Raw genomic sequence first — 57,671 nt, 5'->3', positions numbered from 1 at the left:
AATTCTATTGTAAAATATTTGAATCCATCTCCTCCAATTCTACCAAAAACTGCTTAACACTTTCCACATTCTTCAACCCGGGTGATATCTCAAACCTACTATTAATATCAAGCCCATATAATTGCGGGTGTTTAATTTTTTTAATATCATTCACCATCCCGGGCCCAATTCCTCCACTGAGAAAAAAGGGAACTTTCCCCTTATATTCTGACAATTTGTTCCAATCAAATGGGACCCCATTACCTCCCCGCTTCGGCCCTTTGGCATCAAAAATAAAATAGTCAACAAATCCGCTATATGGTTCCAAAGTTTCAAAATCAAAATCTTCACCTATACTCACAGCCTTGAAAACAACTACTCCCCTTTCCATAGCCCATTGACATACTTCCAATGATTCGTCACCGTGCAATTGCACACAATCCAGATCATACAATGCAATCGTATCATCCATTACTGATCTATCCTCATTTACGAATACACCAACTTTTTGTATGTGAGGAATCATTACATCCTCCAGTTCAGAAACAAAGCGACTTGATTTATTGTAGAAAATAAATCCGATAAAATCAACGTCCAGCCTGGCTAAATCAGCAATATTGCCCGCTTGGGTCATCCCACAAACTTTTATTTTCAACTTGCCCATTTTATTCAATATCTTTAAACCAATTTAAGGTACTAAAATACAGATTACTTAACCTCGGCCAAGGAGAGCTTTAGCTCTTCAAATTCTTCAATGAGTGACCTGCAAGCTTTTACCGGATTATCAGATTTCATAAATTGAGTACCAATCAAAAACCCATCATATCCCTTTTCATACAAAGTAAGCATATCACTGGCATTCTTGATTCCACTCTCAGATATCTTCACTTTATCTTTAGGGATCTTATCAAAAATATCAAGTGAATACTTTATATCCACAGAAAAATTCTTCAGATTCCTATTATTCACACCCACAACATTTACATTGTCCGAAATTTTTTCAATGTGTTCTTCAGAATGCAGTTCCATCAATACTTCCAACCCCATGTTCTGAGCAGTCCTGGATAGGGTGGCAATCTGCTCTTTTGTTAGAATTTCGGCGATAAGTAAAATTACATCGGCTCCAATAGAACGTGCCTCTATAATCTGATATTCATCTACTATAAAATCCTTACGTAAAATTGGACAATAGTTGAATTCCCTCGCTATCGAAAGGTCTTTAGATGAACCGCCAAAATACACTTCATCTGTTAATACACTCAACCCTGAAGCCCCTGACTGCATATATCCTATCGATATTTCTTCCACGGATGCGTATTGGTTGATAAAACCTTCAGAAGGCGATTTCCTTTTAAATTCCGCTATGACACCAGATTTATCCGGCCTTTTTATATACGTCGAAAAAGAAACACAATCTGATTGAAAATAAGGGCTCTTCTGCAATAACGAAACAGGATACAATGCCTTCTTTTCCCGGACTTCCTCAATTTTAGAATTCTTTATTTTCTCCAATATATCCATTACTGGTTATTTAAAAGGTTTTTCAAAATACTTCTGGCATTCCCCCTATCTATACTTTCTTCAGCTTCAAGACGACATTCATCCAATGATTTTTCTGGGTTCAACGTCTGGATGGCGAAAGCACTGTTTACAATAACTACATCTCGTTGGGCTTTAGTAGATGAACGATCCAATACATTCAAAAATATTTGCTTTGCATCATCAACTGAATCACCACAATATAGTTCTTCTTGTTTTAACAAGTCAAACCCTATTTCCTCCGGACTAAATATGTCTTTTGATGAATTTGTAATACGGATAAAGCGGTCAGTTAATGATATTTCATCGTATCCGTCAATATTGTGAACTACGGTAATATCATATCCGGCTTGACCCATCACATCACTATACAAATCAGCCACTTCTTCGCTATAGGCCCCTAGTAAATATGCTTGGGGTTTACTTGGATTAACAGTGGGGCCAATGATATTAAAAAATGTCTTCACTTTCATGGCCTTGCGCACTGGAGCAACAAATTTCATTGCCGGGTGAAATAATGGAGCATGCAAAAAACAAAGATTTGCCTTATCCAATTGTCGGTTTAATGTATCTTCACTATCCGTAAATACATACCCCAGCGATTGAAGTAAATTGGAAGAACCAGAAATAGACGAAGCCGCATAATTTCCGTGCTTACTCACTTTATACCCTGCACCCGCTACTACAAAACAAGATAATGTAGAAATATTAAAGGAATTCTTCCCATCGCCACCGGAACCGACAATATCAATTCTGTTCTCAAATTCCAAATTTACTTTTTTACTTAAATCATATAGGGCCTCCCTAAACCCGGCAAATTCCCCGGAAGAAATGGGACGCATTCTGTACACAGTCAAAAGCGATGCTAATTCTTCATTCGTTAAATTTCCCGTACCTATTTCCTTCATAATATCATAGGTAGTTTCACTAGGTAATAACTCACCATTAAATAGTTTTTCCAAAATATCTTTCATGCTACCGGTTTTTAATAAAATCCTTTGCTATTTCCAAAAAATTTATGAGGACCATCTTTCCCTGGGGTGTCAAAATAGATTCAGGATGAAATTGAACACCATAGACTGGATCTGTTTTGTGACGCACCGCCATTATCTCTCCATTATTATCCTCTGCTGTGACAATTAACTCCTCTGGTGTTGTTCCTTTCTTTATTATCCAGGAATGATATCTACCTACCTTATTTCCTGATTCCACTCCTTTGAATAAGCCACATTCCTCTACGATATTCAACCCACAATCCACACCATGGTACACCTGATCCAAATTTTCAATTTCAGAACCATACAATTCACCGATGGCCTGGTGACCAAGGCAAACACCTAAAATAGGCTTTTCAGATTTATATCTTTTTAAAATAGCCGGCATATTCCCTGCATCCGCTGGGACACCTGGCCCGGGAGAAAGAATAATAATATCGTACTTCCCAACTTCCTCAACGGAAATTTTATCGTTCCTTACGACATCGATTTCACAATCAGATATCTCCTTAAGATATTGGTACAAATTGTACGTAAAAGAGTCGTAATTATCTATAATGATCACATTCATATATGCTAATTTTCAATGTACTATTCATAATTAAAATCCAATCAACAAATCTCAAAATCCAAGAAAAAACTAGAAGTCAAAATCAAAAAGCTACAGCCCATCAAAAAAAGATTTAAATACTCTTTGAAAGAATAGAAGATATGATCATTTTAAGTTCAATTGCTTCCTTTCCCGTACCTCCCGGATTCGTATCGTTAATCGAGGGCAGAAAATAAGTACTTTCCGTCGCTCCTTTTTGTGTAATTTTCATACTTATCCTGAAATCTTTTGTACTAAGTGAATCCTTGACCTCCCGATAATTTACCTCTATAGCCCCAGTAGATTGGATAGCCTGATTAAGATCCTCTATAACTCCGGTATTCTTAGATAATCTATTTCCATATACTGGGTTCCTCATAGCGATCTGAAATGTCCTGTCTTCCAAGTTGTTAATTTTATCGTTAATATTTTTCATTGGATTTCGGAATTTGTTTATTAAACAGAATCATCCGGGACTTGACAGTTGTCGTTTGATGATTATTTTTTTGCTGTCTATACTTACTTATTGATACCTATTTGTACTTTCCAAATATAATTGTAATTTCAACTAAATATTTCTTCAGCTTTTTTCAGTGCTGATTTTAGTGCAGCTAATTTATTATTCACTTCTTGTAATTCTTTCTCCTTTTTACTGCTAATAACCACTCCGGCACCTGCTCGACTATACAATATACTATCGTGACTCAAAAATGAACGGATAACAATAGCCTGTGTAATACTTCCATCCAATCCAAAATATCCAATTCCCCCACCATAGAAGTGCCGGGTAGAATGTTCATATTTATTTATCAATTCCATAGCCATAATTTTAGGAGCCCCCGATAATGTACCTGCAGGAAAAGTATCTCCATAAACACGAAATGGATTGTACTCTTTTGGTAATTTTCCCTCTACTGTCGATACAAGGTGAATAACATGACTGAAATACTGTACCTCCATAAGGGATTTTACCTCTACATTATCGGTATGACGTCCAAGATCATTGCGGGCTAAATCAACGAGCATCGTATGTTCAGAGACTTCCTTTGGATCCTTACTTAACTCAACAGCTCTCCTGGAATCCTCCACATCATTTCCGCTTCTCCTGTATGTCCCCGCTATAGGATTCACCTGCGCTTTACCTTCTTTTATAATCAACTGGGATTCAGGGGAAGAACCAAAAATTCGGTATGTACCAAAATCAAAATAATAAAGGTAAGGCGATGGATTGATAGACCGTAGTACCCTGTATACGGAAAAATCATCCCCTTTGTAAGGTTGAATAAATTTGCGTGATAAAACAATTTGAAACACATCCCCCACTTTACAATGATGCTTCCCTTTTTCCACCAATTCCATATACTCATCATCAGTCATATCGCTGGTCTCAGGGCCATCACATGTGAAAGACTTTTCTTCGTAATGTCCCATTAGTAAGATTTTACGAATTTTCATGATATCGGATGGCTCATCTTCGGGCCTGTTTTCGATAAGGACCAGTTCATCCCGATAATGGTCAAATACAATAATATATCTATAGAAAAAATAATGGATATCCGGAACTGTAAATTCATTTTCAAGACTTTCAAATTCCAGCGTATCAAAATATCGTACTCCTTCAAAATTGATATGTCCAAAGAAACCATTCACTTCAGAATCATCACCTGAAACCGTAATTTTTTTACGCACTTGATCCAAAAGATCTGGTAATTTGGTTTGTTCTGAAAAAGCGATACTTTCTTTTCTTCCTAAGGTATCAATAATCAACCGATCATCCTCAGTATAAAATTCAATTAAAGGATCAAATCCCACAAAAGACCGTGAATTTTCAAATGATTGATAATCATTACTCTCTAAAAGAGAAGGATTACCCGCAATATCTCTTATTTTCAAAAAAGCACTAACCGGGGTTAACTGGTCAGCAAGCATCGTTATCACTGTTGTTTTTATCTTCATCAATAGTACATTTTTTATTCCTGTAGCTAAACCAAATTGAGTTTATTATGACACTATCACCAGCGATCAAAATCAACCCTAAATAGCCAAGCACAAAATTCATTTTCGCAACCTGTATTTTTTATTCTTTATCATAGCAACCTGGTTAAAAACTAAATAAAAAAAGGCCTGCTGGAAGTACCAACAAGCCTTGAATATTTTTTAGAATAGCATAGTGGTCACCTCCCAGATAAATCATCTAAGGTCCACCACCACAATTTGCTATTTCCTATTATTTGTTTCATTTAATTAATGTTTCGCGACAAATATATAAAAGCTTCTGAAATAAAAAAAGAGAAATGCCCAAATTTGTCTTTACAAACTTGGGCCATTTCTACTAAGGTCTCAAAACAAGAAAACTACAATCTTTATGATGTGCCGCGTACGGCTACATTATGTCGAAATAATAAATTAAATATATCAGTTTTTGAAATATAACCCAAAGGTAGAAAAAAATGTTTCGTTACCCATAACTTATTTTCAAACAACTGTATCTACTTAGAAGCAAATATTTTGCCAACCCTTACTTTTTACACATATATTTTATAAAAAAACTAATATTTTTTGCGGGTCATATATAAAACGTTCGAAAACAATTTTTTATTAATATTTAAATGACTAATTTTACTTTTATTTAATACATATTTTCACCAAAAAAGTTTCAAATTCAATGCGAAACTTTGCTTTGGCCCGGTTCAAAGCAGTATTAGTTTTCCACATTTTGCCTATTATTGTTAATTATTAACAACTAAAATTCCTGCTATAACCCAATGCTAAAAGGTGTTTCATACAAAAAAATTCTAATTATACGGTTTAGTTCCATAGGCGATATCATATTGTGCAGTCCCATTTTCAGGACTATAAAAACACAACTAGGTGCCGAGGTACATTGGTTGACTAAAAAGAAATTCAAATTTATACATGAGTTTAACCCCTATATTGATAAGATCCATCCATTAGATGATAATTTTACTGAGTTAGCCACTGAATTAAAAAAAGAAAACTATGACCTGGTTGTTGACTTACATAAAAACTTAAGATCCCTGAGATTTATAAGAAGAATAAAAGCCCCTCATCTTTCTTTCAACAAGATCAATATACAAAAATGGTTATTGGTCAATTTCCAATTCGACAGCATAAAGGAACCACGTCACCTGGTTAATAGGTACTTTCACAGTCTGATGAAAATAGGGATTGAAAATGATAATCTGGGATTGGAGTATCATTACGGCCAAAAAACTGTAAACCCAATACAAGAAAAAAAATATATTGTATATGGTATTGGAGGTACCTATAATACCAAAAAGATGCCACCGGAAAAGATCGTTTATCACTTTGGGAACCTACCCTGTACATTGGTTCTCCTGGGAGGGAAGACAGAGGTTGAGGCTGCAGCCTTTATAAAAGACCATCTAGGTGATAATTGCATAAATATGGTTAACATTTGTAATCTTCATACATCCGCAAAAATAATTGAAGACAGTATTTTTGTCATTTCACATGATACTGCAACCATGCACATAGCTGCAGCCTTTAAAAAGCCTATTCTCTCTATCTGGGGAGCAACATCACCCTCACTGGGAATGGATCCTTATTTTCCTGAAGAAATGACCCACAAATCAATTTTCCTGGAAAATAAATCATTAAAATGTCACCCGTGTTCCAAACTGGGCAGCGAAAATTGTCCAAAAGGACATTTCAAATGTCTGAACGATCTGCCCGGAGATTATGTTAATATTAAAGTAAATCAAATAATAAAAATTGCCAATGAATCAAACGAATAGACCAAATCAACCCAATGCATTCAATCTGAGCGGCCTTACTAAATGGATTGTCGCTTTTATTGTAGGAATTATTCTAATATCCATACTTACCAGTTCTACTTTTCTCACCATAGAACCCGGACATAAAGGGGTCTTATTTAAAAGATTCGGGGGTGGCCTGGATATGGAAACCACATATAACCAGGGATTCCATCTTGTTATGCCATGGAATAAAATGTTTGTTTATGATGTTCGAATACATGAAGATAACGAATCCATGGAGGTTCTTTCCCGAAATGGTCTCAATATCAAATTAGATCTTTCCTTTTTGTACCAACCTAAAAGTGGTAAGGTAGCTTCACTACATAATGAGGTTGGAATAGATTACGCCGAAAGAGTTCTTAAGCCATCACTTCGATCTGCTACCCGGGAAGTCATAGGTAAGTATCTACCTGAGGAATTATATAGTAGCAGACGGGAAACTATCCAAACGGAGATATATGAGTTAACCCTAAAAAATGTGGACCCCAAACACATTTATTTGGATGCCGTACTTATTCGAGAGGTTAAATTACCTCCTACACTGGAACAAGCCATAGAGCGCAAACTAAAAGAAGAACAGTCTGCTCTCGAATATGAATTCCGACTGGAAAGGGAAAGAAAGGAAGCTGAGAGGGTCATAATAGAAGCCCAGGCACAAGCAGATGCTAATCGCCTGTTAAGTTCAAGTATCGACCAAAACATATTGAGGAATAAAGGAATTGAGGCAACGCTTCAACTGGCAGAATCTCAAAATTCTAAAATTGTGGTTATTGGTAGTGGAGAAGACGGATTGCCCCTTATTCTCGGAAGTCAGGAATAATTTTATCCTACGGGCAAAAAAAAAGGGGGCTCCTTTGAGTCCCCTTTCTTCTTAAGGTAAAATTGAAGAAAACTTTATCTTTTTATAAATACTACTTTATTAATCCTGTGAATGGAGGAACTTTTAATCTCATAAAAGTAAATACCTGAAGCTGGTAATGCCTCTCCGAAAATAACTTCTGAATTCATTCCCCTACTTCCATTAATTTCTTTACTTATAATGGCCTTTCCCGCCATATCATATACTGAAAATTTAACCATTTCTTCTTCGTCCAATTCGAATGAAATTACGGTCTCCTCAGAAAATGGATTAGGAGCATGATTAACGAAATTTCGGCTTCCTTCCATATGGTCTGGCATTATGCGAACATCTAACCCCTGAACAATTCCAGGTTCAATATAGCTTTCCGGTGCCAACACCGAATTACCCAGTTGAAATAGACTTTGAACCGTTTTTCGTTCATTTACCTGAACCTCTGCCGTGAATAAAACATCACCTTGATTAACCATTACCCCACGAGCATCAGACCAACTTACATATAATTTCCCCAATTCTCCAAAAGAATAATTATCGCTGGTAATTTGTAGAACCCCAGGTAGAATATTGAGGGAAGAAACAGCACCTTCATCGCCTTGTAATTCAAATTGGAACCCAAGAATATTATCAACATTTCCTGCAGTAACCGGAATTTTATAAATCTTCCCAGGATTCAAAACCCTGTCTTTTATATTAAAAATGAAAGAGGACCCATCCACTACATTTTCAAAAGACAGATTCCGCCCACGACTATTATCACTGCTTTCCATATAGGAGAAATCAACATCCCCTATTTTAACGCCAGTAAAATCCATGTTAAAGGTCGATACTTCTCCCGATTCTGCTATTCCATATTCATTGCCCGTTGTTGATTCGAAAAACCGATATCCATTTGAATAAGGTAAAAAGGATTCAGGATTCAACATTATTTTTCTAAGCTGCATAACATCTACCCAATCGATCCTGCCATTTTGATTGATATCTGCAGCAACTTTCTTGTATTGTCCCGACAGTATATTCTTATTCAGAATATGTTGATGAATTAGAATTATATCAAAGGTCGTAATACCATTCATCATATCAGTCTTTCTCTCAGGTACAACTGTTATATCCATCGATTCCCCCAATTCCATGTGATAATTTCCAACTTCATTTGTCTTAACATTTCCCACAATTTCACCCCCCGAATGAAATGTTAGATTTACATCTTTCATTGGTTTCATCGCTGTATTAGTTATCTTTCCAGCAATGGAAAAAAATCCTGAAGAGTCATTGCACTCCTCTACTTCGGTTATGATAATTTTTTGTTCGTATTCCAACGTTTTCCCCCTGACATTACCATGCTCCCCGGAAGAGCTACCACACCAATCTTTTATTTCCCAGGTCCGAATTAACTTGTAATCAGCTTTTTGATTACTCCCTACCAGGTTAAACAACTTATCTTCATAACTAATTTCCAGGGATTTACAGCTTTGATTCCATATAAAATCAGGCCGGCCCGTCTCCTCAGGGTGAAGATCACCCGAATAATTACCTAACTGATCCTTTTCAAAGGAGCATACTTCTTTGGAGATCTCTCTGGTGGGTAAGTTGAACATTCCAAGGCTTATTTCACAATCCTGATTGATTATAATTTTCTGCTCTTTATAGACAGTATCCCTGAGTTTTTTACCACCATTTATACTTTCATTACAGCCACTTACAATAAAAAACCTCCTGCGAATCGTCCCAGTACCACAATCGTCTAAATCAACCCAAAGATCCTGATACACACTTACGGAACAATTAACAGCAATAATTCCATTTCGCACTTGTATTTCAGTCTCCTCTTTTTTTACCGCAGGAATATATTCTTCCACCCAATCATACTTTCCGGTATGTTCATTATATATCGCAACTTTTTCTTTCTTTGAATAGTTTTCACATCGAATATCCTTTACAGTTGTTGTATACTCAGATGGCACTACATTTCCACCCTCCTTATCAACTAAATATCCATCGATGTTCTTCCACACTTCTTCATAGCCTCCGAAAACTTCGTCTAAGTCATCAAATGCTTTTACCCTATCAGTATTTTCAAACTCGTCACCATTATACATTAACGCTTTTTCAACCAAATCCTGATAATTTTCTGAATACGATGCGCACGAAATGGTCAATTCCCGTTCAATATCCTGGATAACAGATAATCCCTGTTTATCTTCCACTTTTACTGTGGTCCAACATATAGTCCAATTACACCAATAATCCACTACTAATAATTCAATATCCACTTCTCCACAAGCATCTTCACAACAAAATGGTATTTTTTCCGTCCATCCTCCTCCTAATGTGGGTTTCTTGCCTTTAATTACATTGCCGTGTTCATCAGTTTTCGGACAGTAATAAGCCGAATCCAATTGCCATTGTTCATACAACATCTCCGAACACGGTTCTCCATCGTATTTGAGCCAATCCACAAATTCAGCATAATGTGCTTCAACCGGATTAATTCGCTTATCTGTTTCCAATCCATCACAAAGATTCACTCCACATGAATTTGCCCAGTTTTTCCGACGTCCCAAAATGGTATAAATACCACAATTATCATAACTCCCTTCATCAAAAATATTAGCATCAACCCAGGTCAGCTTACCTGTCAATCCAACAACAATATCTTTATCACAAGCAACAGTAGGTTCAGTTTTGTCTTTTACTATTATGTAAAACGAATCTTGTGCCATCAGATTACAACTATCCTTACCTTCCACTATGACTTTATAAGCGTTTTCTATCTTTGTGGTAATAGAATAATTGAAATTATCAATCGAAAAACTTCCTGTAAGCGCCGACATACGTATGTATTCCACGGAATCCGAAAATTCATAAATTTTTCGGACCCTGCCACACCCTAATGGTTGCTCTATTACAGAATCGTGATGGACCCAATTATTGTACATATCATATCCGCGAAGTGTAAAGGGATTATCAGTATACACATCTACAGCTACCTTGATCACTGAATTGTCCGGCGCCCTTGGTTGCAGCGGAACTTCCAGAGCTACAGGTTCAGAACTTCCATATGTATTTACAGTCAATGACTGACTACAGATACCCTCTTGTAAGGATAATTTCGCTTTTCCATTTCCTACCAGGGAAAACGGAATGCAACTTATAGGGTCTGTATACTTTCTGTACGAATCTGAAAAATTCCTGTCCATTGCGTTCTCAAAATCTGACATTAATTTATCGGAGAAATGTTCATATGTTTGACCGCCGACGGGAAGAAATCTTTTTTCTACAGGTTTCCAAAAATCGCCTTGCTTTGTAAGTTCCACAGTAAATTCTCCTCTTACATCTGCTTTTGCATGTCTTACCCCAGCCCATTTGTCTTCAATTTTAATGGCAGGGAATTCTATAGGAGCTTCACAATTATGCGTAGTCGTTTTATTTGTAATTACGAGATCTTCTATCAGAATGGAAGGAGCCAGGGTATCACGGTCCAATGCCCAGAATACACATCGGTATTTCCCCTTTCCCAAATTCGATAATCCCTTATTTCGCCTCATAAGTCCGGGCTCAGAGAAATAACAATTTTGAGAAAATTCTACTTCGACCCTATACCTTTTCTCACACTTTGTATTGTCTATCAGTTCTGACTGAACAGAATACTGAATACCACACTCTTCAAGATAAGAAGTAGCATTAAACTCAAGTATCTTATTAGATCCGATAGTTACATCTACCATCGAAATGGTATCATTCTCCCCGGTAATCGGGTTCTCATAAAAGAATTTTGGACCGAAATCATCTGCTTTGCCACAAAACAAGGTATCATTTTCAGCACAGATAAATTGACTATCCGTAATTTCAGGAACCTTTAGTACTACAATAGTATCCTGCGTCGCAAATCGACGTTTGTATTTATCAAAACCTTCGAATTCGCGATAAATGACCTTTAAAGTATCATTGTCATAATCTTCACAATCATATTTATCTACCCAATCAGAAGAAAAGGTAACTTTTGGTTCTACTCCACAAGCAAAGATTACATCCGGGTAAATACTATCAATAGGCTGTTCATTTTTCACAATTGAATCACTACAAAAAACGGTAGTGTATCTTCCATTCATATAAGGTTTGGGTGGTATACCAACATATATCTTACTCTCGCAGTAACTTTCATCATTTTCAACCCTAAATTGCAGACTATCCTGAAGATAGGGACATATATTAAATGATACTATATCATCGTAATTGTAATGCTGACTTTCGTGCACAATTTCTTGCCCATTATTTCTGATTGTCAGCCTTACAGGCAATTCCGGTTCGTTAGATAAAAATTCATGAACATAAAAGAATGAATTACCATCATAATCAATTCCCGGAATAAATTCCTCACAATTTGGGCCTTGTGAATACACGAAATTTATTCCGATTAAATATAGGACTAACGCGAAAGTAACCTTTCTTGCTATATGCAAATCAGGTTTCAAAATTCGGGTTAGTAAATAAGTTTTCTTCATAACACCTCAATTTTAGCTTACGTCCAGTAAGACAATTGAAGTGAAGCAATAACCTTGCCAAATTATGATTTTTTATAATATATTAAACACTAAAGTAAAACTTTATACACTTTATACATTATTTAACTATAAGAACAGAAGGACAAAAAAAGGCCCGGGTTTACACTCCGAGCCTTATATATATTAATTTATTTTACAGCTATTTACATCACCTCCAGTACCCATCCATATGGGTCTTTTTTTCTTCCATTTCTCATATCTTCGATATTTTCCTTTAACCATGGGGCAATTTCAGCTTTGTCCGGATCAAATTTAATCACTTGATCTAGGTAATTTATTTGCGTTATAGTCGTAGCCACTGCGGCCGTACCGGAACCAAAAACTTCCTTTAATTCCCCGGATTTCCCTTTATCCATTACTTCCTGTATCTCCACAGGTCGTTCCTCTACTATAAACCCTTTGTCTTTAAGTAATTCTATAAAAGATTTTCGTGTTATCCCCTTAAGAATGGCACCATCTGCTTTCGGTGTGACAATGCGGTCATCAAACACGAAAAATATATTCATCGTTCCAACTTCCTGAACAAACTTTTTTTCTACGCCATCCAGCCACAGGATTTGATCAAATCCATTTTCTTTTGCCACTTTCGAAGGATAAAGCGACGCTGCGTAGTTTCCAGCTGTTTTTGCTTCACCGGTACCTCCCTTTACAGCTCTTACATAAGTGGGGTCGGCAATCAATTTAACGGGCTTATCATAATATGGACCAACCGGTAATAGTAAAATCACAAAAATAAAAGTCTCAGAAGGAGCAACCCCTAAAAACTCATCTGTAGCGAACATCAAGGGACGGATATATAAAGAACTGCCCGGGTGATCGGGAATCCAGTCCTTATCAATTTTCACTAATTCAGTTAATGCTTCGACAAAGACATCTTCTGGAAATAAGGGCATGCACATTCTTTCTGCAGATCTGTTCAACCTTTTGATGTGTTCGTCCGGCCTAAACAAAAGTGGATTTCCTTTCTCATTCTTTGAAGCCTTCATCCCTTCAAATATGGATTGACCATAATGTAAAGCAAGATTAGAAGGATGTAACGAAAAATTCTCCAATTTTTTTATTTCCATATCCTTCCATTGCCCCTCCGCATAATGAGCAATGAACATGTGATCTGTGAACACTCTCCCGAATGGAATATTTTTTAAATCCACTTCGGTCAATCTGGATTCAGAAACTTTTGTAACTTTAAAATTTGATGCAATGGTGCTCATAACTCATAATTTTACAGGTATAATACAAATTTACAATATGTATCAACAAAACCCATTTAGTGAATATAAAATCTATAAGACAAATACCTTAAATGACAAAAATTGCTTCAATATAAATGAAAACGTAAAGATATTGACAATTGTGCCTGAAACCAACCCTGAAGAATTAAATTTTGTAAATAAAGTGATGAAAACACTTAACCTGGATTCTTCTAACATCCAAATAGTCTCAATAAATGAGAGTGATACATTTTCGCTTATTGAAAAAATTTCTTCGAATTCAAAAATGTTTGTATTACTTATGGGAATAAAGCCTCGTCAGCTGGGATTGAATCTCGATTCAGAAAATTATACAATTAGCAACCTATTTAATTTGACTATCGCCAAAGCATCCTCCCCGTCCATGATTATGAAGTCTAAAGACGAAAAAGCCCAATTATGGAATCTCCTAAAAACAACCATTTTAAATGAAGGATAAACTTCTCTTTGCCACTTCCAATCAAAATAAGCTCATGGAAGTACAGAAAAAAATCGGAGACCAATTTATTATCAAAGACCTTAAATCTATTGGATTTAATGGAGAAATACCCGAAACTCAAGACACAATCGAAGGCAATGCTGTGCAAAAAGCTACATTTATTTATGAAAAATATCAAATTAATTGTTTTGCTGAAGATACAGGGCTTGAAATTGAAGCCCTTAATGGCGAGCCGGGTGTATACTCGGCCAGATATGCAGGTGATCAAAAATCAAATGAAGATAACATAGAATTGGTGCTTCATAAACTAAAGGATATCAAAAATCGAAACGCCCGATTTAAAACCGTGCTGGCATATATAGAAAATGGAGATATATCAACATTTGAAGGAATAATTTATGGAACGATAACGACAGGAAAATCAGGAGATAAAGGGTTTGGATATGATCCTATTTTCCTACCCGATGGGTACGATCAAACCTTTGCAGAACTTTCCATTGAAACAAAAAACACTATTAGTCACCGGGCATTAGCGCTTCAAAAATTCATTCAATATTTACACAAAAAAAGCTGAAGAATAAATCTATCCTTCAGCTCATCTTTATGTAAATGTTCTTCTATTTCTATTACTTATTTACTGTTCCTTCCAAAATTAAAATACTTGAAGAAGGATCTGTATTAGCCGTTACTGTAATCGATTTTGTCTGCGCCCCTGATTTACCTGATGTATCAAAAATAGCCTCAATTTCGCCTGATTCACCTGGAGCAATAGGTTCCTTTGGCCAACTTGGAGTAGTACAACCGCAGGAAGGTTTTACATTTGAAATAACAAGCGGTTCATCACCCGTATTAGTAAACTTGAATACATTTTTCACTTTATCACCCGATTCGGCCGTACCAAAATCAAACTTTTTAGATTCAAAAGTTATAGCGGTAACAGGACCAGATACTTCATCTGTTTGAGCCGCCATTGCGCCCTGAGCACCTGGAGAAACAACGGTTTGATTTTCGAGACTTTCACGCGCTTGATCCCTTAGATCACTATCGCCACCTGAATTACAAGAAACCAATGCCAATAGTACGAAGGGGATCAATAACCAATTATTTTTCATGTCCAAATATTTTATTAATACTTATGAAACGCAAAGCTAATATAAATCGTATAGAAGGATAAAAAAAATATATATTTATCAAAAAAATTTTCCAAATACCACAATCAATAATTGAATTTTTAATTTTACTCATTCATTCAATATTTATGAAATGAAATTTCAACAAGTTATACTATTGCTAATTGTCCAATGTATATTTCTATTTGCTTTCCAATCATGCAAGTCTGATTCTTCCGATTCAAAAGAAAAAATGACTTTAAAATTTGAAGATTCCAATGATTTCACTTTATATAAAGGGTCGATCAGTCGCGTAGGCCTGGACTCTATTTACAATAAATTGTATCTCTATAAGGACGAGACGTTTAAGTTGGAACAAGTCCAGCGTCTGGGAGAACATCACCTAAACGAAAAAACGACCAACGGTCTGTACTCATTTTTAAAAGATGGTTCTCAAATGGGCCTTTTCCTTTCAAGTGGGACAATTATACTTAGATTTGCCGTTAAAGATGAAGGTCTCTACTTGATGGATATGGAAGGAAATAATATACAAGATGCTGATAGAGTGTGGAAGATTTACCATGAAAAGCATTAAGCTATCCATAAAATTAATTATCCATTGAAATACAAAGTTCCTTCATCAGAAATCTTACAATTAGCAGATGTAACTTTACCACCTGCCCTTAGAATAAATTCTACGGCTACAAAAATAGTGTATCTGGAACGGTCTATGTACAAATCTATTGAAGATCTTTCTCAACCTGAGATTCAATTAGCTGGTTTAAAGCTAAATCCTTTAACCAATACAGAAAGTCGTGCACATTATTACGACTCTATCAGTATACAATCTATAGATAGCAAAAAAATAAACCCAGTTATAGGCCTCCCTGACTCTCCAAAAATACAACATATAAAATGGTCACCGAATGAAGACAAAATTGCTTTCGCGGTTTTGCAACCATCCGGATTGGAATTGTGGGTAGCGGATGTAAATACGTATCGGGCAGAACGAATAAGTTCCGGTTACCTAAACGCTAGTTTATGTACCCCTTATATTTGGTCACCATCGGGAAATTTCCTGTTAACCTTTCAGGTCCCAGAAGATAAGAAGGAATTAATCAATCGAAAATCCAGAATACCGGAAGGTCCCGTAATAAAAAGTAATGAAGGCAAAAAATCACACAACCGCACCTATCAGGATCTTCTAAAAGACACGATTGATGAACACAATTTCGAAATTCTCTCGACTTCAATTATTGTAAAGGTAGATTTGGATGGGAAAAATTCCGTATGGAAAAACCATGGTATTTATTCGGGCCTTTCATTTTCTCCTGATGGGAATTATATTAAGGTAGATGAAATCCACAGGCCATTTTCGTATGTTGTACCTTATTACAAATTTCCCAAGACTATAGAAATTTATAATTCTTCCGGCGATCATATTACACTATTAGAATCCGTACCTGCTCTTGAAAATTTACCTAAAGGGTTTATGGCCGTTCAAGTAGGGAAAAGGAATTTTTCCTGGAAGAGTAATTCACCGGCAACTTTATGTTTTGCTCAGGCCACTGACAATGGGGATCCAAAATTCCAAACTGAATTTCGCGACGAAATATTTCTTTGGGATGCTCCCTTTTCAAGTCCTCCGAAATCAATAGGTAAAACCAAGTTTCGATTCAGTCATGCGCAATGGGGAAATCCGAATTTTGCCCTTATTACTGAATTCTGGTGGGATACAAAAAGGACAAGAACCATCTTTGTCAACCTGGGAGATAAAAAGCCTGGTGATCACAGGGTAGTAATAGACAGGAACTTCCAGGACCGGTACCAGGACCCTGGACGTATTATAACTGAAAAAAATGAATATAACCGATCCGTAATTTGTGGTTCACCTGAAAAGGTATACCGGGCAGGTGAAGGACACTCCCCCGATGGAAAAAAACCCTTCATTGATCGTGTAAATTTATTTTCTGATGCGACTAAAAGAATATGGCAAGTCAAAGATGAGGACGAATTAATTCAATTAGCAGCAGTTATTAATATACACAAAGGCAAAATTATTCTCCAAAAGGAATCAAAAAACAAATATCCCAATTATTTCATAAAGAACATTTCCGACAATGGCGCAATCAATTTGACGAACTTCAAAAATCCCTTTATCTCTCTGACGAAAGTGAGCAAAAGGATTATTAAATACAGGAGAAAAGATGGAGTTGCCCTGCACGGCACCCTTTACTTGCCTCCAGATCATCAAAAAAATACCGGAAAGAAATTGCCTTTAATTATGTGGGCCTACCCAAATGAATTTAATGATAAAGATAATGCCGGTCAGATAACTACCTCTGATAAAGAATTTATATTCCCCTGGTATGGTTCACCAATATTCTGGGTAATGAAAGGTTATGCTGTTTTTGATGAAGTATCCTTTCCTATAATTGGAGAAAATGGGACCGAACCAAATGATTCGTTTATCCAACAATTATCTGAAAATGCTCTTGCTGCAATTGATGCTTTAGATAACCTGGGATTCATTGACCGAGAAAAAGTAGCGATAGGAGGACACAGTTATGGTGCCTTCATGGCTGCAAATTTATTAACACACACAGACCTATTTGCAGCAGGAATAGCCAGAAGCGGAGCCTACAATCGTACACTGACACCATTTGGATTCCAAAGCGAACAAAGAAATTATTGGGAAGCACCCGAAACGTATAATGCCATGTCTCCGTTTATGCATGCAGATAAATTATCAGCACCCCTATTATTAATCCACGGTAAAGACGATAACAACTCCGGGACCTTTACAATGCAAAGCGAGCGATATTTTGAGGCTTTGAAAGGATTAGGAGCCAATGTCAGATTAGTCCTGCTACCCAAAGAGAGCCATGGGTATCAGGCTCGTGAATCAGTTCTCCATATTTTGTGGGAACAGGATCAATGGCTGGAAAAACACCTGAAAAATAATAAAGGAGGAAAGGTCAAACCTTCCCTCCTATAATTATAATCTTACCGTTATTAATCTGACTTAAAGCCCTAATTAATCTATTACGGATTGATATTCTTAGAAATTGAAATTAAAGGTCTTACGTCCGGCAGAATAATAAATTCTGTTCTTCTATTAGGCTCAAGATCCTCAATAGACAAGCCATCACCTTCTACTACAGGATCATATTCACCTTTACCCGCTGCTAACAATTGCTCGGGTGCAACACCACTTTTTACAAGTTGTCTAACCACATTGGCGGAACGAGCTACAGATAGATCCCAATTATCTCTGTAAGGAGCTCCTTCTTTCATCATACGGTTATCAGTATGCGACTCAATGATAATCTTAACATCGGAATGATTCTGGATAATCGAAGCCACATTGTCTATTACACTTTTTCCATCCGAAGAAATTCTACTGGAACCAAATCTATATAAAATGTCATCTCCTAATGTCAAATAAAGCTTACCGTCCTTTTCTTCAAGGTCAATATTTTCATCCTCCATCAAAACATCAGATATTTCATCCTTGATTGTAGTTAGCTTGCTAACTGCTGCCTCTCGCTCTGTTTCGACTGTTTTGACCTGAGTCTTAGTTTGTTCCAAAGAAGAACTTAAATCAGCTACCTCATCCTCTAATTCGGCAGAACGGTTTTCCAATTCTTCTTTAGTATTTTCCAAATCTTGAATGTCGGACTTGGCCTGATCAAGTTGATTATTCAGGTCCATTTTTTGAGCTTCTAATTCTTCGTATTTCTTTTTAGAAACACAGGAAGTCATTACAGACAATCCCAAGAATAGTACAGCTGCAATCTTGACATGCTTTTTCATAACAATGTTTTTTATTAAATAATTTACTTAACAATAATTTGATATTCCTTATTATGTACTAAATATAATTTCATTTTACGAAAGAACAAATAATTCAATGCCGTTCTTTGACGCTTAATTACTTTTGCAAATGTAGCATAAACATTATTAATTTAATTTATTAAATTTCTAGGACTTTATGAACAAATTATGTTTTTCATATATGTATTTGTCATAAACAAATGATTTTCAAAAAAATTATGAATATAGATTTACATTCATATTTAAAGGTTCTTAAATTTAAAAACGGTAAGGTATTCGATCGTATTCGAAGAAAATGGCTTCAGATCCAACCTGAAGAATTGGTGAGACAATGCATGATCCATTATATAGTAAATGAAAAAAAAGCTATACCAACCAGAATAGCCATTGAAAAAACAATTAAAGTATTTGGTCAAAAACGAAGATTTGATATTGTCTATTACAATGCAAATCTGACTCCCCACATACTTTTTGAATGTAAAGCCCCTGGCGTAAACCTTACAGAGCAGACTTTTGAACAGGCTATTTGGTATAATTATCAAGTTTCGGCTCCTTTTTTAATTCTATCAAATGGGAAACAAAACGTAGGATACAGAGTAGATGTTGTAAACAAAACCTATAAAAAAATTAATTCTTTCCCGGATCTGTAAGAAACTTTTACCGGGAAGGCATTAGTTCCAAAGTCTCAACACTGAAAATAGATGATCTCAAGGAATCAAAATTAAACCAAATACAAGTACATTATAGATCTATACTCCGACCGCATATATAATCCTGTTTATTAAGAAAAATAATTCTCAGATATTAGGATTGAGAAAGGAAGAAGGTGAAGACCTGGAAAAAAACTTCGTACTTCCCATTACCAAATCCATCTATACTTATGACTAATGGTACCCAAGCTGCTACCCAACAACTACTTATCCGATTTTATCGTTTCCACCACTCCTTTTAGCCCCATAAAAATCAAAAAGAACAAACTAAACCTCCCCATAAAATCTCCCCATTTAGCATAAAATGTAATTTCAGAATTTAACGGTGCCTCAAAAGTTATCTCTGTTGGTTGGTTGTATTTATTGGGTTGGGTTAATTCATTCCCCAATGGATTGAAACCGCCACAAAATCCCAAATTAGCAGACCGGACAACAGAACGCCTATATTCAATAGCTCTCAAGGCAGCAAATTCATAATGCTGCTTGTGACCTTCCGTATCGTCCCACCATCCATCATTAGTAACGATACCCAACACATTAGCACCGTTGGCAACATATTTACGACAAAACTCTCCATAAACCGATTCATAGCAAATAATAGGACCTATTTTGATCTCACGAATCGTAAAGACATTTTGGGATTCAGGACGTCCATAACCATATATTGACCCTCCCAGCTTATCTATTAAAGGTTTGAAGAAAAACAACAATTTTCTATAAGGGAATATTTCTGCTCCCGGTACCAATTTCTGTTTGTGGTATACTGGGATTGAATCATTCCCAACCAGGATCGCTGAATTATAAACTTCCCAATAATATGTATTTCCGCTCCTATCTTTTGATTCCCGGATGGACGGTCTATTGGGAACATGGTCTTTCTCAAAAATATCAAAAGCACTTATCCCTGTCAAAACCTTTGTTTTGTAATCAGTACTCAGCAATTTACTCTGTAAGTAACCTATGCCTGCATTACTTTCAATAGAAGACAAATTGATCCGATTAAAACTTGTTTCCGGTAATAAAATAAGATCAGGATCTTTTGCAAGGGCACGATCAATCAAACGATCAAAAGATCCTTTTTGCTCGGAAAACCCCAGGTCAAACTTTTCGTAGTGGGGCTCTATATTAGGATTAATTACCGAAAATCTTCCCATATCCTCCGGAAGCGTGTAACTAAAATACATTATACCTGAAATTACAGCGGGTATAAAAATCCAAATACCAGCTGTAAAGATTGAGCTTCGAAATGACGCTGCAGACTTTATTTTTACGTATACCCTATAAAGTAAAAAATTGGCTCCCAATATCCACGCGGTTCCTCCGAGTACCCCTGTATATTCATACCACTGGGCCAAAAATGGAAATGAAGCCATTGCATTCCCCAGGTTGAGCCACGGCCAGGAAATATCCCATCGCAAATGCAAAAATTCAAACAAGATCCAGGCAGCCGCCCATACCAGCCCCCAATAATCAGAAATATTCAATCTTCGACTTAGCCAACTACACATTAACCAAGGTAGCACCATAAATAAACTATTAAGTACAATTGCGACGACTCCGGCAGCTAAAGCTGAATTAGCGACCCAATGGGTACTCCAAATATTCCATATGATGAAAGCATTAAAAAGCAGTAAGATATATGACCTTCGGGATAATTTATTCTCTACCCTATGTTTTAAAATAATAAGTAATGGAACAAATCCACAAAATATTAGCGGCAATAGCCAGTACGGAGGGAAACCTAATCCTAACCCCAGTCCTGAAATTACAGAAAGTCCAAGAGCACGTAGAAGAAAGGTGTCTTCCTCCAGTCTCCTTCTAAGCGTTTTATGAAATGTTATTAAAGTCAAAGAAAACACATAAAAACCCAGAAAGAAAACCTTGGGCAAATACCCCCAAAATGGTTGCGAACTCATCTGATACCCCGAATAAATTACCGTACCAAAACCAAAGACAAGCAATGCATTCCGGGTTGTATAAAATATCTTTTGCTCCTGGTGCTTCACATCATATTACATTAAGAAACCTTACTGCCCGCTTCCATGTTTCCCGGAGGGGCAACAAAACTCAAATTGCCATCAGGGCCTTCGGCCATCAATATCATCCCCTGAGAAACCACACCTCTCAATTTTTTAGGCGCCAGATTTGCCAGATAAACTACCTTTTGACCTGTAATTTCTTCAGGAATAAAATGTTTGGCAATTCCGGAAACAACCGTTCGCTCTTCTGGTCCTACCTTCAATTTAATTTCTAATAACTTATCGGCTTTTTTTACTTTTTTTGCTTCAATTATTTCACCTATCCTCAAATCCAATTTTGAGAAATCCTCGAATTGGATCTCCTCTAAAAATGGTGGGAAACTTATTTCTTCATCCTGTTTTGCCTCTTCATTATTCAACTCCGACCTCTTCCGAAGTTTTTCAACTTGTGCTTCTACAATATCGTCGTCAATCCGGCTAAATAAGTGTTCTGCCTTTCCAATTGTATGGCCTGTGCGTAACGGAAGTTCTCCTTCTGCAAGGTTACCCAATAATTCCAATAGCTCGCCATCGCCGTGAAGTTCCTCTAAATTCAATAATTGTCTCAATTTCTTCGATGAAAAAGGCACAAAAGGCTCTAAAATAATACTCAATGCAGTTACATACTGTAAACAAACATTCATGACTACCTTTACCAGTTCCGGATCCTCTTTCACTACCTTCCAGGGTTCATTTTGTTGTAAAATGCTATTCCCGGCAGATGAAATATCCATTACTGTTCGTAATGCTCCTCTAAAATCATAAGATCTTATACTATTGCTATAAGCATCTATCTGATCAAATAAAGCCAATAATTCAGAATCATGCCACATAGGCATATCCACCCCTTCGCTCCCTGAAAAATCAATATCAGGATCGAAATCGGGAACTTTACCGTCGTAATATTTATTTGTTAAAACCAATACACGGTTAACAAAATTTCCAAGATTATTTACCAATTCACTATTATTTGCTTCTTGCCATCCTTTCCAGGTAAATTCCGAATCCCTTTGTTCAGGCATATTTTTGAATAAAGTATATCTAAGAACATCTTCCTTTCCCGGTAAATCATCTAGATATTCATGTACCCATACAGCCCATCCCTTGGAAGTGGAAAGCTTTTTCCCTTCCAAATTCATAAATTGGTTGGCAGGGACATTTACGGGTAAATTAAAGTCACCGTGTAATTTCAAAATAGCAGGAAATGTGACACAATGAAATACGATATTATCCTTTCCTATAAAATGGATTAAGGCAGATTTGGGATTTTGCCAATAATCTTTCCAATCTTTATTATGGTCTTTTGCCCATTGCTTCGTAGCCGAAATATATCCTATAGGAGCATCCATCCAAACATACAACTTCTTCCCTTTGGCTCCCTCTATTTCTTGCGGTACATCTACCCCCCAATCCAGATCACGCGTCATGGATCTCGGCTGTAATCCCCCGTCCAACCATGACATACATTGTCCGAGAACATGATTTTTCCATTCCTTTGGATCATGGTGAGGTTCTCCGTCAAGTTCTCCATTCTTTAACCAACCTCTCAACCAATCTTCATTTTTATCCAATGGTAAATACCAATGTTTAGTGGATCTCAAAACTGGAGTACTACCAGTAATCGTTGATTTAGGGTTTTTAAGTTCGGTCGAACTTAGCGAAGAGCCGCATTGTTCGCATTGATCTCCATAAGCTTCTTCAAAACCACAATTGGGACAGGTACCGGAAATATATCGATCCGCCAGAAACATATTGGCTTCTTCATCGTAGTATTGTTCTGATTCTATCTCCTCAAATTCACCTTTATTATATAAATTTCTAAAAAATTCCTGTGAAGTCTCAGCGTGGATTTCTGCAGTTGTCCGGTGATAGATATCAAAGGAAATCCCAATTTTCTCAAAAGTATCTTTAATCAAAAAGTGATACTTATCTACTATTTGTTGTGGGGTTACCCCATCTTTCCTTGCCCGTATGGTAATAGCTGCACCATATTCGTCTGACCCACAAACATATACAATATCCTTGCCCATTAACCTTTGAAATCTCACATAAGCATCCGCCGATAGATAAGCACCAGCCAAGTGCCCGAGATGAAGTGGCCCATTAGCATACGGTAAGGCAGAAGTTACCAAATATCGATCCGGGAAATACATACTTTCCAAATTTCGTTTGAAATAAATACACGAATATAATGGCTTTGATTAAAAACAAAGTATTCTCCCCGGAATTAAATAAAATTCAGGTTCCCTTACTGCATTTTATAAACAAGGCACCTGGAATGGTTCACTACAACTTCGTTGAAAAATAAACTTCCGATTACGATACCAGGACAACTCTCCCAATAAAGAGGAAACTGAACGGCACTAGGTCAGAGTAATCGTCCGCTTTGACCCTCTACGATCTGATAATGAATATGGCTGGGACTTGATAACAACAAAAACAGCTTTAGTGTGAACAAGCAAATTATTAAATATACTATGCTTCTTTTAATGATTTCAACCTCTTTTGCAATCTTGAAATTTCCATTTCCAAATCTTCTTTACTCATGGCATCCAGGGCATTATATGTTTGGCCATTCCCATTGGCATCTGCTTTATCAGCAGCTTCTTTGACTCTCATCATAAAATCTGCCAGAACATTCATATAATTGATAAATGCCTCATAGGGAGTATCATAGGGATTGAAGTATTTGTGGACATCCCCGTCACTAAACCATTTTGTACATTGGTAATAAAAATGGTCACTCGTTTGTAATAAATTCCAATCGTGAAGGAGTTTGGGATCATCAACTTTACGAATATCATTAATTAATTGGTATAACCGATCAAAAGCTTCATCCTGCATCTCATTACCTAACCACGCTGTTAAGTCCCTTTCTTCATCAGCCCAAGAGATGGGGTATTGCACATGGATTGGCGCTTTTGGCTGATGATCTTCTACCACCTCAGACGGGGTTTTGAATTTGAATTGAGAGTTTTCAAAAACAGCTTCCGGTAATTTCCGCATAAATTCAAAAATGCCGGTTTCAGCCCACTGATGTTCTCCAAACGTTTCATAGTCCATGAATAGATTTACAATTTCTTCATTTTCATGGATTTGGTTGAGCCAGTTTACATATTTTTCTGTAGTTAATGGCCATTCTTCCCAGGCACGGTTAGAAAATCTAAATGCAATGTCATCACTCAAAGTAAAATTCTTAAGTAAAAGCTTCAGTTTTGGTGATGATGAACTAGTATACAGGTAATTGGGGCTGCGCCATCCCAAAATATGTTTCGCTCCTTCCGTCAGCATAGCTTTATACCCCATATCATAGACCATATTACTTATATCATCGGAATATATAAGCTCTGTGTTTCTAAATACTTCAGGTGTTTTCCCAAATAATTCTTCCGTCATCTTCACCTGTATTCCCACTTGTCGCTGAAATTCTTCTTTACTTTTCAAGGCACTTAGAGAGTGACTGTACGTCTCAGCTAAAAATTCAACACATCCCGTTTCAGCCAATCGTTGAAAACTTTCCAATACATCCGGTGCATATTCCTTAAACTGGGTCATTGCCGTTCCACTTATTGAATAGGCTATCTTAAAGCTACCTCCATAGCGATTAATCAATTCCAACATTAACTTATTTGTTGGGAGATAACATTTCTCAGCTACCTTTCTCATGATTCGTTCATTTTCAAAGTCGTCAAAATAATGATGACTCTTTCCTATATCAAAGAACCTGTATCTCCTTAGCCTGTATGGCTGATGAACCTGGAAATAAAAACAAATAGCTTTCATCTTTTATATTTTTGATCTTTAGTTAGAAGTGATTTAAAATTTTACTTTGAAATAAACATTGTTTTCTAGAATGGAAAAAGTTCTTTAGTTGACCGACAATTTTTCATACAATTGCTTTACTTTCAGAGCTGCATTTTCCCATTTCAAATTATCTACTTCACTCTGGCCATATTTCTTAAAAGTATTGGCAAGAGAACGATAATTTAACACGCCATAAATGGAATCCGCTATGGCATCTACATCCCAAAAATCTACTTTTAGTGCATGGTGTAAAATTTCTGCCACACCGGATTGCTTTGAAATAATTACGGGCACATTGGAATGCATAGCCTCTAACGGACTAATTCCAAATGGCTCTGACACTGATGGCATCACATACACATCACTCATTGAAAACATACGGGGTACATCATCTCCTTTTAAAAAACCTGTAAAATGAAAATGCGAACTTATATTGAGCTCGGCAACTCTGCGGATCATTCGATGCATCATATCTCCACTGCCCGCCATTACAAACCGTACATTCTTATCTTTTTTCAATACTTTATTAGCCGCTTCAATAAAATATTCAGGTCCCTTTTGGAAAGTAATCCGCCCCAGGAATGTAACGATCTTTTCCGGAACAGCCTTTCCAATTTGTTCTTTGTCTTTCATTCCGGAAAAATCCACTGCATTGTGCACAGTGTATATTTTCTCCGGGGAAATCCCGTATTTTTTTATGACGATATTCTTTGTCAGATTACTCACACATATAACTACATCCGCTGCTTCCATCCCCATTTTTTCTATGGAAAAAATTGCGGGATTCACATTTTCCCCACTTCGATCATATTCCGTAGCATGAACATGGATGACAAGCGGTTTTCCAGACACTCTCTTAGCTGCTATGCCGGCAGGATAAGTTAACCAATCATGAGAATGAATAATATCAAAATCCTTTTTTTCTCCCAAACTGGCACCTATAAGCGCGTATTTAGAAACTTCATCCAATAAATCATAGCCGTATTTACCGGAAAACGAAAGTCTTTGATTGGTAGTAAATACAGAATCCAGAGCAGTACTTGTGGACTCATAAGCCATTCTGCGCTCATACTCCACTGGGTCAAGATACGGCACCAAAGCTGATTCCATTTCGATATATTCAAAATTTTCCTTAAAATATTTAAGATCACTTTTCTTAATACTAATAGGTACCTGTTCAGCTGAAAGCAAATTGATTTTTGAAGATTCCTCGTCACCATATACCTTAGGGACAACAAAAATAATTTCCAATTCATGTTGTAGCATACCCTTGGTAAGACCGTAACAAGCCGTTCCAAGTCCTCCGCTGATATGGGGCGGAAATTCCCAACCAAACATTAGTACCTTCATATTAACTATTATGTTTTTGAACAAATTTTAAAATCCTGATCACCTCCGCCACACTCCAGGCCTGTGAAATAGCACCTTTTGGTCTATGGGGTGGATCCCCGTCATAAACTTCTGCAATGGAAGCAATTCCGTATGACAACATATCTTCCTGAAATGATTCCAACACCTCTTCTGCAAGAGGAATAGTTGCATCCTTGCCGTGAACTTTTATATAGGAAGTAAAGAAGTGGCCCAATAACCAGGGCCATACGGTACCCTGATGATACGCTTTATCACGAAGGATTTGACTCCCTTCATAACGACCCTTGTAATGAGTACTCTTTGGCGACAATGTCCTCAGCCCTTTTTCTGTAAATAATTCAATTCGAATACGATCAATAATCCTCCTTTGTAATTCCAGACTAACCATGGAATATGGTAAGGAAATAGCAAAAATCTGGTTAGGTCTCATATCTTCGTTCTGCCCCTTTTCATCCACAAAATCAGCAAGATAACTCAAGTCTTCCATCCAAAATTTTTTCAAAAAGGAATCCTTGGTAAGTGCAGGAATAGATTGCCATTCCTTAAGGAACTCCCGGTCTTCAAACTTCCCCGCAAGATCTACCGCAAAAGAAACCGCATTGTACCACAACGCACAGATTTCCACAGCATAACCGGTACGTGGTGTCACAGGGTTACCCTCAATTACCGCATCCATCCAGGTCAGGGCCATCCCTTTCTCTCCCTGCCAGATTAAACCATTTTCATGCATCGAAATAGAATAAATACTACCCTCCCTGAAATTGGTCAATATTTCTTTCATTACTGGACCATATTTATCCCAAATTAGATTTTCATCAATATCTGCTTCTATAAGACGTTGTAAAACCCAAAAAAACCACAACGGTGCGTCAACTGAATTATATAGCGTTTCGTTATTTTTACCAGTATTTGGGAAAATACCATTATCCATTTCTTTCACCATCGAATCGAGTACAGCCAAACAAGTTTTTGTATCCCCCAAACTGATTGTCAGTCCCGGTAGTGCAATAAAAGTATCCCGCCCCCATCTTCCAAACCAGGGGAACCCGGCAATAATCTGCGTTTTTCCATTTTGTACTACAAACTGAGAAGCTGCATTCCTCAGACAATCTTCAAAAGTATTTTTTGGTGGCCTTTTCTTTAATTCACTATTGAATTTCCTGGTAAAAGACCTGGATTTATGAACCGCTGTAGACGCAGAAAACACAAACACATCTCCCTGGGAAACAGTTAGTTCAAAAAAACCAGGGACCAACAGATCTTCATGTCCAGCATACCCCCGATCAATTTCTTCTTTATATTCAAAGTTGTAATACCAATCAGGGCAGGAAATCCATTCATTATCAGTACTCAACTGAAGATTAAGCCTTGGGAAACCTTCATAAAGACAAAAAGAAACACCTCTCTCAATTTGTTCAAAACGGGTATCAGCAGTCATATTGGCTTTTGTCAGATCGTGTGTATTTCTAAAAGCCAAAAATGGTTGGAATCGCATTTCAAAAGAATTCGGCGACTTCTCTATTGTATATCGTATTAACAGCCTCTCCTGGTTATGTACAAAAATCAATTCCTTTTTTACGACAATATTACCCACCCTGTACCAGAGAGTAGGAACCGGAGCGTATTTAAAATCTATAAGATATTTGTGTCCTCTCGGACTATAAATCATGGGATATTTATGTAATCCCAAATTAAAATTCCGTTCCTCTGTAACAATGGTTTCATCCAAATCCGACAGCAAGACAAAATTTTCTTCGTTAAACTGCTTTAATGGAAGCACTAAAAGTCCGTGGTATTTGCGAGTATTGCACAACGGCAAAGTGGTATTCAAGTACCCTCCTGCTCGATTAGTACTTAAAATTTCCCGGTTTAAGGAATACTCTAAATTCACCAATGACTCTTTATCAAAAGTCAAATATTCCATAAAATTTTATGAATTTTATTAATGTTCAAAAGATAAGTAATTTGGATATGATCACCAACAGATCAGTATCAAGAATATTTTATTTTTTTGAAATCCAAAAAATAATTTTTGGTATTAAACAACTACCATTGAAAGGTTTATCGCGTCTGAATGTTAATATCAAGATTGATACGGATTCCAACCAATATTGTCAGTTTCTTCTTTAGAAAAGAAAAGATTAAATGCAATATTTCACAAATCCAAGGTTCCCTGACTCTTCAAACTGAATTATGCAATTATGAACACCATAAATAGATTTTAATTTTTCAACAACTTTTCAAAATGTAATACAACAATTGTTGGGCAAAATCTCTATATTAAAGAAAGTAATTATAATTTGACATGAAATATTTGATGTTCCAGTTTATTGTATTTTGCCTCGCATCAGGATGTAATTCCCAATTCAAAAGCAACTTTTCTCCACCTTCTTCATTCAATGAGTACTGGTATAAGGGTACAGCAGAAATTTCTAGTTACGAACTTAACCAGGTACGATATGGACATCAACGAAAAGGCGATGCAATCCTTATCTACGTCACGGAACCCTTTTCTCCTACTCAATATGTCAAAACAGAAAATCCAACACCTCAAGATATTTCCGTGCTTAAATTGAATTTTACTAAAAAGTTCAACACTGGTATCTATCCCTATTCTATGATGACAAGTACTTTCTTACCGGTGCGTCACCCAAATCATTCTATAAAAGTTACCTCCTCTTCGCAGGAGTGGTGTGGCCACACCTACATGGAATTACTCAATAAAAATAGATTCGAAGTAGAAATAAAAAGTTATTTCGAAGGGGAATCAAATCATTTGGAAATACAAAAGACCTGGCTAGAGGATGATTTTTGGTCGATGATCAGAATAAGTCCAGACCTTCTTCCTGAAACCGGAGAACACAAAATCATACCCGGATTTTTCTATCTACGTCTAAAACACACTAAGACCAAAGCGTATACATGTATTGTTTCAAAATCGACACAAACAGATACTACTACCCTTTCTCTCACCTACCCCGATCTAGATAGAAATCTGTCTATAACTTTTTCTACAGCCTTTCCCCATAAAATTCTTCAATGGGAAGAAACCTATCCCGAATCCGGTCAACTCATGTCCTCTACCGGCCGAGTAAAAAAGACTCTTAAGATTCCATATTGGGAAAAAAACAGTCCGGAAGATTCACACTTGAGAGATTCTTTACAATTAAGTTTATTTTAAATTGTTAATTCCTGACACGATGACACTAACGTACCATTTATTATAGTTAATTATATAACATTAATAGAATAAATATCTCTTATGAAATCAGTATATACGGTCATATTCTCTTTTTTATTTTTGTCAATCTCTCATGGTCAATTCAGTCTTGCACCTAGCTTTGGTATTAACCTTTCTACCTTAAAAAACACCTCAAGTAGTCCCCAGAATTACACCGTTAAAAATGGAATCTATGCAGGGGTGCAAGCGAAATACTCCTTTACTGATCGGTTAGGTATAATACTGGAAGGGCAATATTCCCAAAAAGGTTTTGAAGGAACTTTATCCACTCATAACCACTCCTTTGAGGCACGCATTAATTACATAGATATACTTGCTGGAATTGAGTATAAAATCCTAAGCTTTTTATCTTTCAATGCAGGGATCAACAATGGTATTGAATTATCAGAATATTATAAAACTCCTCAAGATGCGGGACGGCCGAAAATTAGTATTTTCGAATCTCCCAATCTGGGTACCTGGTTTGGTACTAAGATTCATCTGAATAAGTTATTTTTAAAATTTCATTATAACCATGGCCTTACCAATCTCGGAGAAGTAGTTCATACTGATGCTAATGGAAATATCACAGGAACATCAGATCAATTCGACCGCACCTATCAGGTGGGGATAGGTTATTTCTTATTTTAGTCGAACCAAACTATTCCACCATTGGGGTATTTAATGCGCCCAAAGAGGACTTGATTTCTTCCTCTGTCAATTCGTGGTTCTGGATTTTTTTATCGAAATAATCCTCGTACGCCTTCATATCAAAATTGCCATGACCACAAAGATTAAATAAGATGGTCTCTTTTTTTCCTTCTTCTTTACATCGCTCTGCCTCACGGATAGCCGTGGCAATTCCATGAGTCGCTTCAGGTGCAGGAATAATACCTTCGGTTCTCGCAAAAAGTACACCCGCCTCAAATACTTCCTTATTCATATGCGACTGTGCCTCTATGAGTCCATCGTGAAGTAATTGACTAACGATAGCACCGGCTCCGTGATATCTCAATCCACCTGCGTGAATGGGAGCTGGGACAAAGTCATGTCCCAACGTATACATAGGAATTAAAGGGGTCATTCCAACCGCATCACCAAAGTCGTATCGAAATTGCCCCCTGGTTAATTTAGGACACGATGCGGGTTCGCTTGCAATACACCGGATCTTTTTACCCTCTTCAAAATTTAATCGCAGGAACGGGAATGATAATCCCGCAAAATTGGATCCCCCTCCAAAGGGTGCGATTACAACATCTGGGAGATCACCAGCCATTTCCATTTGTTTTACTGCTTCCAGTCCAATTATTGTTTGATGAGTCAACACATGGTTGAGGACACTACCCAATGCATACTTCGTGTTTTCATCCTGGGCCGCTTTCTCGACAGCTTCTGATATTGCAATTCCCAATGAACCCGGAGAATCAGGATCTTTTGCTAATATTTTTTTCCCGGCTTCAGTGAGATTCGAAGGTGATGCAATTACATTTGCTCCCCAGGTATTCATCATTGTTTTGCGATAAGGTTTATGATGGTATGAAATTTTGACCATGTACACTTCACATTCAATACCATACAAATTACAGGCAAAACTAAGTGCACTTCCCCATTGTCCGGCACCCGTTTCAGTAGTAATCTTTTTCACACCTGCTTTTTTATTGAAGTAAGCCTGGGGCACTGCAGTATTAGGTTTATGTGAACCAGAAGGACTTACACCTTCGTATTTATAATAAATTTTGGCCGGTGTATCCAGGGCTTTTTCCAAACCATAGGCACGATATAGAGGAGTTGATCTCCATAAAGTGTATACATCTCTTACTTCCTCCGGAATAGGGATCCATTTATCAGTACTTACTTCCTGCTTAATCAATTCATCAGGGAAGAGGGGTGCTAAAGCTTCACCCGTAATAGGTTCAAGAGTTCCAGGATGTAAAGGAGGTTTAGGTTTATTTGGCATGTCTGCCACAATATTGTACCATTGTGATGGTATATCTTTTTCTTCCAGGAAAATTTTACGTATCGGCATCTTCAGGATTTATTTTAAATACTTAATTATACGTAAAATTCTGCATTTTCAAAACACAGATAAATAAAAAGTTATAAATATAGTAATTGGGGATCAATGAGGCAATTTAGGTTTTAAAATGCCATATAAAAAAGTTCCTGCAACTGCACTGATCAAAACAATAGCATACCCCCAATAACCGTACCCGATCAACGTATATATGGGACCAGGGCATGCTCCAGTCAGGGCCCAGCCCAATCCAAAAATCGTTCCACCAAAAATATATTGCTTAAAATTTCTTTCAATAGGAGCAGGACTAATTTCTACACCAAATCGATCCTTTATTCCAAGTGCTTTTATACTTCTAATTGCAACAGCACCCAAAACAACAGCCGATCCAATTACACCATACATATGAAAACCGTCAAAACGAAACATTTCCTGGATTCGAAACCATGAGATTACTTCTCCTTTTGAAAGCACAATGCCAAAAAAGATTCCTAAAATCAGAAAAGGTATATTCTTCATTACCTGGTAATATTTAATTGATAAAAATAGGGAGCAGTACAAAAGTAGCTATTAGACCACCAACAAAAAATCCGACTACTGCGAGAAGGGATGGCCATTGAAGATTAGCCAAACCCATAATGGCATGGCCGGATGTACAACCATTTGCATAACGCGTCCCAAAACCTATCAATACCCCTCCAATTATCAGTAGAGGAATATTGTTTCCTATACTTTTATTGGCAAATATATCATCCGGTGCATAGTGATTAAAGTCGCTAATCCCCAATCCTTCTAAAGCGAGCCGAGTTGCCTCAGAAATATCAACAGCTTGATTACCATTTAGATACGCAGCAGACAACCACCCTCCTATTACTAATCCGACAACAAAAACCAAACTAAAAGACTTATCTCTCCAGTCGTATCTGAAAAAATCCGAGAACTTACCGGCACCTGCCACAGTACACATATGCTTGAGACTGGAAGAGATTCCAAAAGATTGACCAAAATATAAAAACATAACCATCGTAATTGTAATAAGCGGACCTACTATATACCACGGCCATGGATCGAGAATTAAATTCATCTTGATTGCGTTTTATATGGAAACACAAAAGTTAAAAATATAGTTGTAACATTTTGTGCTTCCTGTCACATAAGGATAAATTCCTACCCAACCAAATACTGAATGCATTTCAATGGTAGGAAAATAGAAAGTCATGATTAGGTTACGGGTAGGAACTATAACAAAAGCTATTGTACATTCAACTGAATTCGGTTCCTAAATAAATCCAATTTACCTTGTTTCTCCAATTGCTTTAATAACCGAGAAATCACTTCCCTTGATGTTCCCAGATCCCTTGCAATTTCAGAGTGCGTAATTTGAAGCATCGAACTATCTTTCGCATCCTTTAATTTTTCAAGATAAGCCCACAACCTTTGATCCATTTTATTAAATGCAAGTTCTTCAATCGTAAGAAGCAACTCATCAAAACGATTTTGATACGTATACATTACAAAACCTTTCCAGGACCCAAAAGAAGAAAACCATTCATCCATTTTCTCAATTGGAATAAGAATAATTTCAGCATCGTCTTCAACTACTGCTTTTATGGTACTTCGACGAGAAGACATACAACAGGTCAGACTTAAGGCACATGTATCTCCAGGATACAAATAATATAATAAGATCTCTTTACCATCTTCATCCTCACGGACAATCTTGATAATTCCTGTAATAATCAATGGAAAGTACTTAATGTATTCACCGCTATTAATTAATTCTTCACCGCGTTCTTTTTCTACATAGATTCCAAATTTTTCTATTTCTTCCAGTAACTCATTTTCAAAACTATAGTCGTACTTCGCTCTAATTAATTCCTTTATCATTTTTCAATTTACATTAATATATAAATAAAAAAGGCCAATCTCGGGATTGGCCTTTTCCTAACGTCACTCGCTTTAACACATTCTACTTCATTCCAAATGCTTCGTAGATTTTCTTATCCGGGTCAGAAGGATAAACACCTTCAATTAAAACGCCAGAATTTTCTCTTTCCTTTAAAATGGATTCCAATTGTTCAACAGATTTTACGGGGGTATCGTTCACTTTTAAAATAATAAACCCTTCATCTAAATTTGTATTCTGAAAAAGAACTCCTTGCTTTAATTCAGCAATCTTTACTCCATAATCCAAATCCAATTCTTCTTTTTCTTCATCAGTCAACGCTGAAAACTTTGCTCCTAATTTTTTTTCAACACCGGAATGAGAAGCAACTAATTCAGGTCTTGTTTTATCCAAGCCTTTAAGTGTTACAATTAAATCCTCAACTTTCCCATTACGATCAATTGTAATTTCTACTTTATCTCCCGGCCGTTTACTCGCAATTTTTTCTTGTAATATAGGTAACTCGGTAATTTTATCTCCATCCAGGGCAATAATTACATCACCAGGTTCCAATCCGGCATCATCAGCGGAAGAATTCTCTACAATACTATCAATATAAATTCCCTCTTCAGCATCTACATCTCTACCCTGGGCATCTGCAACTTTCACCGGCATTATTGATACTCCTAATATTGCTCTTCGAACTTCTCCATAATTTAGCAAATCATCTACTACTTTATTCACCAAATTAGAAGGGATTGCAAACCCATATCCTGAATAATACCCCGTAGGACTTGCAATCGCAGCATTAATACCAATTAAATCTCCATTTAAATTAACTAAAGCTCCTCCACTATTTCCTTTATTAATAGCTGCATCAGTCTGGATAAAACTTTCAACGGCATAAGGATTTTCATTCCTGTCAAAAATATTAATATTCCTTCCGACAGCACTTACGATTCCGGCAGTTACAGTACTATTGAAACTAAGTGGGTTACCGATAGCCAATACCCACTCTCCTACCTCCACATCATCAGAATTAACCATTTTCACATGAGGTAAGTCCTTTTTATCTATTTTAATCAAAGCCAAATCCGTGGAAGGATCTGTCCCAATGATTTCCGCATTGTAGGTTTTTTGGTCATTCGTCATCACTTCTACTTTTGAGGCATTTTCCACTACATGGTTATTAGTGACTATATAACCATTAGAGTTAATGATCACACCAGATCCTTTCCCTTGTCTTACTGGGGCCTGTCTATTCTCATTCTGTTGGCGCCTTTCACCTCTCGGAATCAAATCCTGGAAGAAGTCATCATTAAAAAACTCCTGAAAAGGATCCCTAAGTTCCCGTCCTCGATTAGCTACTCTCCCAGAAATTTCTACGTTAATCTGCACAACGGCCGGCATGACCTTCTTCGAAGTGGTAGTAAAGTCCAGAGGGACCGTATTTCCATCTTCGTCCATAGTATACAGAACATTATTGACCGGCGCGTCTAATTCATTTTGAAAATCAATTTTTTGTTTGGATTCTGATCTCGTAAAATCATAAATCCCGATAGTTAAACCTGTAACAATTAAGGCTACTAAAGCAGGTATGATTAAAGTCTTTTTCATTGTATAGCTATTTTTATTTGTTTAATGTAAAAATAAGTGTAAAAAAAGGTCAATCATATAAGTGTTTTAACGATTTATTAATCCGTTTCATTTCATTCTCTCTTGATACATATTAAAATTAATGCTTTTATCCCGTAAGTGTTTGTTAATAAAAATATAAAAATGATACTTCTTCGACAAAAACAAATAAAAATTCTACAAAACTCTATGGAGCTAACCGAACTTTTTGAAATTTAAATTCATGTTTGTCTATTTTTTTATAGGCTATTCTATCGTGAAACCTGTTTTTTCGGCCTTGCCAAAATTCAAAATAATCCGGAAACACTTCATACCCCCCCCAATTTTCAGGTCTTTCCAAATTTTCTTTATCGACCAAAAATTCCCATTTTTCTTTAAATGCCAGGAAATCCTCAATCTCCTCACTTTGGGGAGACACAATAGCACTTTTTTTACTACCCTCTGGACGAGAGTTAAAATACTTATCTGAAATCTCCGAACCCACTTTTTCAGCCTTACCTTCTATCCTTATTTGACGGTCCAATCCGGGCCAATAAAAAAGCAAAGCTACATGCGGATTTAAAAGAATTTCATTCCCCTTTCTGCTATTGTAATTCGTATAAAAAACAAACCCTGCTTTTGTTACGTTTTTGAGCAGAACAGTCCGTGATGAAGGTTGCCCTGAACCTGAAACCGTAGATAATATCATGGCATTCGAATCACTTTTATAATATTTAATAGCTAAATCCATCCATTCTTGAAATTGGACAACCGGATTTTCATCCATTTCTTCCTCCATTAAAGGCGGATGTTCATACTCTCTCCTTATATCTTCAAGATTTACCATTTTATGATATTTTAGTACTTACTAAACAGAAAAGGTTACTGCCGGGTTTAAAACCGATTAGTAACCTTTCTTATCTTACTCTCTGTTTGTTAGTCAAACATTAATTAATTTGCGCAATCTTTCAAGACTCTTCAACCTCTAATTTAGTATCGCGGTTTTTCCACCAGAAGAGGGCTCTGTAAGCCAACCAATACATGGCAGGAACAACGACAAGTGTAAGGAAAGTAGAGAACGTCAAACCATAAATAACCGTCCATGCAAGTGGTCCCCAAAAGTCCTTGTTGTCTCCCCCAATAAAAAACTGCGGATCCAGGTCCGAAATTAATGTAAAAAAATTGATATTCAATCCTAATGCCAGGGGTAATAGCCCCAGAACAGTTGTAATAGCAGTCAGAAGTACTGGCCGCAATCGGGTAGCACCTCCCTTTATAACCATTTGTTTCACATCCTCTTTATCCAGTTCCCACATAGACTCATATCCATTCTCAAGTCTTTTCCGTTTTACCAAAAGATTAATGTAATCAACAAGTACGATAGCATTATTTACCACAATCCCTGCGAGCGATATAATACCCACACCTGTCAGAATAACTGTAATATCAGACCCTGTGACTACATATCCGAGAAATACTCCAATGGTACTAAATAAAACAGAAAGAATAATTATAAACGGTGATACAATTGAATTAAACTGGCTTACAAGTATAATAAAAATCAAAAAGACAGCTCCCAGAAAAGCTCCGCTCAGAAAAGCCAGGTCTTCAGCCTGTTGCTCTTGCTCTCCGGTGAATGAGTACCTCACTTCGTCAGGAAACTCAAATCCGCTCATTGATTCTTTTATCTGTGCTACAACTTCATTCGCATTATACCCTTCCAATACATTGGAATATATAGTTATTACTCTTTCAAGATCTTTACGATTGATAGAACTATAAGTTGTAGAATATTCTATATCAGATACTGTCGAGATCGGAACCTGCGATTCACCTATGACGATTTTCTGGTTCATTAATGCACTAATGTCATTTCTATACTCTTCATCCAGTCTCAATTGAATGGGATATTCATCTTCCCCTTCCTTATATTTTGATACTTCTTTTCCATAAATAGATGTGCGAATCGCATCCGCAATTGCTAACGTAGATAATTCATATCTTCTGGCAGCTTCACGATCAATATGAATGAGCAGCTCGGGCTTCCCGATTTCAACATTAGCTTGTAATTCCTCAATACCCAAAATATTTTGATTATTTATATAAGTAATCAAATCCTGGGATAATTGTGCCAATTCATCGATATGTTCCCCTTGCAATTCAATATTTATTGGTTTTCCGGCAGGGGGTCCGGCGGCATTTTGATCAACTACAATTTGTACACCGGGGAAACTATTTAAACTTGACCGGATTTCTTCCATTATTTTGGAAGTCTTCACACCATGCCGTTCATCTGCCGGCACAAATGTTACCGTAATTCGTGCTTTATGGGGTGAGGAACCAGGCTCTGGTTCTCCATTGGGATCAGATGTATTCTCTCCAATTTGCGTCAATACTGACTCTACAACTTCATCATAGGGATCCAATACTTTATCTATTCTTCCCTCAATTATTTTTACCGCACGATCCGTGGCTGTAATGTCCCTTCCTAATGGCAATTCTACAAAAACATTTATATAGAGGGGTTCTCCTTTCGGAAAGAAAACCACTTTTGGAGAATTCATTGCTAAAAGTACAATGGACACAATAAGCAACACGAATGTTCCCAGGAATACCAAGACAGGAGCCATTTTATACAACGCTTTCGAAATAAACCAATCGTACATCTGCTCCAAACCAGGCATAATTTTATCCTGAAAATAAAAAGAAGCCCTTCTAAGCACGAAATAATTCAATAACGTAAGTATAGTTGTAATAGCCAGGATATTTCTCATCCATTCAATACCGCTAAAATGAGATAAAACAGCTAAGGCCAAACAAATTCCCGAGAATATCAACAAATTCTTTCGCTTTCTTTTTCTTTTACGTTCATTATCCAACCGTTCATCTACTTTCATAAACCGGGAAGTAAAAACCGGATTAATTACTAAAGCCACGATCAGAGAAGAGGTCAATACCAAAATTAAAGTAATAGGTAAATAACTCATAAACTCACCAAAAATTCCCGGCCAAAACGCCAAAGGCACGAAAGCGGCTAAAGTAGTTGCAGTACTGGCAATTATAGGCACAGCCACCTCTCCTACCCCGTACTTGGCAGCATCCTTGGCGGAATACCCTTCCTGAAAATATCTAAATATATTTTCTACCACCACGATCGCATTATCTACAAGCATCCCCAAAGCCAAAATTAGGGAAAACAAAACAACCATATTTATCGTCACACCCGTCAGAGATAACCACATTATTCCCATAAGCATGGATAGGGGTATAGCAATACCAACAAAAGAAGCATTTCGAAGCCCCATGAAAAATAATAAGATCAGAATAACCAAAATCATCCCTGATATAATCGAATTCTCAAGGTTACTTACCTCTCTTTTTGTGTTTTCGGATTGATCATTGAAGATACTCACTTTCAGGTCAGTAGGTAAAAAGGTATTTTCTGCTTCTTTTACGATCTTTTTTATCTCATCAGCAGCAGCAATTAAATTTTCACCTGATCTCTTGATTACATCTACTGATACAACCGAATACCCATCGGAACGGGCTATACTCGATAGCTCCTTATATCCATAAATAACCTTCGCAATTTCTTTTAAATATATAGGTCTTTGAGATTCACTCTTTACAATTGTATTAAGAATCTGATCCATACTGGTGTATTCCCCAATCACCCTTACACCACGACGATATTCATCAACAACAATCTCACCTCCAGACATGGTCAGGTTTTCAGAACTAATAGCATTCTCTACATCACTAAATGATACTTTTAATGCTTCCATTTTGGGCAAATCCATATCAATTTTAATCTCCCTTTCTCTTGCACCCTTGATATTCGCCTCAGATATCTGGCTTAGATTTTCAAATTCATCTTCCAGGTCTTCGGCATAAGATTTTAACTGGTCTACCGGAAAATCTCCTGATAAATTCACCGTCAAAATTGGTATCTCCGATAAATCTATTTCCATTACCTGGGGATCATCTAACAAATCATTGGGTAGTTCACTTTTGGCAAGGTCAACAGCATCTTTTACTTTTCTTACCGCTTCATCAATATCCATATCAGGGCTAAATTCGACTATAATAACCGAAAAATCCTGAATAGAATTGGATGACACTTCTTCCAGCCCCAATACACTCTGTAGTTCCTGTTCAATGGGTCTTGTAATCAAATTTTCAATATCCGCAGCTGTATTTCCAGGATAAGGAGTATTTATATATACGGTCGGAAAAGATACTTCCGGAAATTGCTCTTTGGGCATATTGTTATAAGACCGAAGACCAAAAATAAAAATCATAAGTGCAAGTAAAAATATACTTGTCGCATTGTCCACTGAAAATGAGGACAATCCAAATTCCCGCAGACCGTCTTTGACTTTATCTACTATTTTATTATTACTCATCTGTCAGTTGTGTTTTCATTATCGGGAAGTGCTGCTTGATCGATAATCTTTATGGGATCACCATTACCTACGGTCCTGGATCCGATATGGATCATTTTCATACCTGGTGTCAACCCACTTTCTACTACTACTTCGTCACTACTAGAATCCCCCCGTTCTATATAAGCTTTTCTAGCTACAGGAGGACTTGCGGTCGTATCCGCAATCATAACATATTCCTTTCCATTGATTTCTTGTTGTATAACATTGATGGGGATAACTACCACATCTTCCTCTGTCTTGTCATTGATCTTAATCTCCGTAAGCAAATTTGGCTTTAGATTTTTGTTTGATCGAGGTACCACGACTTCAACTTTAAATGTCCGGTTGGCAGCGTCTATCTTATTGCCAATTAATACTACTCTTCCTGATGATTCAAAGTCTAGAGAGGGATAATAAACATCCACTACATCCCCTGTTTGTACACTTCCCAGGTAATTCTCGGGAACATCCGCCTTAGCAATTAACCTCCGAACGTCCAGGATATTGGCTATAGGGGCTCCTGGAGAGGCAATTTCTCCCAAATGAACATAAATTTCATCAACTATCCCGGAAACAGGCGCATAAACATTTCCTTGTGACTTTTGGTATTCAAGTGTCTCTATACTCTTCTCTAATCGCTCCTTCTCATTTTTTGCCTGCAAGTATTGTACTTCTGAGCCAATTTCCTGATCCCATAATCTCTTCTGCCGTTCAAATACATCCTTAGCTAATTCATATGACTTCTCAATTTCCGCCATTTGCTTATTCAAACTTTCCATATCCAGAACAGCCACCAAATCTCCTTGTTTGATATAGTCACCTTCCTCGATGTTAAATTCCACAACCCTTCCATTTACTTCTGAATTTATAGCGATTACATCATCAGCCTGTAAAGACCCCTGAATAGAAATATAGTGTTTGAAAGTTTCATTTTTGATTGGCAATACAGTTACCTGCACTTCTTTTCTAGTCCCCATACTTTGGCCCAGGTCTTCCAACCTTTTATTAATTGAATCAATTTCGGCTTCCATTCCCTGTACCTGGGACTTTTTTTCGTTCAATAATGCCTTCAACTGGGCTACATCCATAGAGTTGATGTCAGAAGTACCACTTTCTTCATTCGCATTCGGCTGGCAAGAGAGAAAAAATACTACTAAAGCTATAAAGTTAAGATATTTCATCATTGATTTGTTTTTACAATTCACCTATTGCTTTTTCTAAATTAGTTTTTGCAATAATAAAGTCATATAAAGCATTTATATAGACACTTTGTGCCTGGTAAAATGAGGATTCGGATTGAGACATTTCCACACTGGATCCTACCCCTTCCCTAAATTTTATTTGTGATACATCAAAAATCTCCTGAGCCAACTCCAAATTATCCTCACTATCCTGTACGCGGTTCAAAGTTGTTATAAAATCTCTCCTGGCATTTTCAGCTTCCAGAAGCATAGCCCTTCTTGTTTCCTCTACGTCTAATTGATGCTGCTGCAATCTTATTTCGGCTCGCTGAATCTTCATCGCCCGGTCTCGTCCATCGAAAATGGGAATATCAATAGTACCTCCTACGATCGAAGAAGGGAACCACTTGCCATCCGTAAGTTTATTGGCTTGTAATTGCTGATTGTAATTTGCAAACAGTGAAACTTTGGGAATATATCCAAATTTAAGTTGCTTAATATCCATTTCCCTGAGTTCTTCGGTAACGGCCAAGGGTTTGTATTCAGGACGATTTTCAAAACTATATTTTTGCGATGCCAGAGAGACCGAACTCTGTACATCCGTGTATTCATCCAATGATTCTGAAACTATAAGAGAATCTTCCATGGGATATCCCATTTGTAGCTTCAAAACATTCTTGGATGCAAAAATCATATTTTCATTATTATTGTACTCCATCTCCAGATTTGAAAGCGAGTATTGCAATCTATCAACATCTAGTTTTTCGACAAAGCCGCTTTTATACATTTCAGCAGTTTCATTAAGCGTTTCTTGAAGATTTTGAATATTCAGTTCAATTATTTCCCGACTCCTTTTGGCAATTAATACAGCCAAATAGGCCTTTTTAACATTCTCTTCCACATCCCGTTCTGTAAGTGCTACCTGTGACTGAGCTAATTCCCGGGCTAAACGCGATGCCTGAATACCGACGAAAACACTCCCGTCAAAAACCAATGCACTGAGCGATAGACCTGCACTTAAACTATTTTTCACACCAAACTGAACTTCAAGATCTTCTTCGGGATTTGGCGGTATCCCCTGACCAGGATCTCCTTCAAAAAAAGATCCTTCAGGGAGAATTTGCGTAGGCAATTGTAAGAATCGTTGATACTCTACAGAGCCATTTAATTTAGGAATTGCCTGGGACAGAATTTCTTTGATCTGATAATTGGCATCTTCAATATCCAATTGCGTCTTTTTTAAAGCAATCTGGTTATTCAATGCATAATCAACAGCCTGGGAAAGTGAAAATGTAGTTTGTGAATTGCCACTTAAATAAAACGATAAAAAACAGACGAGGAATATAAATCGCATATTAAGATATTTTGTAGTAAAATCGAAAACCAAATTATCAAAACAAAAATTAAACAAATCAGACCTCACCATTCTGAACAACTATATTCTCCTCAGAATATAGTCCTACAACACCTTACATTGAACAGTGATCAGGACTGTCGGCAAATTTAATCATTTAGATAATGGACACAGTTAAATAATACAATGAATTTTAGTTTAAAGTAATTAAATTGATAAAAACCAATTATTCATCTACTGAGTATACTTTTTTTCCGACAAGTATAAGTAAGAAGTTTTATGAACTTCCTTATCTCCGACCGGTGATCAGACATTCAATACGCTAGTACCGGCTTTTTATAAATAAATGGTTCTGGGCTAATTTGCTTTATAATGAAATCTGCAAGATCCGAACGCCTAATCTTTCGTCCGCCAATAGGACAATGTCTTTCTTTTACTCTATAATCACCTGTAGGGTCTCCATTTGTCAAATACGTAGGACGCACACACATCCATTCAATATCCTTCGTATCGTCAAGAATTGTTTCCCATCTTGTCTGATCATAGTAAATCTTATTGAAATTAGGACGTATAATGCGATTCAGAAAAAAATTATCGGTAGAAGGATCGCTCATATCGATTAACCCGGATGTGATAGTTATCAACTTTTTCACTCCTTTTATCCTCATTGCTTCGAGGATGTTTCTTCCTCCCTCCGAATAAATTTCTGTATACTCATTTTTCGTACCTGTTCCCAAAATAGAAATAACCAAATCACACTTTCCCATTTTATCTTCAAGCGTATCTTTATCCAATGCACTTCCTTTGACAATAGTAACCTGCTGCCTTTTTGCCTCTTCAATACCATCGAGATTAAATCCTAATGGATTACGCACCAGAGCTGTAATCGAGTATTTTCTATCAACCAACTGTTTTAAAACTTCATAGCCCGTTTTTCCCGTTCCACCCAATAAAAATATTTTCATTTGTTCCATAATATCATTGCTATTTGTACTGGGTAGCAAAATTAAGGAGTCCGTCAGGCTTGATATTGTCAAAATCGGGCTTATACTAGGATGAATCGTGCATTATTCTCTTTCGGTAATCACTGGGTGAAACTCCAATAAACTTTTTAAAAACACGCGAATAATGTGAGGGATCCTCAAAACCAACTTCATAACAGATTTCACTAATATCCCTGGTTGACTCCAGAATCAGAATTTGACTATGCAAAATTACAATCTCATTTATTATCTCTTTGACACTACGGTGGTAAATTGATTGCACACACCTATTGAGATAATTGGATGAGATATTTAATTTACTGGCATAAAACCCAACAGTTTTTTCATTTTTGTAGTGAATATTAACCAGTTCCCTAAATGAAATAGCAATTTGCTGGTTTCTTGGCAATAACTTAAAACTTTGTGAAAGCTCTAAAGTCTTATAAAGTATTGCTTGCATCAATCCGTGCCCTATCTTCCTATTAGGCTCTGCTTTGCAAACCTCTTCATACAGTAAGTCACATAGATTTGTCATCCATTCACACTCACTATTATCAAGGGACAGGACTGGGTGAATCAATGATAGATTAAGAATTGTTTCTGCATTGAAAATAGCATTAAAAACTTTATTCTCTATCAATAACAAATAGCCTTTTAAATTTTCACCAATCATCTTTAAAGAATGAAATGTACCGGATGAAATAAAAAGAATAGAAGGTGTATCAATTGACCAGGTTTGTGTATCAATTTGATTTTGAATACTCCCTGATTTGATATAGATCAAAATATTTTGTTCGGACTGAATGAGGGGAAAAGGAACTTTTAGATACTTGGTTATTAATTCAATCGGATAAATTTGTGATGGTGTATTTTGCCAATTGATATTGGCCTCATCAATTTTGATGAATTTTTCCTTAAATTTATTAATAGAAATAGTCCTCGCCATATTCAGTCTTTATTTTCATCTGTAATGTCAATTAAGAAAAGAACCAATGGAATTCAATTTTCACAGCAATACCATTGGCGAATGTGGTATACCAACCTCCAGGTAAGGTTCTCCTATGGTTTCAAATCCTAAATTTGAGTAAAATCCGCTTAAGTGTTGTTGGGCTGAAATAAAAATAGACCTGTCCCCGTGAATATCTTTGGTCTTTTCAATAGCATACTTTAATAAAGTATACCCCATTTTTTGTCCCCTGAATTCTTTTTTGACTACGACCCTACCTATAGAAGGCAGGCCTTTACCACCCTGCACTTGAGCGGCCAGGGTGCCGGGAACTATTCTGGTATAAGCTATCAAATTATTATCGCAATAAAATACAATATGATGGCAATAAGGATCCTTTCCATCCACTTCCTGATACAAACACCTTTGCTCAACGATAAAAACCCGCTCACGCAATTGAATGATATCATGCCATAAATGCAAATCGAGATCACTGAAGGGATATAATTTTTTTTCTATAGAATGAGTCATAAGATCTTGGGGATAAAAATAATTAAACCTATTACAAAAGCAAAAACTGCACAGACCAAAACAGCAGCTGAAGATAAGTCTTTCATATATTTTATTTTACTGTGATAACCCGGATGCTCAAAATCCATAAATTCTTCCAAAACGGTGTTGAATATTTCTGCCTGCACTACCATAGCGATCGCTATTAATAAAGCGACCCACTCCCACGGTAAAAGATCAAAATACAGTCCCAGTAGAATAACTATTACTGCGGATGAAAGATGTATCCTGGCATGAACTCCGGAAAAGAAAAATTTCCATAACCCATCAATTGCTACCTTAATCCGATGAATCCGTTCCCCGAAAAACTTGTTCATGTGTTTTCATTTGATACTCCCCTCTTATACCAATCTTTTTATTATCGCTGTTTTCGATCTTTTTGAATTGAATACAATCGAGAAATTGGTTATAAAAAATATGATCGACCGGATAATCAAAAATAGATAAACGACCGTCATATACCGAAGGGAAAAATCCCCGCCTACTATCGCGTAATAATGAATTATATCTAAATTTCACCATTTCATTATCCCAGGCAACATAGTTTAGAGTTCCCGCGTACAATAGAGGTTCCTCCGTTTGCGAAATAATTTCCGAAAGCTTACCAAAAACTAATTTGGATGTTTGCTTATAAGAATCGGTCAGGGGAGGCAAATTATAATGCGATAAAAGGGTGAGTTCATATTCCTCATTTATTTTAAGTTTCAGCTTAGCAACTGGCACTTCATGAACAAAAAATGTATCTTTTTGGATGATCGGATACTTACTATAGATCATTTGGCCATAGTCATCCATTCTGGTAAATTCAAAACTATAGTTATACAAAGAATCAAACCTTCCCTTCACATGTGCAAACCATTGTGGCGTAAATTCCTGGAAAATTAAAATATCCTTATCAAGATCGCAGATGGTCGAAAGGCTGGAATCAACATTTTCCTGAAAAGCTGACATATTCATGTGAAGTAAAGTAAAGTGAGCTTTGGAGTCCAATACCGGATCGGGAGCATTTAATGTAATATTTGATGCATTCTTTAGGAACAAACACAAAATTCCGCATCCTGCCAGACTTACAAAGGATAAGTTCTTTGCTCGCAATAATAAAAACCCAACTCCTATAACAAGCCAGGTTAATAAAATTTGTACGGTCTGAGTCGAAATCCATCGAATAAAGGGTATTTCGGGTTGAATTACACAAATCCCAGTTAGTAAGACCACTAAACTCCCAATAAGCCAGGTAAGCCACCTTAGTTGAAAAACACTTTCCAACCACAACCAAAATTGTCTTAATTTCTTGACAATACGCATGTTTTCTTATCAATATTTTTTTGACCGGTCCAGTCAAAGTAATAGATCCAAAACAAATATATTCCTTCTTCCAGTAATTTCCTATTATGATCCCTACCGTCCCAATAAAATTTTTCTCCTCCCTGGATAGGACTGGAATTTACCAGTGAATTTACTAGATGACCATTAATATTAAATATTTCAATAGTTAGGTTCCCTGCTTCCCCTCCAGATGCCACGGAAATTTCTAATTGATCTTGATAATTATCTCCATTTGGAGAAATAACTTCACTTGAAAATGAAAAATGTATACTACTATATTTTTCGATCCCAGGCAAGAATGTAGGACTGGTGTAATTATGTTGTACCAGTCCGGATCGCCAAAAAGTACTTGTTGAACCTGACAAGTCCCGCTCCAGAGAAATGCCTTTAGAATCTTCAAGAAATGGATTATGATCGTCTGGTGAGTATTCTATTTTTTCCACAATTAAGTCCTTACCTACTAATAATTCTATATTCATGCCCATATTATTCAGGCGCATGATTTTACATTCAAAAACCCTACTCATTTCAGCTTGGGGATAGCAGGAGGAAAAATGCTCAATGTCTCTGGTAAGAACATATGATCTTTCCGGCGTTAACGTTTCTATTAATTCTAACGGATAATTTTCATTCATATTTCCAATTACTAAATTATTTCCTTTAATTAATTCTTTACTGGTATTTGTAATTTCCAAATATTCAGGGCATCCCGGAGTAGGATCAAACATTACTTCCGTTATCTTCAACTCATTTTGATTTGGCGACCTGGGGAATTGAAGTATAAATGTGGTATCCATCAAGCCTGCATACTCGTTACAGGAACTTACATAATTCCCATTAACCCTTATCCAATCGCCGGCTGTAAATTGATACCCTTTTTCCGGTATAATCTCTAATCTATTTTTAAGATATTCATTTGTAATAATGCGAAATGGTTTATTGGCAGACATGAAAGAGGTGAAAAATGACAAGTCATCAATTAAATACGGCCAAATAATTTCCAATTTATCCGAAGAATTTGAAATCAACTCAGGCTTAGAAATTTCATCAGTCAATATAAACCAACTATTTTCTGTGCCCGCCGTCCCTAGCTTGAATTTAGATGCTTTATAATTTCCAATAATTCTACACGGTTGACCAGTATCTACCAACTCCAATGTTTTTCCCCCTTCAAAATTAAAGGTATCAGGAATGATCATCTGGTGTAATAGCTGTTCTTTTTGAAAGAGTGAGATCCATTTCCCCAAGATGAGATTTCCAGCATCTATCACAAATAAATTAATAGATTCCGGTATGTCTACGAAATCCTTTTTATTGGTTACTACAGAATATTGAAACGGTTTAAGACTTAGGCCCGGCAGCCTGATTTCACCTTGTTCGCTATGTAATGACAAATTCGAAATACACTGGTCTGATTCGGTATTGTTATATATCTCAAGAAACCAAAAATTTTCACCAGAATGTAAGTAGAATTCACTGATTAACAATTCGCCTAAACCTAGCAAATCGCTTATCAAATCCTCTTTTTTATCAACAAAATACAATGGACCAAAATGAAATTTATCAGACCGGGTCTTCGTATACTCACATTGAATAAAAAACCACATTAGGGACCTCAATCTTATGGTATCGGGTATTTTGACATCTACTGAATACCGGTCATTTAACACAATCGTTAAAGCATTTTCACCCAAACCCACCCCTATTTTTACTGCCGATGCCCCCTCACCAAAATCCACAAACCGAATCGTGTCCAGGTTTTTCTCAATTCCTTTAGATACTGAAGAAACAATTAATCCATCATTACTTCCACTTTGACCAATTGAAAAAGTTAATTTATCATTGACTTCACCCAGATCACTATTATTTGTCAAACCAAACAGCAGTCTATTTGATGAAGATGGAGGGAAGTCCATGCTAACGGTTAATTCAATATAACCTATATTGTCACCGATTTTATTAAAAATGATACTGCGTCCAGGCCCTTCGGCATTTAGGGAAGCATTTGTATTGTTGAATTCGAAATGATGAGTATCTCCTTCCCAATTTTCCGGTTGGACAAATGCAGATTCAGGACAATTCTGAGCATGGCTAACACAAATTTCCAATTGAAAAAATAGTAGACACACCGTTCTTATGAAAAATATGGCTAATCCGTAGAATGTAAAGTAAAAATTATAAGGCATAGTATTGGCTTAGAAGTAATAAAAAATCTTATCTTTACGCCCATTTTAATTTTACGTATAAAATAGGAAAAATAAATGAAATTAGCAGTTGTTGGTATAACAGGTATGGTCGGCCAGGAAATATGCAAGCTCCTGGAAGAATACGATTTTCCATATTCAGAGCTTCTTCCTGTTGCGTCTGAAAAATCTGTTGGAAAAGAGGTTACAGTAAAAGGAAAAACTCATTTGGTAATAGGATTAAATGAAGCGGTTGAAGCCAAACCCGATATTGCTATTTTTTCTGCAGGAGGATCCACATCAAAAGAATGGGCTCCTAAATTTGCTGAGGTAGGTACCGTGGTTATTGACAATTCTTCCGCATGGCGAATGGACCCAAGTAAAAAATTAGTTGTTCCGGAAATAAATGCTTCTGAAATCACCGAAGACGATAAGATTATTGCCAACCCTAACTGCTCTACCATTCAAATGGTCTTGGCACTATCTCAATTGCATAAAACTTTCGGTATTAAAAGACTGGTAATATCCACTTATCAATCCATTACAGGAACCGGCGTAAAAGCTGTCCGTCAATACGAAGCAGAAAAAAGGGGTAAAAAAGTAGATGATCCTGCTTACCCCTATCCCATATTTGACAATTGCCTTCCTCACTGTGATATTTTTCTAGAAAATAACTACACCAAGGAAGAGATGAAATTAGTTCATGAAACGAGAAAGATTCTGGGAGATGATTCTATCCGCATAACTGCTACAGCTATTCGTGTTCCTGTTCATGGTGGGCATTCTGAATCGGTAAATGTCGAATTCAATCATGATTATACCATCGATGAGGTTGTTGAATTATTAAATAATACTCCCGGAGTGCAAGTGGTTGATAATCCAGAAAAAAATGAATACCCTATGGCACTATTTGCCAAGGGTAAAAATGATGTTTTTGTTGGGAGGTTACGCAGAGATGAATCTATAGATAATGGACTGAACATGTGGATAGTTGCAGACAATTTAAGAAAAGGAGCTGCAACTAATGCGGTACAAATTGCACAATACATGGTCCAAAACAAATTTGCAGAAGTTTAACTTAACTTTCCCATATCTATAAAAGATTAAATAGCCGGTTGGGGATATACATCCAATTGGCTATTTTTTTTACTGGTTATGAGAAACAATTTCACACAGGAACAGATAACTAATTTCTATTCTCTACGGCTTATATTTCCTCTTGACATCTCGAAGTAATGACCAATCTTTTATCAATTCTATGGTTTTTTGGGAACAAACAACAAAGATTTTGAATTGAAATATCTACAGAATCCAACTAAATGTATATATTAAGATAAAATCAAAAATATTTATCCAGCAATATTCTTAAATTTATCAGATGTATAGGATTAAAAAAACACATTTAAGTGTATTTTACAGTAAAAGGAAAGAATTTAAATACGGATGTTGATATGAAAGACAGATTAGTTTTTTGGGGTAAAAAAGACGATGCTCAGAAAGTACTTATTACCATAGACCTGAATGAAGATGAAGGGAGTTATGAAGTAAAAATAATGAAGGCTGAAAATGTCTCAGAAGAATTTGATAATTTAGTTAGAAATCAATGGAGGAATGGGTCTGATGATGTTGTATTTCCCGAAATAAGTGAAAATTTCGAAAAGGAATTATCATTAACCAATGCCCTCTTGCCAAAGGAATATGAAGTAGAACGGGACGATCTGATCAAAATGGCCCAGGCGGAATGGAATTTTCTCGTCCTCTCCAAAAGATTAAAAAACACCTACAGCCACGAACTTAATGAATTGGAAGAAACCATCGAACAGTTAGAGGAATTTAGCCAGGATACCTGGAACAACATGAAAAATTTCTGGAACAAAGTTCAGCAACAAATTCGTGAAAAAAATTTAGCACGACGACACGGAAATGATATTCGCAAAAGGACGAATGAACTCTTTAGTAATTTAAAAGAATTACGTTCGAAAGCTGAAGAATCTTTTTCAAAAGAATCTGAAAAAAACAAAGCTTTTTTTGAAGAAAAGTTGGATGACATCAAAAGTAAGATTGAAGACGGAAAATCACTTAGACATTTATTTGAGGAACTAAAACAAGTCCAAAAGAAATTTAAAAAATCCAATTTTACGAAAAAAGACCAATCTTCTATCTGGAATAAACTAGATGGCCTTTTCAAGGAAATAAAAGAGAAAAAATACGGGAAAGCCAGTGCGGGCAATTCACCTTTAGATAAAACAAAAAGACGTCTTGACGGATTAAAATCAGCGATTGAGCGTATGGAAAAATCCATTTCCAGGGATAAGAGCAATTTGGGATTTCAAGAAAGTAAGATCCAAAATGCAGATGGTCAATTGGAAGCTCAAATCCGCAAAGCCAAATTGTCTATGATAGAAGAACGCATAAAATCTAAAGAGACTAAACTGGAAGATATGCTCAACACAGAAGTACAATTGAAGAAAAGAATTGTGTCTTTAGAAAAGCAAGAGGAAATAGACAAAAAAGAAGCAGAGCGAAAAGCAGCAGAGGAAGCAGTCAAAAATAGAATAGCCAACGAAATTAAAGAATCACATTTAGAGTTTAAGTCCAATCCAAAGGTGCAAAAAGCTGCAGAAAAAATCGGATCTTCTAAAAAGGCAAAAACTGATAATTCTGAAAGCAAAGCAGAGAATGCTGCGAAAATTATATCCGGAGTTGTAAAGGCATCAGCGCCAAATCCATAAAAATCTATGGGAAAATCACCCAATATAATTGTTGGTAGGAAGCCTGTCCTGGATGCGATTGGAGATTTCACGCCCATTAGCAGTCTGTGGATTGACAGTACGCTGAAAGGACCTGTAGAGATGGAATTAAGAAAAGCTGCCAAAGCTCAAAATATTCCAATTAAGAGAGTCAATAGGACTATACTTGACAGGAAATACAAGGTTAATCACCAAGGTATCATTGCGTACACTTCACCTATAAAATTTCAGGAATTAAATGATATTATTCCTGCAGTTTATGAGAGCGGACAAGTTCCGTTTTTCCTGTATTTGGACAGAGTTCAGGATGTTGGCAATTTGGGGTCCATAATCAGAACCGCCGAAGCCCTCGGGGTGCATGCATTAATTATACCTTCAAAGAAATCTGCTCCAATCAATGAACAAGTAGTAAAAATATCAGCAGGAGCTGTACATAATTTGCCTATCGTAAGAATACATTCAGTACACGACACCCTGGAACTACTTACAAACAATGGCATTCAAATTTTAAGTTCATCGCTCAAAGCAAAAAAATCTATTGATTTCATCGACCTGACAGTCCCCTTATGTTTGGTAGTAGGGTCCGAAGAAACGGGTATATCAAATGATATTGAAAAAAAGTCCGACGACCTTTTTTCAATTCCGCAAATCGGTAAAACTGAGTCCCTTAATGCAGCTATAGCCACCGGTATTATAACCTATGAAGTTCAGAGGCAAAGAAGGATTGAATCGACATCACCATAGCCAGGTTTCAGCAATCAGAATCAAGGATACTCCCGCACCAGCCCCCGATACGAAAAGTTTCCAGTCATGGTGTTGTAAGGCAAATATCATCTTCAAAACCCCATAGAGGATAAAAAAAACAATAACTATTAGAATTTGTCCAAATTCCAGTCCTAGATTAAAAGCTACAAGTTGGCTGACCAATTCGCCTGAATCTGAAGTAAGTGCCCTTAAATAATTGGAAAACCCCATGCCATGTATGAGTCCAAAAAAAAGGGCCATGGCGTAATTCCCTTGTAATCTTCCTTTCTTGGCGGAGGGTTGAATTACATTGTAAAAAGCTGTCAAAAAAATGGTGACAGGAATTAAAAATTCAATCACAGAAGATGAAATTCGTACAATATCCAATATAGATAGAGCCAGCGTTACCGAATGACCTAAAGTAAAAGCGGTAACAAGAATCAAAATATTCTTCCATTCCTGCAGAGTGTAGAATGCACAAAGGGTAATAATAAAAAGCAAATGATCATAACCATTTATGTCCGTTATATGCTCCCATCCAAGTCGGAAAAAGACACTAAATTGTTCCATTGATGATTCTTAAAAATTTTAGACAATACATTAAAATATTCGCTACCGTATCCCTAACTGAGAGACTATTATTTATTTTTCTATAATAGGTCACAAATTTAAGAATGAATAAATAATTATATCTTTTAAATCAAATAAACTTTTTCCACAGATATCTGCATCGATATTTTAAAATTTTATTACATTATATTTCATTTTTTATTCATCAAAATAGTTTTAAATGTTTGTAAACAGCGTATATCAAAACCGTCGATTAATACTTAAGCACAAAGTTGATTCCGGAATTATCTGGTTACAGGGGAATCGAGAAATAGGGATGAATTACAGAGGCAATTCTTTTCCATTTCGTCAAGACAGTAGTTTTCTATACTATACGGGAATAGACATACCAGGGTTACATTTAATAATCGATATTGATAATGATCGAGAAATACTAGTAGGTGATGACCTGACAATTGATGCATCTATTTGGGTGGGTAATTTACCTGCATTAGCCACTCGCGCTGATGAATCAGGGATAACGGAAGTATTGTCCACAGAAGAATTTGAAAATCTACTTGAGGGAGCTGTAAAAACGAATCGCGATATACACACTTTACCGCTTTATCATCAATATCAGGAAAGTATGGCCGCACGTCTATTAGGTAAACCATCTAATTTTTCAGTTTCTTTGATAGAAGCTATTGTAGGACAAAGATCTAAAAAAGAAGATCGTGAAGTTCGCGAAATAGAGGATGCTTTGTCCATAACAGCTGAAGTACACAAAAATGTAATGCTGTTATGCAATGAAGGAAGAACAGAAAGAGAAATGTATGCTCGGGCTATGGAAATCATTTATTCCCATGGAGGAAGATTGGCATATCCGGCCATACTGACAAACAGAGGTGAAACATTACATATAAATACATACAACAATACATTAAAAAAAGGACAAATGCTTCTCTGTGATATCGGGGCTGAAAACTCAATGCATTATGCAAGTGATATTACCCGTACCACTCCCGTTGGTAGAAAATTTGACACAAGACAGAAAGATATTTATTCCATTGTTTTAGAAGCACAAAAAAAATCTATAGATGCATTAAAACCTGGCAAAGCTTTTAAAGATATTCATTTAATTGCTTCCGAAATATTGGCATCCGGCCTGGTCGATCTTGGGCTTATGAAAGGCGCACCGGAAGAAATAGTAGAAAAAGGGGCACACGCCTTATTTTTCCCCCATGGCCTAGGTCATATGATAGGAATGGATGTACACGATATGGAAGGATTAGGCGAAAAATACGTCGGGTACAACAAGTATATTCAAAGATCAGAACAATTTGGCATTAATCATTTGCGTTTAGGTAGAACATTGGAAAAAGACAATGTTATTACTGTAGAACCAGGGCTATATTTTATTCCACAACTTATAGCTTTATGGAAAAGAGAAAAAAGATTCTCAGAATATGTAAATTATGACCTATTAGATAATTGGTTGGATTTTGGTGGAGTTCGGATAGAAGACGATATCCTTATTACATCTTCCGACTATGAAGTTTTGGGTCCTCCTATCCCCAAGGAAATTGAAGATTTGGAATCACTGTAAATTACCAACAGCATGGAATACGATCATTCAGTTATTGAGGAACTATGGGAACAATATATCAAATTATGTCCATCTGCACCCAAAATTCACAACTTACTTCAGGATAAGGGTGAATTACGTAATGACCATATTGCATTCAGGACATTTAGTGATCACAGGATTGATAAGAATGTTTTGTCCCAGAGATTTTTAGAAATGGGATATTCCGTACAAGGCAATTATTATTTTAGTCAGAAAAAATTGAATGCCATTCATTTGGAGCATAAGAACCCTCATAACCCCAAAATTTTTATTAGCGAGCTTTTACTCAAAGAATTTTCTAATAATCTCCAATCCGTGTTGAATGCAGCCATTGACTCGATTCCTGATAAATATTGGGGCAACAAGGATCTTATTCACAAAGGCAGATTGTGGTCCAACCCGTCGTATTCAGTATATGAGACACTAAGCAAAGAAAGTGAATACGCCGCATGGATGTATGTTTACGGATTCCGTGCCAACCACTTCACTATATATGCCAACGACCTTCAATTTAAAGGCCTTGAGGAACTGAACATATTCTTAGTCAATAACGGGTTTGTACTCAATAACCATGGTGGTGTAATTAAAGGTAGTAAATCTGTCTATCTCGAACAGAGCAGTACCCTGGCCGATAAAATTGAATTCCCATTTATAGAAGGAGTGTATACCATTCCAGGATGTTATTGCGAATTTGCCTACAGATACCCTAGAGGCAGCACCATATTTCAAGGCTTTGTAACAGAATCGGCAGACAAAATATTTGAAAGTACAGACCGTAAAATTCAATCGTCTTGAAAAATATTATTATAGTTGGAGCCGGTGGAATCGGCAAAGCATGTGCATTGATATTATTACAACATGACAAGAGTAATGATCTAGCAATAAGTTTAGCAGACATCGACTATACACAATGCGAAAAAGCAATTCAATGGATAAATAATGGGTTGGAAAATCCGCGCAAATTAGAATGTATAGATTTAAGTAAGACTCAACCCGAAAAATGGAATCCTGAAGGCGAAATCATCCTGGACTGCACTCCTGGTATTCATGCGGAAGAAATTGCTAAAATTGCACTTCGGAATAATATGCATTATGCCAATCTTACCGAACATGTAACTGCCACCAATGCTATTCTCAAACTAGTTAAAGACAATTCAAAATGTTTTGCACTTCAAACGGGGCTGGCACCTGGTTTCGTAAATGTCTGGACAAAAAAATTGATTTCCGACTTCAAAACGGAACTGCATGAATCAAAAATAAAAACGGTAAAAATGCGCGTGGGCGCATTAAGTCCCACCGTAAGTTCCCCTTCGTTCTATGCGTTTACCTGGAGTCCGATAGGTGTAAGCACTGAGTATTTAAACAAGGCGATAATATTGAAAAACAAAGAAATCATATCAGTAGAAGCCCTGTCGGGGAGAGAGGACATTATTATTAATGGGATCCACTATGAAGCCGAACATACTTCGGGTGGGGCAAGTGACCTACCTCAATATTATGCAAATGAAGTGGATAACCTTGATTATAAAACCATCCGGTATCCCGGTCATTTTGATTGGGTCAAAAAGGTAAAATCCCAAATTGGAAAAAACATAACTCCAGAACTCCTTAAAAGTAAAATGATACGTGAAATCCCTTTCCAGGAAACGGATCGGGTCATTATTTATACCAGTATCACCGGCCTTCAATCCAATAAAACTATATTGGAAAAATGCAAAGTAATTGAAATTAGACCAATCACCTATAATTCAATAGAAATGGCAGCGATACAGAGAACAACAGCTGCTTCTCTGGCTCAGACAGCAATGCTTTTACTTACAAATAAATATAGTGGATGCATGCTGCAAAGTCAATTTCCAACAGAAAAATTTCTTGGAGGAGAAATAATAAAAGAGCATTACGGAACTTTTACTTCATAAAATCACAAAAAGTATGATTTCTCAACTTTTCAAAACTTTTGGTCTCTCTACCTCCAATCCCGGCACGTACATTGGAACCAAATCACTGGAAAATACGGAATATATTTCATCAATATCTCCTATTGATCAAACAGAAATCGGTAGGGTTTCAAAAACTTCCAATTACCAGTTTCAGGAAGTTATTAAAGAATCTAAAAAGGCATTTTTAGAATGGCGGAAATTCCCGGCTCCTAAAAGGGGTGATATTATCCGACAATACGCTATGGAATTACGGAGACATAAGTCTGATCTTGGAAAACTTATTTCCGTGGAAATGGGCAAACCTATACAGGAAGGAATGGGTGAAGTACAGGAAATGATTGATATTTGTGATTTTGCAGTAGGATTGTCTCGACAATTGTATGGAAAAACTATCAAATCAGAACGCGAGAATCATCAAATGTATGAACAATGGCATCCCCTTGGGATTGTGGGTATTATTTCAGCGTTTAATTTTCCAGTTGCTGTTTGGTCGTGGAATGTTGCAATCGCACTAATTTGTGGAAATATTTGTATATGGAAGCCTTCTGAAAAAACCTTGTTTTCTGCACTGGCCTGTCAAAATTTATTGTGCAAAGTTCTAAGTAATAATAATATAGAAATTCCGATTTCCAATATCATTTCAGGTGACAAAAATCAGGGAAAATGGTTAGCGGAGGAAACAGAGGTTTCTTTGATATCTGCCACCGGTAGTGTAAGAATGGGCAGAGAAGTCGCTGCCACCGTAGGTAAAAGACTCGGAAAGTCTATATTGGAACTGGGTGGAAATAATGCCATGATCGTATCTCCGAATGCGGATATAAATCTTGCACTTCATGCAGCTCTATTTGGGGCAATCGGTACAGCCGGACAACGTTGTACTTCCACCAGAAGGCTAATTATACATTCTGAAATTTTTGATGTCTTCACAGAAAAATTAAAAAATGCATATGCGCAAGTAAAGATTGGAGATCCTTTGGATCCTAATAATCACATGGGGCCTTTAATTGATCAAAATGCTGTTAACCAGTATTTAAAATGCATAGAAACGGTTCAGGAACAGGGTGGAGAGTTCATAATTGAAGGAGGTCTAATACGTAACCGCAATACTAAAAGCCCTTTTTATGTCAAGCCCTGTGCGGCATTGCTCCCCCCAAATGCAGAAATCATGAAAATTGAAACATTTGCTCCTGTACTGTACCTCATCAAATACACGCACTTAGAAGAGGCCATTTCCTATCAAAATAATGTACGTCAGGGATTGTCAAGTTCAATAATTACGAACAACCTTCAGGAAGCCCAAAAGTTCTTATCCCCGGAAGGTTCGGACTGCGGAATTGCGAATGTGAATATTGGAACCAGCGGCGCTGAGATAGGAGGCGCTTTTGGCGGAGAAAAAGATACAGGAGGAGGAAGAGAGAGTGGGTCGGATGCCTGGAAAGCCTATATGAGACGCCAAACTACCACAATCAATTACGGTGACAAAATTCCATTGGCACA

The 57,671-nt window shown here is 36.7% G+C and carries 47 protein-coding genes (1 of these 47 only partly in view); 16 read left to right on the top strand and 31 right to left on the bottom strand.

The window, feature by feature from the left end:
- Positions 1-4: 4 nt before the first annotated feature.
- From LVD47_RS15560 to LVD47_RS15535, 6 genes are all read right to left on the bottom strand, one after another.
- Positions 5-634 carry a phosphoribosylanthranilate isomerase gene (locus tag LVD47_RS15560; RefSeq protein ID WP_236978515.1) on the bottom strand — a complete coding sequence of 210 codons (630 nt, stop codon included), beginning with the start codon at positions 632-634 and terminating at the stop codon, positions 5-7.
- A gap of 53 nt (positions 635-687) precedes the next feature.
- Positions 688-1,500 (bottom strand): indole-3-glycerol phosphate synthase TrpC, encoded by an 813-nt coding sequence (trpC, locus tag LVD47_RS15555; RefSeq protein ID WP_236978514.1) that lies wholly within the window; start codon positions 1,498-1,500, stop codon positions 688-690.
- The gene (gene trpD, locus LVD47_RS15550) at positions 1,500-2,492 is read right to left on the bottom strand and encodes an anthranilate phosphoribosyltransferase (RefSeq protein WP_236978513.1); all 993 of its coding nucleotides are present in this window, start codon (positions 2,490-2,492) and stop codon (positions 1,500-1,502) included. The genes trpC and trpD overlap by 1 nt, the downstream gene beginning before the upstream one ends.
- A 1-nt stretch (position 2,493) precedes the next feature.
- On the bottom strand, positions 2,494-3,084 hold the full coding sequence (locus LVD47_RS15545; protein WP_236978511.1) for an anthranilate synthase component II: 591 nt from the start codon (positions 3,082-3,084) through the stop codon (positions 2,494-2,496).
- Between the two features lie 112 nt (positions 3,085-3,196).
- Positions 3,197-3,538, bottom strand: coding sequence for a hypothetical protein (locus LVD47_RS15540; RefSeq protein ID WP_236978509.1), 342 nt, complete (start codon positions 3,536-3,538; stop codon positions 3,197-3,199).
- 128 nt (positions 3,539-3,666) lie between these two features.
- The gene (locus LVD47_RS15535) at positions 3,667-5,058 is read right to left on the bottom strand and encodes an anthranilate synthase component I family protein (RefSeq protein ID WP_236978508.1); all 1,392 of its coding nucleotides are present in this window, start codon (positions 5,056-5,058) and stop codon (positions 3,667-3,669) included.
- An 809-nt stretch (positions 5,059-5,867) separates the two neighbouring features.
- On the opposite strand from LVD47_RS15535, the gene LVD47_RS15530 reads away from it, so the two are divergent.
- On the top strand, positions 5,868-6,881 hold the full coding sequence (locus LVD47_RS15530; protein WP_236978506.1) for a glycosyltransferase family 9 protein: 1,014 nt from the start codon (positions 5,868-5,870) through the stop codon (positions 6,879-6,881).
- A complete protein-coding gene (locus LVD47_RS15525) occupies positions 6,865-7,722 on the top strand; it encodes a prohibitin family protein (protein WP_236978505.1) in 858 nt (285 codons plus the stop codon). Before LVD47_RS15530 ends, LVD47_RS15525 begins: the two co-directional genes overlap by 17 nt.
- A 74-nt stretch (positions 7,723-7,796) precedes the next feature.
- Here LVD47_RS15525 and LVD47_RS15520 read toward each other — a convergent pair whose 3' ends face one another.
- Positions 7,797-12,263 carry a T9SS type A sorting domain-containing protein gene (locus LVD47_RS15520; protein WP_236978502.1) on the bottom strand — a complete coding sequence of 1,489 codons (4,467 nt, stop codon included), beginning with the start codon at positions 12,261-12,263 and terminating at the stop codon, positions 7,797-7,799.
- 203 nt (positions 12,264-12,466) lie between these two features.
- Positions 12,467-13,534, bottom strand: a complete 1,068-nt coding sequence (locus tag LVD47_RS15515; RefSeq protein WP_236978500.1) for a branched-chain amino acid aminotransferase — start codon at positions 13,532-13,534, stop codon at positions 12,467-12,469.
- On the opposite strand from LVD47_RS15515, the gene LVD47_RS15510 reads away from it, so the two are divergent.
- Positions 13,524-14,012: a DNA polymerase III subunit psi gene (locus LVD47_RS15510; protein WP_236978499.1), complete on the top strand. Its 489-nt coding sequence runs from the start codon at positions 13,524-13,526 to the stop codon at positions 14,010-14,012. The genes LVD47_RS15515 and LVD47_RS15510 overlap by 11 nt on opposite strands.
- A complete protein-coding gene (gene rdgB / locus LVD47_RS15505; protein WP_236978498.1) occupies positions 14,002-14,586 on the top strand; it encodes an RdgB/HAM1 family non-canonical purine NTP pyrophosphatase in 585 nt (194 codons plus the stop codon). The genes LVD47_RS15510 and rdgB overlap by 11 nt, the downstream gene beginning before the upstream one ends.
- Before the next feature lie 52 nt (positions 14,587-14,638).
- Here rdgB and LVD47_RS15500 read toward each other — a convergent pair whose 3' ends face one another.
- Positions 14,639-15,124, bottom strand: coding sequence for a DUF1573 domain-containing protein (locus LVD47_RS15500; RefSeq protein ID WP_236978497.1), 486 nt, complete (start codon positions 15,122-15,124; stop codon positions 14,639-14,641).
- Between the two features lie 151 nt (positions 15,125-15,275).
- On the opposite strand from LVD47_RS15500, the gene LVD47_RS15495 reads away from it, so the two are divergent.
- Together LVD47_RS15495 and LVD47_RS15490 are read left to right on the top strand one after the other, a co-directional pair.
- A complete protein-coding gene (locus LVD47_RS15495; RefSeq protein WP_236978496.1) occupies positions 15,276-15,716 on the top strand; it encodes a copper resistance protein NlpE N-terminal domain-containing protein in 441 nt (146 codons plus the stop codon).
- Between the two features lie 24 nt (positions 15,717-15,740).
- Complete coding sequence (locus LVD47_RS15490; RefSeq protein WP_236978493.1) at positions 15,741-18,119, top strand: S9 family peptidase; 2,379 nt, start codon at positions 15,741-15,743, stop codon at positions 18,117-18,119.
- Between the two features lie 47 nt (positions 18,120-18,166).
- On the opposite strand, the gene LVD47_RS15485 is transcribed toward LVD47_RS15490, so the two are convergent.
- Positions 18,167-18,937 carry an OmpA/MotB family protein gene (locus LVD47_RS15485; RefSeq protein WP_236978492.1) on the bottom strand — a complete coding sequence of 257 codons (771 nt, stop codon included), beginning with the start codon at positions 18,935-18,937 and terminating at the stop codon, positions 18,167-18,169.
- A 239-nt stretch (positions 18,938-19,176) separates the two neighbouring features.
- Between LVD47_RS15485 and LVD47_RS15480 the strand changes: the two genes are divergently transcribed.
- The gene (locus LVD47_RS15480; protein WP_236978491.1) at positions 19,177-19,608 is read left to right on the top strand and encodes a type I restriction enzyme HsdR N-terminal domain-containing protein; all 432 of its coding nucleotides are present in this window, start codon (positions 19,177-19,179) and stop codon (positions 19,606-19,608) included.
- Positions 19,609-19,871: 263 nt separating this feature from the next.
- Here LVD47_RS15480 and lnt read toward each other — a convergent pair whose 3' ends face one another.
- The 5 genes from lnt to LVD47_RS15455 form a co-directional block, all read right to left on the bottom strand.
- Positions 19,872-21,674 (bottom strand): apolipoprotein N-acyltransferase, encoded by a 1,803-nt coding sequence (lnt, locus tag LVD47_RS15475; RefSeq protein ID WP_236978490.1) that lies wholly within the window; start codon positions 21,672-21,674, stop codon positions 19,872-19,874.
- A gap of 11 nt (positions 21,675-21,685) precedes the next feature.
- Positions 21,686-23,866: a methionine--tRNA ligase gene (metG, locus tag LVD47_RS15470; protein WP_369427812.1), complete on the bottom strand. Its 2,181-nt coding sequence runs from the start codon at positions 23,864-23,866 to the stop codon at positions 21,686-21,688.
- Positions 23,867-24,161: 295 nt separating this feature from the next.
- On the bottom strand, positions 24,162-25,469 hold the full coding sequence (locus LVD47_RS15465; RefSeq protein ID WP_236978489.1) for a glycoside hydrolase family 57 protein: 1,308 nt from the start codon (positions 25,467-25,469) through the stop codon (positions 24,162-24,164).
- Between the two features lie 84 nt (positions 25,470-25,553).
- A complete protein-coding gene (locus LVD47_RS15460) occupies positions 25,554-26,840 on the bottom strand; it encodes a glycosyltransferase family 4 protein (RefSeq protein WP_236978488.1) in 1,287 nt (428 codons plus the stop codon).
- Position 26,841: 1 nt separating this feature from the next.
- Entirely contained in the window at positions 26,842-28,785 is a 1,944-nt protein-coding gene (locus tag LVD47_RS15455; protein ID WP_236978487.1) for an amylo-alpha-1,6-glucosidase, read from the bottom strand.
- Between the two features lie 381 nt (positions 28,786-29,166).
- Between LVD47_RS15455 and LVD47_RS15450 the strand changes: the two genes are divergently transcribed.
- Positions 29,167-30,042, top strand: coding sequence for a hypothetical protein (locus LVD47_RS15450; protein ID WP_236978486.1), 876 nt, complete (start codon positions 29,167-29,169; stop codon positions 30,040-30,042).
- Positions 30,043-30,123: 81 nt separating this feature from the next.
- Positions 30,124-30,732 carry an outer membrane beta-barrel protein gene (locus tag LVD47_RS15445; RefSeq protein WP_236978485.1) on the top strand — a complete coding sequence of 203 codons (609 nt, stop codon included), beginning with the start codon at positions 30,124-30,126 and terminating at the stop codon, positions 30,730-30,732.
- 10 nt (positions 30,733-30,742) lie between these two features.
- Here LVD47_RS15445 and LVD47_RS15440 read toward each other — a convergent pair whose 3' ends face one another.
- The 15 genes from LVD47_RS15440 to LVD47_RS15370 form a co-directional block, all read right to left on the bottom strand.
- Entirely contained in the window at positions 30,743-32,107 is a 1,365-nt protein-coding gene (locus tag LVD47_RS15440) for a TrpB-like pyridoxal phosphate-dependent enzyme (protein WP_236978483.1), read from the bottom strand.
- Between the two features lie 93 nt (positions 32,108-32,200).
- Complete coding sequence (locus tag LVD47_RS15435; RefSeq protein WP_236978481.1) at positions 32,201-32,614, bottom strand: DUF6691 family protein; 414 nt, start codon at positions 32,612-32,614, stop codon at positions 32,201-32,203.
- A gap of 13 nt (positions 32,615-32,627) precedes the next feature.
- Positions 32,628-33,179, bottom strand: a complete 552-nt coding sequence (locus LVD47_RS15430) for a YeeE/YedE family protein (protein ID WP_236978479.1) — start codon at positions 33,177-33,179, stop codon at positions 32,628-32,630.
- A gap of 167 nt (positions 33,180-33,346) precedes the next feature.
- Positions 33,347-33,982: a Crp/Fnr family transcriptional regulator gene (locus LVD47_RS15425; RefSeq protein ID WP_236978477.1), complete on the bottom strand. Its 636-nt coding sequence runs from the start codon at positions 33,980-33,982 to the stop codon at positions 33,347-33,349.
- 82 nt (positions 33,983-34,064) lie between these two features.
- Positions 34,065-35,597 carry a Do family serine endopeptidase gene (locus tag LVD47_RS15420; protein ID WP_236978476.1) on the bottom strand — a complete coding sequence of 511 codons (1,533 nt, stop codon included), beginning with the start codon at positions 35,595-35,597 and terminating at the stop codon, positions 34,065-34,067.
- Positions 35,598-35,802: 205 nt separating this feature from the next.
- Positions 35,803-36,441: a pyridoxamine 5'-phosphate oxidase gene (gene pdxH, locus LVD47_RS15415; RefSeq protein ID WP_236978474.1), complete on the bottom strand. Its 639-nt coding sequence runs from the start codon at positions 36,439-36,441 to the stop codon at positions 35,803-35,805.
- 121 nt (positions 36,442-36,562) lie between these two features.
- Complete coding sequence (locus LVD47_RS15410; RefSeq protein ID WP_236978469.1) at positions 36,563-40,000, bottom strand: efflux RND transporter permease subunit; 3,438 nt, start codon at positions 39,998-40,000, stop codon at positions 36,563-36,565.
- The gene (locus tag LVD47_RS15405; protein WP_236978461.1) at positions 39,997-41,205 is read right to left on the bottom strand and encodes an efflux RND transporter periplasmic adaptor subunit; all 1,209 of its coding nucleotides are present in this window, start codon (positions 41,203-41,205) and stop codon (positions 39,997-39,999) included. The genes LVD47_RS15410 and LVD47_RS15405 overlap by 4 nt, the downstream gene beginning before the upstream one ends.
- A 10-nt stretch (positions 41,206-41,215) precedes the next feature.
- A complete protein-coding gene (locus LVD47_RS15400; protein WP_236978459.1) occupies positions 41,216-42,556 on the bottom strand; it encodes a TolC family protein in 1,341 nt (446 codons plus the stop codon).
- Between the two features lie 314 nt (positions 42,557-42,870).
- On the bottom strand, positions 42,871-43,521 hold the full coding sequence (locus tag LVD47_RS15395) for an NAD(P)-dependent oxidoreductase (protein ID WP_236978450.1): 651 nt from the start codon (positions 43,519-43,521) through the stop codon (positions 42,871-42,873).
- Between the two features lie 85 nt (positions 43,522-43,606).
- Positions 43,607-44,485, bottom strand: coding sequence for an AraC family transcriptional regulator (locus LVD47_RS15390; RefSeq protein WP_236978448.1), 879 nt, complete (start codon positions 44,483-44,485; stop codon positions 43,607-43,609).
- A 60-nt stretch (positions 44,486-44,545) separates the two neighbouring features.
- Entirely contained in the window at positions 44,546-45,016 is a 471-nt protein-coding gene (locus LVD47_RS15385) for a GNAT family N-acetyltransferase (protein ID WP_236978447.1), read from the bottom strand.
- The gene (locus tag LVD47_RS15380; protein WP_236978445.1) at positions 45,013-45,372 is read right to left on the bottom strand and encodes a diacylglycerol kinase family protein; all 360 of its coding nucleotides are present in this window, start codon (positions 45,370-45,372) and stop codon (positions 45,013-45,015) included. Before LVD47_RS15380 ends, LVD47_RS15385 begins: the two co-directional genes overlap by 4 nt.
- Positions 45,335-46,360 (bottom strand): endonuclease/exonuclease/phosphatase family protein, encoded by a 1,026-nt coding sequence (locus LVD47_RS15375; protein WP_236978443.1) that lies wholly within the window; start codon positions 46,358-46,360, stop codon positions 45,335-45,337. Before LVD47_RS15375 ends, LVD47_RS15380 begins: the two co-directional genes overlap by 38 nt.
- Positions 46,339-48,567 carry a T9SS type B sorting domain-containing protein gene (locus LVD47_RS15370; RefSeq protein WP_236978441.1) on the bottom strand — a complete coding sequence of 743 codons (2,229 nt, stop codon included), beginning with the start codon at positions 48,565-48,567 and terminating at the stop codon, positions 46,339-46,341. Before LVD47_RS15370 ends, LVD47_RS15375 begins: the two co-directional genes overlap by 22 nt.
- 75 nt (positions 48,568-48,642) lie before the next feature.
- Between LVD47_RS15370 and LVD47_RS15365 the strand changes: the two genes are divergently transcribed.
- From LVD47_RS15365 to rlmB, 3 genes are all read left to right on the top strand, one after another.
- A complete protein-coding gene (locus LVD47_RS15365; RefSeq protein ID WP_236978440.1) occupies positions 48,643-49,641 on the top strand; it encodes an aspartate-semialdehyde dehydrogenase in 999 nt (332 codons plus the stop codon).
- 374 nt (positions 49,642-50,015) lie between these two features.
- Entirely contained in the window at positions 50,016-51,296 is a 1,281-nt protein-coding gene (locus LVD47_RS15360; protein ID WP_236978435.1) for a hypothetical protein, read from the top strand.
- A gap of 6 nt (positions 51,297-51,302) precedes the next feature.
- Positions 51,303-52,058 (top strand): 23S rRNA (guanosine(2251)-2'-O)-methyltransferase RlmB, encoded by a 756-nt coding sequence (gene rlmB, locus LVD47_RS15355; protein ID WP_236978434.1) that lies wholly within the window; start codon positions 51,303-51,305, stop codon positions 52,056-52,058.
- Here rlmB and LVD47_RS15350 read toward each other — a convergent pair.
- The gene (locus LVD47_RS15350) at positions 52,050-52,628 is read right to left on the bottom strand and encodes a HupE/UreJ family protein (RefSeq protein WP_236978431.1); all 579 of its coding nucleotides are present in this window, start codon (positions 52,626-52,628) and stop codon (positions 52,050-52,052) included. The genes rlmB and LVD47_RS15350 overlap by 9 nt on opposite strands.
- Positions 52,629-52,848: 220 nt before the next feature.
- Between LVD47_RS15350 and LVD47_RS15345 the strand changes: the two genes are divergently transcribed.
- The 4 genes in view from LVD47_RS15345 to amaB are tightly spaced (at most 13 nt apart) and all read left to right on the top strand, a layout consistent with a single transcriptional unit that may run on beyond the window.
- Positions 52,849-54,213 carry an aminopeptidase P family protein gene (locus tag LVD47_RS15345; protein WP_236978429.1) on the top strand — a complete coding sequence of 455 codons (1,365 nt, stop codon included), beginning with the start codon at positions 52,849-52,851 and terminating at the stop codon, positions 54,211-54,213.
- A gap of 12 nt (positions 54,214-54,225) precedes the next feature.
- Complete coding sequence (locus LVD47_RS15340; RefSeq protein WP_236978427.1) at positions 54,226-55,029, top strand: DUF1338 domain-containing protein; 804 nt, start codon at positions 54,226-54,228, stop codon at positions 55,027-55,029.
- A complete protein-coding gene (locus tag LVD47_RS15335) occupies positions 55,026-56,153 on the top strand; it encodes a saccharopine dehydrogenase family protein (RefSeq protein ID WP_236978425.1) in 1,128 nt (375 codons plus the stop codon). Before LVD47_RS15340 ends, LVD47_RS15335 begins: the two co-directional genes overlap by 4 nt.
- 13 nt (positions 56,154-56,166) lie before the next feature.
- Positions 56,167-57,671: the 5' portion of an L-piperidine-6-carboxylate dehydrogenase gene (gene amaB, locus LVD47_RS15330; protein WP_236978423.1), read on the top strand. 22 nt of this gene lie beyond the right edge of the window; only the first 1,505 of its 1,527 coding nucleotides appear in the window; its start codon is at positions 56,167-56,169; the stop codon falls past the right edge of the window.

It is taken from the genome of Membranihabitans maritimus, from assembly GCF_021729145.1.
Taxonomy (GTDB): domain Bacteria; phylum Bacteroidota; class Bacteroidia; order Chitinophagales; family Saprospiraceae; genus Membranihabitans; species Membranihabitans maritimus.
Note: the sequence above shows the minus strand (reverse complement) of the source record. Positions and strands in the feature narration are given on the sequence as shown.

Coding starts and splice junctions, on each gene's coding strand:
- pdxH (WP_236978474.1), bottom strand. CDS start 36,441: ATGGTAAATCTTGAAGATATAAGGAGAGAGTATGAACATCCGCCTTTA.
- LVD47_RS15480 (WP_236978491.1), top strand. CDS start 19,177: ATGAATATAGATTTACATTCATATTTAAAGGTTCTTAAATTTAAAAAC.
- LVD47_RS15360 (WP_236978435.1), top strand. CDS start 50,016: ATGAAAGACAGATTAGTTTTTTGGGGTAAAAAAGACGATGCTCAGAAA.
- LVD47_RS15380 (WP_236978445.1), bottom strand. CDS start 45,372: ATGAACAAGTTTTTCGGGGAACGGATTCATCGGATTAAGGTAGCAATT.
- LVD47_RS15500 (WP_236978497.1), bottom strand. CDS start 15,124: ATGAAAAATAATTGGTTATTGATCCCCTTCGTACTATTGGCATTGGTT.
- LVD47_RS15465 (WP_236978489.1), bottom strand. CDS start 25,469: ATGAAAGCTATTTGTTTTTATTTCCAGGTTCATCAGCCATACAGGCTA.
- rdgB (WP_236978498.1), top strand. CDS start 14,002: ATGAAGGATAAACTTCTCTTTGCCACTTCCAATCAAAATAAGCTCATG.
- trpD (WP_236978513.1), bottom strand. CDS start 2,492: ATGAAAGATATTTTGGAAAAACTATTTAATGGTGAGTTATTACCTAGT.
- rlmB (WP_236978434.1), top strand. CDS start 51,303: ATGGGAAAATCACCCAATATAATTGTTGGTAGGAAGCCTGTCCTGGAT.
- LVD47_RS15365 (WP_236978440.1), top strand. CDS start 48,643: ATGAAATTAGCAGTTGTTGGTATAACAGGTATGGTCGGCCAGGAAATA.
- LVD47_RS15545 (WP_236978511.1), bottom strand. CDS start 3,084: ATGAATGTGATCATTATAGATAATTACGACTCTTTTACGTACAATTTG.
- LVD47_RS15340 (WP_236978427.1), top strand. CDS start 54,226: ATGGAATACGATCATTCAGTTATTGAGGAACTATGGGAACAATATATC.
- LVD47_RS15445 (WP_236978485.1), top strand. CDS start 30,124: ATGAAATCAGTATATACGGTCATATTCTCTTTTTTATTTTTGTCAATC.
- LVD47_RS15385 (WP_236978447.1), bottom strand. CDS start 45,016: ATGACTCATTCTATAGAAAAAAAATTATATCCCTTCAGTGATCTCGAT.
- LVD47_RS15450 (WP_236978486.1), top strand. CDS start 29,167: ATGAAATATTTGATGTTCCAGTTTATTGTATTTTGCCTCGCATCAGGA.
- LVD47_RS15515 (WP_236978500.1), bottom strand. CDS start 13,534: ATGAGCACCATTGCATCAAATTTTAAAGTTACAAAAGTTTCTGAATCC.
- LVD47_RS15530 (WP_236978506.1), top strand. CDS start 5,868: ATGCTAAAAGGTGTTTCATACAAAAAAATTCTAATTATACGGTTTAGT.
- LVD47_RS15485 (WP_236978492.1), bottom strand. CDS start 18,937: ATGAAAAAGCATGTCAAGATTGCAGCTGTACTATTCTTGGGATTGTCT.
- LVD47_RS15390 (WP_236978448.1), bottom strand. CDS start 44,485: ATGGCGAGGACTATTTCTATTAATAAATTTAAGGAAAAATTCATCAAA.
- LVD47_RS15435 (WP_236978481.1), bottom strand. CDS start 32,614: ATGAAGAATATACCTTTTCTGATTTTAGGAATCTTTTTTGGCATTGTG.
- LVD47_RS15375 (WP_236978443.1), bottom strand. CDS start 46,360: ATGCGTATTGTCAAGAAATTAAGACAATTTTGGTTGTGGTTGGAAAGT.
- LVD47_RS15535 (WP_236978508.1), bottom strand. CDS start 5,058: ATGAAGATAAAAACAACAGTGATAACGATGCTTGCTGACCAGTTAACC.
- LVD47_RS15455 (WP_236978487.1), bottom strand. CDS start 28,785: ATGGAATATTTGACTTTTGATAAAGAGTCATTGGTGAATTTAGAGTAT.
- LVD47_RS15405 (WP_236978461.1), bottom strand. CDS start 41,205: ATGATGAAATATCTTAACTTTATAGCTTTAGTAGTATTTTTTCTCTCT.
- LVD47_RS15420 (WP_236978476.1), bottom strand. CDS start 35,597: ATGAAAAAGACTTTAATCATACCTGCTTTAGTAGCCTTAATTGTTACA.
- LVD47_RS15440 (WP_236978483.1), bottom strand. CDS start 32,107: ATGCCGATACGTAAAATTTTCCTGGAAGAAAAAGATATACCATCACAA.
- LVD47_RS15410 (WP_236978469.1), bottom strand. CDS start 40,000: ATGAGTAATAATAAAATAGTAGATAAAGTCAAAGACGGTCTGCGGGAA.
- trpC (WP_236978514.1), bottom strand. CDS start 1,500: ATGGATATATTGGAGAAAATAAAGAATTCTAAAATTGAGGAAGTCCGG.
- LVD47_RS15510 (WP_236978499.1), top strand. CDS start 13,524: ATGGTGCTCATAACTCATAATTTTACAGGTATAATACAAATTTACAAT.
- LVD47_RS15525 (WP_236978505.1), top strand. CDS start 6,865: ATGAATCAAACGAATAGACCAAATCAACCCAATGCATTCAATCTGAGC.
- LVD47_RS15425 (WP_236978477.1), bottom strand. CDS start 33,982: ATGATAAAGGAATTAATTAGAGCGAAGTACGACTATAGTTTTGAAAAT.
- LVD47_RS15495 (WP_236978496.1), top strand. CDS start 15,276: ATGAAATTTCAACAAGTTATACTATTGCTAATTGTCCAATGTATATTT.
- LVD47_RS15520 (WP_236978502.1), bottom strand. CDS start 12,263: ATGAAGAAAACTTATTTACTAACCCGAATTTTGAAACCTGATTTGCAT.
- LVD47_RS15395 (WP_236978450.1), bottom strand. CDS start 43,521: ATGAAAATATTTTTATTGGGTGGAACGGGAAAAACGGGCTATGAAGTT.
- LVD47_RS15370 (WP_236978441.1), bottom strand. CDS start 48,567: ATGCCTTATAATTTTTACTTTACATTCTACGGATTAGCCATATTTTTC.
- LVD47_RS15430 (WP_236978479.1), bottom strand. CDS start 33,179: ATGAATTTAATTCTCGATCCATGGCCGTGGTATATAGTAGGTCCGCTT.
- LVD47_RS15460 (WP_236978488.1), bottom strand. CDS start 26,840: ATGAAGGTACTAATGTTTGGTTGGGAATTTCCGCCCCATATCAGCGGA.
- LVD47_RS15345 (WP_236978429.1), top strand. CDS start 52,849: ATGTTTGTAAACAGCGTATATCAAAACCGTCGATTAATACTTAAGCAC.
- LVD47_RS15400 (WP_236978459.1), bottom strand. CDS start 42,556: ATGCGATTTATATTCCTCGTCTGTTTTTTATCGTTTTATTTAAGTGGC.
- LVD47_RS15350 (WP_236978431.1), bottom strand. CDS start 52,628: ATGGAACAATTTAGTGTCTTTTTCCGACTTGGATGGGAGCATATAACG.
- LVD47_RS15540 (WP_236978509.1), bottom strand. CDS start 3,538: ATGAAAAATATTAACGATAAAATTAACAACTTGGAAGACAGGACATTT.